Annotated in this window: 51 protein-coding genes and 1 pseudogene (2 of these 52 running past the window's edge); 25 read left to right on the plus strand and 27 right to left on the minus strand. The window is 63.5% G+C overall.

Annotation, left to right across the window (positions count from 1 at the left end):
• The 5 genes from DNK59_RS02470 to nadA all read left to right on the plus strand — a co-directional run.
• Positions 1–602, plus strand: partial view of a hypothetical protein gene (locus DNK59_RS02470; protein WP_092311282.1) — the 3' portion only. It extends 166 nt beyond the left edge of the window; only the last 602 of its 768 coding nucleotides appear in the window; the start codon falls outside the window, past its left edge; the stop codon is at positions 600–602.
• 29 nt (positions 603–631) lie between these two features.
• A complete protein-coding gene (locus DNK59_RS02475; protein ID WP_060844435.1) occupies positions 632–1,066 on the plus strand; it encodes a hypothetical protein in 435 nt (144 codons plus the stop codon).
• Positions 1,067–1,192: 126 nt separating this feature from the next.
• Positions 1,193–1,858, plus strand: a complete 666-nt coding sequence (locus DNK59_RS02480) for a response regulator (protein WP_110722167.1) — start codon at positions 1,193–1,195, stop codon at positions 1,856–1,858.
• Complete coding sequence (locus tag DNK59_RS02485) at positions 1,834–3,204, plus strand: ATP-binding protein (RefSeq protein WP_110722168.1); 1,371 nt, start codon at positions 1,834–1,836, stop codon at positions 3,202–3,204. Before DNK59_RS02480 ends, DNK59_RS02485 begins: the two co-directional genes overlap by 25 nt.
• 165 nt (positions 3,205–3,369) lie before the next feature.
• Positions 3,370–4,428 carry a quinolinate synthase NadA gene (nadA, locus tag DNK59_RS02490; protein ID WP_060840704.1) on the plus strand — a complete coding sequence of 353 codons (1,059 nt, stop codon included), beginning with the start codon at positions 3,370–3,372 and terminating at the stop codon, positions 4,426–4,428.
• Positions 4,429–4,491: 63 nt separating this feature from the next.
• Here the strand turns inward: nadA and DNK59_RS02495 are convergent, their stop codons facing one another.
• The 12 genes from DNK59_RS02495 to arcD (DNK59_RS02550) form a co-directional block, all read right to left on the minus strand.
• Positions 4,492–4,980, minus strand: a complete 489-nt coding sequence (locus DNK59_RS02495; RefSeq protein ID WP_092311297.1) for an RDD family protein — start codon at positions 4,978–4,980, stop codon at positions 4,492–4,494.
• 96 nt (positions 4,981–5,076) lie between these two features.
• Positions 5,077–5,289, minus strand: a complete 213-nt coding sequence (locus DNK59_RS02500) for a cold-shock protein (protein ID WP_007977299.1) — start codon at positions 5,287–5,289, stop codon at positions 5,077–5,079.
• Between the two features lie 392 nt (positions 5,290–5,681).
• Complete coding sequence (gene gcvT / locus DNK59_RS02505; protein WP_092311300.1) at positions 5,682–6,806, minus strand: glycine cleavage system aminomethyltransferase GcvT; 1,125 nt, start codon at positions 6,804–6,806, stop codon at positions 5,682–5,684.
• Between the two features lie 39 nt (positions 6,807–6,845).
• Positions 6,846–8,222 (minus strand): L-serine ammonia-lyase, encoded by a 1,377-nt coding sequence (locus DNK59_RS02510; RefSeq protein WP_110722169.1) that lies wholly within the window; start codon positions 8,220–8,222, stop codon positions 6,846–6,848.
• Between the two features lie 107 nt (positions 8,223–8,329).
• Entirely contained in the window at positions 8,330–11,179 is a 2,850-nt protein-coding gene (gene gcvP, locus DNK59_RS02515) for an aminomethyl-transferring glycine dehydrogenase (RefSeq protein ID WP_110722170.1), read from the minus strand.
• 10 nt (positions 11,180–11,189) lie between these two features.
• The gene (gene gcvH, locus DNK59_RS02520; protein ID WP_092311309.1) at positions 11,190–11,573 is read right to left on the minus strand and encodes a glycine cleavage system protein GcvH; all 384 of its coding nucleotides are present in this window, start codon (positions 11,571–11,573) and stop codon (positions 11,190–11,192) included.
• 433 nt (positions 11,574–12,006) lie between these two features.
• The gene (locus DNK59_RS02525; protein ID WP_110722171.1) at positions 12,007–13,515 is read right to left on the minus strand and encodes a sigma-54-dependent transcriptional regulator; all 1,509 of its coding nucleotides are present in this window, start codon (positions 13,513–13,515) and stop codon (positions 12,007–12,009) included.
• A gap of 172 nt (positions 13,516–13,687) precedes the next feature.
• Entirely contained in the window at positions 13,688–14,047 is a 360-nt protein-coding gene (locus DNK59_RS02530) for a DUF5064 family protein (protein ID WP_016967335.1), read from the minus strand.
• 71 nt (positions 14,048–14,118) lie between these two features.
• The gene (gene arcC / locus DNK59_RS02535) at positions 14,119–15,048 is read right to left on the minus strand and encodes a carbamate kinase (RefSeq protein ID WP_092311318.1); all 930 of its coding nucleotides are present in this window, start codon (positions 15,046–15,048) and stop codon (positions 14,119–14,121) included.
• Between the two features lie 88 nt (positions 15,049–15,136).
• Positions 15,137–16,147, minus strand: coding sequence for an ornithine carbamoyltransferase (locus DNK59_RS02540; RefSeq protein WP_092311321.1), 1,011 nt, complete (start codon positions 16,145–16,147; stop codon positions 15,137–15,139).
• Between the two features lie 84 nt (positions 16,148–16,231).
• On the minus strand, positions 16,232–17,488 hold the full coding sequence (gene arcA / locus DNK59_RS02545; protein WP_092311324.1) for an arginine deiminase: 1,257 nt from the start codon (positions 17,486–17,488) through the stop codon (positions 16,232–16,234).
• A 52-nt stretch (positions 17,489–17,540) separates the two neighbouring features.
• Positions 17,541–18,968 (minus strand): arginine-ornithine antiporter, encoded by a 1,428-nt coding sequence (gene arcD / locus DNK59_RS02550; protein WP_092311327.1) that lies wholly within the window; start codon positions 18,966–18,968, stop codon positions 17,541–17,543.
• A 449-nt stretch (positions 18,969–19,417) separates the two neighbouring features.
• Here arcD (DNK59_RS02550) and arcD (DNK59_RS02555) point away from each other — a divergent pair, with 449 nt between their 5' ends.
• Positions 19,418–20,845: an arginine-ornithine antiporter gene (gene arcD / locus DNK59_RS02555; protein WP_110722172.1), complete on the plus strand. Its 1,428-nt coding sequence runs from the start codon at positions 19,418–19,420 to the stop codon at positions 20,843–20,845.
• A gap of 162 nt (positions 20,846–21,007) precedes the next feature.
• On the opposite strand, the gene DNK59_RS02560 is transcribed toward arcD (DNK59_RS02555), so the two are convergent.
• The 10 genes and pseudogenes from DNK59_RS02560 to gap all read right to left on the minus strand — a co-directional run bounded on the left by DNK59_RS02560 (position 21,008) and on the right by gap (position 31,928).
• The gene (locus DNK59_RS02560; protein WP_110722173.1) at positions 21,008–22,363 is read right to left on the minus strand and encodes a CoA transferase; all 1,356 of its coding nucleotides are present in this window, start codon (positions 22,361–22,363) and stop codon (positions 21,008–21,010) included.
• A 97-nt stretch (positions 22,364–22,460) separates the two neighbouring features.
• Positions 22,461–23,216, minus strand: coding sequence for a methyl-accepting chemotaxis protein (locus DNK59_RS32340; protein ID WP_371920246.1), 756 nt, complete (start codon positions 23,214–23,216; stop codon positions 22,461–22,463).
• A gap of 150 nt (positions 23,217–23,366) precedes the next feature.
• Positions 23,367–24,671 (minus strand): annotated as a pseudogene (locus DNK59_RS32345) (chemotaxis protein); the annotation flags it as partial.
• A 120-nt stretch (positions 24,672–24,791) separates the two neighbouring features.
• Positions 24,792–25,193 (minus strand): YbaN family protein, encoded by a 402-nt coding sequence (locus DNK59_RS02570; RefSeq protein WP_092317076.1) that lies wholly within the window; start codon positions 25,191–25,193, stop codon positions 24,792–24,794.
• A gap of 115 nt (positions 25,194–25,308) precedes the next feature.
• Entirely contained in the window at positions 25,309–25,917 is a 609-nt protein-coding gene (locus DNK59_RS02575) for a biliverdin-producing heme oxygenase (protein WP_110722175.1), read from the minus strand.
• Between the two features lie 111 nt (positions 25,918–26,028).
• Positions 26,029–28,647, minus strand: coding sequence for a TonB-dependent receptor (locus DNK59_RS02580; RefSeq protein ID WP_110722176.1), 2,619 nt, complete (start codon positions 28,645–28,647; stop codon positions 26,029–26,031).
• Between the two features lie 122 nt (positions 28,648–28,769).
• Entirely contained in the window at positions 28,770–29,738 is a 969-nt protein-coding gene (locus DNK59_RS02585; protein ID WP_110722177.1) for a FecR domain-containing protein, read from the minus strand.
• A 113-nt stretch (positions 29,739–29,851) separates the two neighbouring features.
• Positions 29,852–30,370 (minus strand): RNA polymerase sigma factor, encoded by a 519-nt coding sequence (locus DNK59_RS02590; RefSeq protein WP_110722178.1) that lies wholly within the window; start codon positions 30,368–30,370, stop codon positions 29,852–29,854.
• A 73-nt stretch (positions 30,371–30,443) separates the two neighbouring features.
• Positions 30,444–30,908, minus strand: a complete 465-nt coding sequence (locus tag DNK59_RS02595; RefSeq protein WP_092311351.1) for a methylglyoxal synthase — start codon at positions 30,906–30,908, stop codon at positions 30,444–30,446.
• Between the two features lie 15 nt (positions 30,909–30,923).
• Positions 30,924–31,928 (minus strand): type I glyceraldehyde-3-phosphate dehydrogenase, encoded by a 1,005-nt coding sequence (gene gap / locus DNK59_RS02600; protein WP_092311354.1) that lies wholly within the window; start codon positions 31,926–31,928, stop codon positions 30,924–30,926.
• A 222-nt stretch (positions 31,929–32,150) separates the two neighbouring features.
• Here gap and edd point away from each other — a divergent pair, with 222 nt between their 5' ends.
• The 11 genes from edd to DNK59_RS02655 all read left to right on the plus strand — a co-directional run bounded on the left by edd (position 32,151) and on the right by DNK59_RS02655 (position 45,675).
• Entirely contained in the window at positions 32,151–33,977 is a 1,827-nt protein-coding gene (edd, locus tag DNK59_RS02605; protein ID WP_110722179.1) for a phosphogluconate dehydratase, read from the plus strand.
• Complete coding sequence (locus DNK59_RS02610) at positions 33,974–34,930, plus strand: glucokinase (protein ID WP_110722180.1); 957 nt, start codon at positions 33,974–33,976, stop codon at positions 34,928–34,930. Before edd ends, DNK59_RS02610 begins: the two co-directional genes overlap by 4 nt.
• Positions 34,931–35,022: 92 nt before the next feature.
• A complete protein-coding gene (locus DNK59_RS02615; RefSeq protein ID WP_371920244.1) occupies positions 35,023–35,769 on the plus strand; it encodes a response regulator in 747 nt (248 codons plus the stop codon).
• Positions 35,759–37,228, plus strand: a complete 1,470-nt coding sequence (locus tag DNK59_RS02620) for an ATP-binding protein (protein WP_110722181.1) — start codon at positions 35,759–35,761, stop codon at positions 37,226–37,228. Before DNK59_RS02615 ends, DNK59_RS02620 begins: the two co-directional genes overlap by 11 nt.
• A 259-nt stretch (positions 37,229–37,487) precedes the next feature.
• Positions 37,488–38,747, plus strand: a complete 1,260-nt coding sequence (locus DNK59_RS02625) for an AGE family epimerase/isomerase (protein WP_110722182.1) — start codon at positions 37,488–37,490, stop codon at positions 38,745–38,747.
• Between the two features lie 116 nt (positions 38,748–38,863).
• Complete coding sequence (locus DNK59_RS02630; protein ID WP_110722183.1) at positions 38,864–40,156, plus strand: ABC transporter substrate-binding protein; 1,293 nt, start codon at positions 38,864–38,866, stop codon at positions 40,154–40,156.
• A 186-nt stretch (positions 40,157–40,342) separates the two neighbouring features.
• A complete protein-coding gene (locus DNK59_RS02635; RefSeq protein ID WP_060840679.1) occupies positions 40,343–41,251 on the plus strand; it encodes a carbohydrate ABC transporter permease in 909 nt (302 codons plus the stop codon).
• Entirely contained in the window at positions 41,244–42,089 is an 846-nt protein-coding gene (locus DNK59_RS02640) for a carbohydrate ABC transporter permease (protein WP_019094567.1), read from the plus strand. Before DNK59_RS02635 ends, DNK59_RS02640 begins: the two co-directional genes overlap by 8 nt.
• A gap of 3 nt (positions 42,090–42,092) precedes the next feature.
• Entirely contained in the window at positions 42,093–43,253 is a 1,161-nt protein-coding gene (locus tag DNK59_RS02645) for an ABC transporter ATP-binding protein (protein ID WP_110722184.1), read from the plus strand.
• 88 nt (positions 43,254–43,341) lie between these two features.
• Positions 43,342–44,691: a carbohydrate porin gene (locus DNK59_RS02650; RefSeq protein WP_092311375.1), complete on the plus strand. Its 1,350-nt coding sequence runs from the start codon at positions 43,342–43,344 to the stop codon at positions 44,689–44,691.
• Between the two features lie 129 nt (positions 44,692–44,820).
• Positions 44,821–45,675, plus strand: coding sequence for a D-hexose-6-phosphate mutarotase (locus tag DNK59_RS02655; protein WP_110722185.1), 855 nt, complete (start codon positions 44,821–44,823; stop codon positions 45,673–45,675).
• A 28-nt stretch (positions 45,676–45,703) separates the two neighbouring features.
• Here the strand turns inward: DNK59_RS02655 and DNK59_RS02660 are convergent, their stop codons facing one another.
• A complete protein-coding gene (locus DNK59_RS02660; protein ID WP_170001736.1) occupies positions 45,704–46,564 on the minus strand; it encodes a MurR/RpiR family transcriptional regulator in 861 nt (286 codons plus the stop codon).
• A gap of 226 nt (positions 46,565–46,790) precedes the next feature.
• Between DNK59_RS02660 and zwf the strand changes: the two genes are divergently transcribed.
• The 3 genes from zwf to DNK59_RS02675 are packed head-to-tail and all read left to right on the plus strand — an operon-like array spanning position 46,791 to position 49,643.
• Positions 46,791–48,260, plus strand: coding sequence for a glucose-6-phosphate dehydrogenase (zwf, locus tag DNK59_RS02665; RefSeq protein ID WP_110722186.1), 1,470 nt, complete (start codon positions 46,791–46,793; stop codon positions 48,258–48,260).
• Positions 48,247–48,960, plus strand: coding sequence for a 6-phosphogluconolactonase (gene pgl, locus DNK59_RS02670; RefSeq protein WP_110722187.1), 714 nt, complete (start codon positions 48,247–48,249; stop codon positions 48,958–48,960). The genes zwf and pgl overlap by 14 nt, the downstream gene beginning before the upstream one ends.
• Before the next feature lie 17 nt (positions 48,961–48,977).
• Complete coding sequence (locus DNK59_RS02675; RefSeq protein WP_060844418.1) at positions 48,978–49,643, plus strand: bifunctional 4-hydroxy-2-oxoglutarate aldolase/2-dehydro-3-deoxy-phosphogluconate aldolase; 666 nt, start codon at positions 48,978–48,980, stop codon at positions 49,641–49,643.
• A gap of 178 nt (positions 49,644–49,821) precedes the next feature.
• On the opposite strand, the gene DNK59_RS02680 is transcribed toward DNK59_RS02675, so the two are convergent.
• A complete protein-coding gene (locus tag DNK59_RS02680) occupies positions 49,822–51,012 on the minus strand; it encodes an aminotransferase class V-fold PLP-dependent enzyme (protein ID WP_110722188.1) in 1,191 nt (396 codons plus the stop codon).
• An 11-nt stretch (positions 51,013–51,023) separates the two neighbouring features.
• Positions 51,024–51,260 (minus strand): DUF3820 family protein, encoded by a 237-nt coding sequence (locus tag DNK59_RS02685; RefSeq protein WP_015636734.1) that lies wholly within the window; start codon positions 51,258–51,260, stop codon positions 51,024–51,026.
• Positions 51,261–51,488: 228 nt separating this feature from the next.
• On the opposite strand from DNK59_RS02685, the gene DNK59_RS02690 reads away from it, so the two are divergent.
• The 4 genes from DNK59_RS02690 to DNK59_RS02705 all read left to right on the plus strand — a co-directional run bounded on the left by DNK59_RS02690 (position 51,489) and on the right by DNK59_RS02705 (position 55,167).
• Complete coding sequence (locus DNK59_RS02690; RefSeq protein ID WP_092311391.1) at positions 51,489–51,956, plus strand: PA2169 family four-helix-bundle protein; 468 nt, start codon at positions 51,489–51,491, stop codon at positions 51,954–51,956.
• Positions 51,957–52,111: 155 nt separating this feature from the next.
• Positions 52,112–54,100, plus strand: coding sequence for an FUSC family protein (locus DNK59_RS02695; RefSeq protein ID WP_110722189.1), 1,989 nt, complete (start codon positions 52,112–52,114; stop codon positions 54,098–54,100).
• Positions 54,087–54,293 carry a DUF1656 domain-containing protein gene (locus DNK59_RS02700; RefSeq protein WP_092311397.1) on the plus strand — a complete coding sequence of 69 codons (207 nt, stop codon included), beginning with the start codon at positions 54,087–54,089 and terminating at the stop codon, positions 54,291–54,293. The genes DNK59_RS02695 and DNK59_RS02700 overlap by 14 nt, the downstream gene beginning before the upstream one ends.
• A gap of 10 nt (positions 54,294–54,303) precedes the next feature.
• Entirely contained in the window at positions 54,304–55,167 is an 864-nt protein-coding gene (locus tag DNK59_RS02705) for an HlyD family secretion protein (RefSeq protein ID WP_092311400.1), read from the plus strand.
• 62 nt (positions 55,168–55,229) lie between these two features.
• Here the strand turns inward: DNK59_RS02705 and DNK59_RS02710 are convergent, their stop codons facing one another.
• Positions 55,230–55,700: a MaoC family dehydratase gene (locus DNK59_RS02710; RefSeq protein WP_011062855.1), complete on the minus strand. Its 471-nt coding sequence runs from the start codon at positions 55,698–55,700 to the stop codon at positions 55,230–55,232.
• Between the two features lie 50 nt (positions 55,701–55,750).
• A complete protein-coding gene (locus DNK59_RS02715; RefSeq protein ID WP_092311406.1) occupies positions 55,751–56,695 on the minus strand; it encodes an alpha/beta hydrolase in 945 nt (314 codons plus the stop codon).
• Positions 56,696–56,908: 213 nt separating this feature from the next.
• Between DNK59_RS02715 and fadD2 the strand changes: the two genes are divergently transcribed.
• Positions 56,909–57,144, plus strand: partial view of a long-chain-fatty-acid--CoA ligase FadD2 gene (gene fadD2, locus DNK59_RS02720; RefSeq protein ID WP_110722190.1) — the 5' portion only. The gene runs 1,453 nt beyond the window's last position; only the first 236 of its 1,689 coding nucleotides appear in the window; it begins with the start codon at positions 56,909–56,911; its stop codon lies off the right edge, out of view.

A 57,144-nucleotide genomic window follows, 5' to 3' on the forward strand; every position in this document is an offset into this window, starting at 1 on the left:
TACTGGCGCTGGCATTGTTCACGCAGTTGCGTACCCGGGCCTACACGCCGTGGGTCTACTGGTTGAGCGTGGTGCTGGTGAGCATTGTCGGCACCCAGGTCACCGATGTGCTGACCGACCAGTTGGGCGTCAGTCTTTATCTCAGCACGGCATTGTTCGCACTGTTGTTGGCGACCAACCTGGCTGTCTGGTACGGCGTTGAGCGCAGTCTTTCGATCCGGCAGATCGTGACTCCTCGGCGCGAATTGTTCTACTGGGCGACGGTGTTGTGCACCTTTGCCCTGGGGACCGCCGCCGGTGATCTGGCCACCGAGGCGCTGGGATTGGGGTTCACCCTGGGGGTGGTGATCTTTGCCGCACTGATCGGCGTGACCTTTGCCGCCTGGCGATTGGGGGGCAATGCGGTACTGACTTTCTGGATCGCCTACATCCTTACGCGCCCTTTCGGCGCCTCCTTGGGCGACCTTCTGACTCAGGCCAAGACATACGGCGGCCTTGGTCTGGGGGCGACCTGGACCAGCGGAATCTTCCTTTGCGTGATTTTCCTGCTGGTGACTGTTGCGCAGATCGGCGTGGCTGATCGCCAGCGTGTTACCGAGTGATTCGCTCATTTTCAATCAAGGAATCAATGATGGCTCTTTTCCATTCTGCTACTCGTAAGCTCGTGATCCTCTCCGCTATCGTCCTGCTGGGGAGCGCCGCCGGATGCTCCAAGACCGGTGATGAACAGAAGTCCTCAGCGCCAGCTCAGGTTGTGGCCGGCCAGGGCACGGTATCGAAGCTGGGGGATCTGTCGGCATTCCAAGGCATCAGCGCCGAGGTGGCGACCTTGGTGGACAAGAACGATCTGAGCGCAGCCAAGAGCCGGATCAAGGATCTGGAGCTCTCCTGGGATAGTGCCGAAGCGGGATTGAAGCCCCGTGCCGCCGCTGACTGGCACGTGCTGGACAAGGCGATCGATCGCGCACTCGACGCGTTGCGTGCCGGCAGTCCACGGCAGGCCGACTGCAAACTGGCCATGGATGAGCTGCTCAAGACGTTCAACTCATTGCAGGGCAAGCAATGAAGCCATCTGCCGCGAGGTCGGGGCGCCGCTGTGTGTAACAGGCTGCGTGATTGCCGACCAAGGTGATGCACGCTGGGCGCGGTATCCCTCCGGGGGATGCCGCGCTTCATTCATTGTGGAGGTGCTATGCGGATCTTGCTGGTGGAAGATGACGTCATGATCGGCGAGGCCATTGTCGGGGCCCTCAAGGACGCGGGCCATGCCGTCGATTGGGTGCGCAATGGGGGCAGCGCTCTCGCCGCTCTGGACACCCAGCATTATGACCAGGTGCTGCTGGATCTGGGATTGCCGGGCAAGGACGGGCTGCAAGTGCTCGACACCCTGCGACGCGGTGGTAACCCGGTGCCGCTGCTGATCATCACTGCCCGCGACAGCCTGGATGAGCGTTTGCGCGGCCTCGACGGCGGTGCGGATGACTACTTATCCAAGCCCTTTGCCATGGCCGAGCTGTTGGCGCGCATGCGTGCGGTCATGCGCCGCAAGTGCGGAAGTGCGGCGCCGCTGTTGAGCAATGGCGTGGTGTCGCTGGACCCTGTCTCGAAGCAGGCGAGCACCGCGCAGCAGGCCGATGTGCAGCTGTCGAACCGGGAGTTTGCCCTGTTGCAGGCGCTGTTGATCCGGCCCGGAGCGATTCTCTCGCGCAGTGAACTCGAGGACCGCATCTATGGTTGGGGGGACGAAGTGGAAAGCAACGCAGTGGAGTTTCTGATCCACGCCTTGCGCCGCAAGCTGGGAAGCCAGGTGATCAAGAACGTCAGGGGTATGGGATGGATGGTTTCAAAAAACGTCTGAGCGAGTCGGTCCAGCTCCGCCTGTCCATTGTGTTGTCGACGGCGATCCTGATCGTCGCCCTGCTGGCGGCGCTCTTCGCCTTTGTTACGGCATTCGACGAGGCTCGGGAAATGCAGGACAACACCCTGCGCCAGGTCGCGGCCTTGTTCGAGCGCCAGCAGATGACCCTGAGTTACTCCGAGCATGAACAGCCGATCGAAGGCGACAACGAGGAGTCCAGAGTGGTCATACAGTACCTGGCCGATGGCGCCAGGGCGGCCGGGGATGATGACAACAGCTCGCCTTTGCCCTTGCCGACCACGCTCGCCGATGGCTGGTCGACGCAGACGGTGGGGGACGAGCCGTTCCGGGTACTGGTCAAGACCACCGCGCAGGGGCAGCGCATCGCCGTGGCTCAGGAAATGGGTGCCCGGGACAAAGAGGCACGCGAGAGTGCCGCGCGCAGCCTGCTGCCGTTCTTGTTTCTGTTCCCCGTGCTGTTGCTGGTGCTGGCCAACCTGGTGCGCACGTTGTTTCGTCCGATCGAGGTCTTGGCCGCGGAGATTGATCAGCGAGGCGAGCAGGAACTGCATCCGATCGATGAAGGGCATTTGCCGACGGAGGTCCGCCCGTTTGTGCTGGCGATCAATCGACTGCTGGCCCGGGTGACTCGCTCCATGGACGTGCAGCGACGTTTTGTTGCCGACGCAGCCCATGAGTTGCGTTCGCCGATGACGGCCCTGTCCCTGCAAGCCGAGCGGCTGGCCACTGTGGAAATGTCGAGCCAGGCTCAGGAGCGTCTGATGTTGTTGCGACGGGGCATCGAGCGCAGCAAGAAGCTGATCGACCAGTTGTTGAGCCTGGCGTCCGCACAGTCCGGTGCCGGTGCCGGTGTGGCCATGGTTTCAGTGCACGCGGTCTATCGGCAGGTCCTGGAGGACCTGCTGCCGCTGGCGGAAGAAAAGTCCATTGATATCGGCGTGGAGGGCGGGCAGGACGGCCTGGTACGCATCAGCGAGGTGGACCTGTTGGTTGTGGTGAAGAACCTGGTGGATAACGCTATTCGCTATACCCCACCGGGGGGCCAGGTGGATTTGTCGGTAAGCCTGGAGCACGGTGCGGTGGGGGTTAAGGTCTGCGACACGGGGCCGGGTATTGCGCCAGAGGAGCGTGATAGGGTGTTTGACCCGTTCTATCGCTGCCTGGGGAGCGAGGAGCTGGGGTCGGGATTGGGGCTTTCCATCGTCAAGGTGATCGCCGAGCGCTACGGCGCCCAGATCCGTTTCGCTTACACCGATGAACAGGCCAGGAGCGGGTTGTGCGTCTTGGTGTTGTTTGCGCGGGTCGACCCGGGCCGGGAGGATTAGACGCGGGGCAGAATTGGCTTTTGAATGCCCCGGATATTCTGTAGCCTTGCGCGGCTCCAATGCTGTCCGTACCTGATGAACTCACTCTCCCGGCGGGGCCCTAAGCGGTCCGGAGCCGGTGGTATACTCGACTTTCGCGCCCAAGCGCCTGCAGGTCTTGCGAACATGACGCAAATTTCCGAACGCCTTCTGGTTCAAGCCCACCTCGACGCCAAACAGCCCAAACCCTTGAGTGCTGAGCAAGAGGCCCATTTTCGTGCCGCCATCGCTGCAGAGCTCAAGGCTCAGGACGCGGTGCTGGTTGCGCATTTCTATTGTGATCCGGTGATTCAGGCCCTGGCCGAAGAAACCGGTGGCTGTGTGTCCGACTCTCTGGAAATGGCCCGTTTCGGCAACGCTCATCCGGCCAAGACCGTGGTGGTTGCCGGGGTGCGTTTCATGGGGGAGACGGCGAAGATTCTCAACCCTGAAAAACGCGTGCTGATGCCGACTCTGGAGGCCACTTGCTCGCTTGACCTGGGTTGCCCGGTGGACGAGTTCTCGGCTTTCTGCGATCAGCACCCCGAGCGCACCGTGGTGGTTTATGCCAACACCTCGGCGGCGGTCAAGGCCCGTGCCGACTGGGTGGTGACTTCCAGCTGTGCGCTGGAGATCGTCGAAAGCCTGATGGATAACGGCGAGAAAATCATCTGGGGGCCGGACAAGCACCTGGGCACCTACATCCAGCGCCAGACCGGGGCCGACATGCTGCTCTGGGACGGTGCCTGCATCGTTCATGAAGAGTTCAAGTCCAAGCAACTGGAAGACATGAAGGCGCTGTACCCGGAGGCTGCCATCCTGGTGCATCCGGAGTCCCCGAGTTCGGTGATCGAACTGGCGGATGCGGTCGGTTCCACCAGTCAGCTGATTGCCGCCGCACAGCGTCTGCCGAACAAGACCTTCATCGTCGCCACCGACCGCGGCATCTTCTACAAGATGCAGCAGCTGTGCCCGGACAAGGTGTTCATCGAGGCGCCTACGGCCGGTAACGGCGCAGCGTGCCGCAGTTGCGCTCATTGCCCGTGGATGGCCATGAATACCCTGGAGCGCACCCTGCAGTGCCTGCAACAAGGCAGCAACGAGATTCAGGTGGACCCGGCGCTGATCCCCAATGCCGTTCGACCACTCAAGCGCATGCTGGACTTCACCCAGGCGGCGCGGATGAAACTGGCGGGTAACGCCTGAGCGGCTTTATTCCGTAGTCATGCAAACGCCCCGACTTGTCGGGGCGTTTTTGTTGCTGGCGGGTTATTTCTTCTGCTTAGGGATGCGTACCAGCTGGGTGTTGGAGTAGATGTCGTGCCAGCTGCGTTTCTGCTTGTCCACCAGCACCCAGAAGAAGCCCAGGCCGGCACACAGCCAGGATGCGATCGACACCATGAAGCGCAGCAATGCCTGCCACAGGCTGATGCGGCTGCCGTCGGCATTCTGTACGCGGATGCCCCAGACCTGCATGCCCAGGGTCTGCCCTGAATGGGTCCAGAATTTGGCGAAGAAGCCGAATAGCACAAACAGCAGGACGGTGGAGTAAAGCGGGTCGCCATCCAGAGCGCCGGATTCGGTCAAGGCACGCATCCGTGCTTCGCCGATGATCTGCATCTGGATCAGTTTGTAGATGCCGCCGGTGACGATCAGCAGGGCGACGCACAGTAGAAAATCATAGAACATCGCTGCCAGGCGACGACCCAGGCCGGCGGCGGGAAACTCGCCTTGGGGGCTTAGCAGATGTTTCGACATGACAGGCTCTCGACTGAAAAAAGAAGCCATTTTACGGAATTGCGCGCACAAAAAAGCCCCTGATGTCAGCATCAGGGGCTTTTTCGTTACAGACGATTAAGCTTCTGCTTGTACTTCGTCAGCTTGCATGCCTTTCTGGCCTTGCACAGCGATGAAGGTCACTTTTTGGCCTTCTTTCAGGCTCTTGAAGCCGTTGCCCTGAATGGCGCGGAAGTGTACGAACAGATCCGGACCGCTTTCTGGAGTGATAAAACCAAAACCTTTCTCGTCGTTAAACCACTTGACGGTACCGCTCTGACGTTGGGACATTTCTTATTTCCTTTGACGCTAAAAAATTAATGACAGTCTCTTCCTCATGGAAGAGTACTGGGCTGGGTTGCAGGAAAGTAAGAGACGTCGAACGGGTTGTAGCAAACTTGTTAGCTACTGCCCAGGTCACGATTCCAAGCGACCCATGCAAACACAGTGGGGAAACTCTACGCCAACTACGGGAGAAAAAACAAGCCCCGCGAAGCCCCGGTTTTACTCAGCTTGCCGAGGTTTGGCGGAACTAGCGGGCAGGGCTTATTCGATAGAGTTGTTCAATTGTTTTCGGGGGTTATAAGTAGAGTTCAGTAGCAAAAATATGCACTGTTTTATGGCGGTTGCGTTACAGATTAGTGCAGTTTTAACGCAACCGCGTTACTTATAGAAACAGTCCCTCAACCTCGGTAGTAGCGTTGGGCTACGAATGGCATTTTGCTTACAAGCATTGGCACCTTTTTCCCACGTACTATCGCTGCAACTGGCGTATCAAGTGCGCAGTGCTGGATATCGAGGTAACCCATCGCCAATGGACCGCCGAGGGTCGGACCGAAGCCACCGCTGCACACGCTGCCGATGATGTTCCCTTCGGCGTCGACGATTTCTGCGCCTTCACGCACTGGCGTGCGTTCCTGAGGCAGCAGCCCGACACGTTTGCGATCGACGCCGCCCTGTTGTTGGGCAAAGATCACCTCGGCCCCGGGGAAGCCGCCGGCCCGTGCGCCATCGGCGCGGCGAGCTTTGGAGATGGCCCACAGCAGGCTGGCCTGGATCGGCGTGGTGTCGCTGTTCATGTCATGGCCATACAGGCACAGGCCGGCTTCCAGGCGCAGGGAGTCGCGGGCGCCCAGGCCAATGGCCGCTACTTCCGGTTCAGCCAGCAGGGCACGGGCGAGCTTTTCCGCCTGCTCGGCAGGTACCGAGATTTCGAAACCGTCTTCACCGGTGTAGCCCGAACGGCTGACAAAGCAGTCCACACCCAGCACGGTCACCGGCTTGAACTGCATGAAGGTCATGCTTGCCACTTCCGGCGCCAGGCGCGCCAGCACCTTGACTGCCGCCGGACCTTGCAGGGCCAGCAGGGCGCGTTCTTCGAACAGCGGCTGAATGTCGCACTGCTCACCGAGATGGCGGCGCAGGTGGGCCAGGTCCTGTTCCTTGCAGGCGGCGTTGACCACCAGGAACAGTTGCCCGTCGCCCAGGTTGGCGACCATCAGATCGTCGAGGATGCCGCCTTGTTCGTTGGTGAACATGGCGTAGCGCTGCATGCCCACCGGCAAGTCAAGGATGTCTACCGGCACCAGGGTTTCCAGAGCCTGTGCGGCATTGAAGCCGCTCAAGCGGATTTGCCCCATGTGGGACACGTCGAACAGCCCGGCCTGCTCACGGGTGTGCTGATGCTCTTTCATTACCCCGAGCGGGTACTGCACCGGCATGTCGTAACCGGCGAATGGCACCATGCGGGCGCCGAGTTCCAGGTGCAGGCTGTGCAATGGGGTTTTCAACAGTGTTTCGGTGGACATGGGCAACTCCTGAAAAAACGTGCGGACACAGGCTGCGTATCAGCACTCGATAATGTTCACGGCCAAACCGCCACGGGCGGTTTCCTTGTATTTGCTTTTCATGTCGGCGCCGGTCTGGCGCATGGTGCGGATGACCTTGTCGAGGGAGACGAAATGCTGGCCGTCGCCGCGCAGGGCCATGCGCACCGCATTGATGGCCTTCACCGAACCCATGGCGTTGCGCTCGATGCAGGGCACCTGCACCAGGCCGCCGATCGGGTCGCAGGTCAGCCCGAGGTTGTGTTCCATGCCGATTTCCGCGGCGTTCTCCACCTGCTGCACGCTGCCGCCGAGGACTTCGCACAGGGCCCCGGCGGCCATCGAGCAGGCTACGCCCACTTCGCCCTGGCAGCCGACTTCAGCGCCGGAGATCGAGGCGTTTTCCTTGTACAGGATGCCGATGGCCGCAGCCGTGAGGAGAAAACGCACAACCCCGTCCTCGTTGGCCCCGGGAATGAAGCGCATGTAGTAGTGCAGCACCGCCGGGATGATCCCGGCTGCACCATTGGTGGGCGCGGTAACTACTCGCCCGCCGTTGGCGTTTTCCTCGTTGACCGCCAGGGCGTAGAGATTGACCCAGTCCAGCACCGACAGCGCGTCACGCAGCGCCGCTTCCGGGTGCTGGCACAACTGGCGGTGCAGGGCGGCGGCGCGCCGCTTGACCTTGAGCCCGCCCGGCAGGATGCCTTCATTGCGGCAACCGGCAGCCACGCAGTCCTGCATCACTTGCCAGATCTTCAGCAGACCGGCGCGGGTTTCCGCTTCCGGGCGCCAGGCGCTTTCATTGGTCAGCATCACCTGGCTGATGGACAGGCCATAGGTGCTGCAATGTTGCAGCAGCTCCTTGGCGGTCTTGAAGGGGAAGGTCAGGCGAGTGGTGTCTTCGACGATACGGTCGGCGCCGGCGGCGTCTTCGTCGACCACGAAACCGCCGCCCACGGAGTAGTACTCACGGCTGCGGATCTGCAGACCGGCGCTATCGAAGGCTCGGAAAATCATGCCGTTGGGGTGATAGGCCAGGGGCTTGCGGATCATTGCCAGGTGTTCTTTCTCGTTGAACGCAATGCTGCGCTCACCGAGCAGGTTAATTTGCCCGCTGCTGCGTATTGCCTGCAGGCGCGTGGCGATGTTCTCGGTATTCACGGTGTCCGGATGTTCGCCTTCCAGGCCCAGCAAGACCGCCTTGTCGCTGCCGTGGCCTTTGCCGGTGGCGCCCAGCGAGCCGTACAGCTCGACCTTGACGCAAGCGGTAGCCGCCAGCAGGTCATCGCGGCGCAGGCCTTCGACAAAGCGCGCAGCCGCGCGCATCGGGCCGACGGTGTGGGAGCTGGAGGGGCCGATGCCAATCTTGAACAGGTCGAACACGCTCAGGGACATGTTGGTTCTCCGGTTTCTTGTTATAGAGACAGCGGCAAGCGACAAGCTGCAAGTCAGAGGCCGATCGGCTCTTTCTTGCAGCTTGAGGCTACTAGCTTGTGGCTGCCTTAGGCGTAGCTTTCGATCGACGGGCAGGCACACACCAGGTTGCGGTCGCCGAACACGTTGTCGACCCGGCCAACCGGCGGCCAGTACTTGCCTTCGATCAGCGAGGCCACTGGGTAAACGGCCTGCTCGCGGCTGTACGGGTGGGCCCACTCGCCCACCAGTTCTGCCGCCGTGTGCGGAGCGTTCTTCAGCGGGTTGTCGTCCTTGTCCAGGGTGCCGTTTTCCACCGCGCGGATTTCCTCGCGGATGCGGATCATGGCATCGCAGAAGCGGTCCAGTTCCTCTTTGGATTCGCTTTCGGTCGGCTCGATCATCAGGGTGCCGGCCACGGGGAAGGACATGGTCGGGGCGTGGAAGCCGAAGTCGATCAGGCGCTTGGCCACGTCATCGACGCTGATGCCGCTGCTGTCTTTCAGCGGACGCAGGTCGAGGATGCATTCGTGGGCCACCAGGCCGTTGCTGCCGGTGTAGAGCACGGGGTAGTGCTCTTCCAGGCGCCGCGAAATGTAGTTGGCATTGAGGATCGCCAGTTGCGATGCGCGCTTGAGGCCGGCGCCGCCCATCATGCGGATGTACATCCAGGTGATCGGCAGGATGCTGGCGCTGCCGAACGGTGCGGCACACACCGCGCCTTTCTTGTTCTCCAGTGCGGCGTGACCCGGCAGGAAGGGCGCCAGGTGCGACTTGACGCCGATCGGGCCGACGCCCGGGCCGCCACCGCCGTGGGGAATGCAGAAGGTCTTGTGCAGGTTCAGGTGGGACACGTCGCCGCCGAACTTGCCCGGCGCGCAGAGGCCGACCATGGCGTTCATGTTGGCGCCGTCGATGTACACCTGGCCGCCGTTGTCATGAATGATCCCGCAGATTTCGCGGATGCCTTCCTCGAACACGCCGTGGGTCGACGGGTAGGTGATCATCAGCGCGGCGAGATGTTCGCGATGCTCGATGGCCTTGGCCCGCAGGTCTTCGATATCGACGTTGCCGCGGGCGTCGCAGGCGGTGACCACCACGCGCATACCGGCCATGTTGGCGGTGGCCGGGTTGGTGCCGTGGGCCGATGACGGGATCAGGCAGATGTCGCGACGGTCATCGCCACGGCTCTGGTGATAGGCACGAATGGCCAGCAGACCGGCGTACTCACCCTGGGAACCGGCGTTGGGTTGCAAGGAGACGGCGTCGTAGCCGGTCGCGGCGCAGAGCATCGCCTCCAGCTCGGTGGTCAGTTGCTGGTAGCCGGCGCTTTGCTCGGCCGGGGCGAAGGGGTGCAGGGCACCGAATTCGGCCCAGGTGATCGGGATCATCTCGCTGGCGGCGTTGAGCTTCATGGTGCAGGAGCCCAGCGGGATCATGGTGCGGTCCAGGGCCAGGTCCTTGTCCGCCAGCTTGCGCAGGTAGCGCATCAGCTCGGTTTCCGAGTGATAGCGGTTGAACACCGGGTGGCTGAGGATCGCCGACTGACGTACCAGGGCCGCGGGGATGCTGCTGGTGACCGCAGCCGCCAGTGCGGCGAAGTCCGGCGCGGGCTTGCCCTCGCCCAGCAGGCTCCACAGGCCTTCGACGTCGGCCTGGGTGGTGGTTTCGTCCAGGGACAGGCCCAGGCGCTCGGCGTCGATCACCCGCAGGTTGATGCCCTGGGCGCGAGCCTTGTCGTGCAGCGCAGCGGTGCTGGCAGCGGTGTGCAGGCTCAGGGTGTCGAAGAAGTTGTCCTGCTCCACGACCAGCCCCAGATCCTTCAGCCCCTTGGCCAGGATCGCGGTCAGCTGGTGGATGCGCTGGGCAATCTGGATCAGGCCCTTGGGACCGTGATAGACGGCATACATGCTGGCGATGTTGGCCAGCAGGACCTGGGCGGTGCAGATGTTGCTGGTGGCCTTTTCGCGGCGAATATGCTGCTCGCGGGTCTGCATGGCCAGGCGCAGGGCCGGCTTGCCGAAACGGTCTACGGAGACGCCGACCAGACGGCCCGGCATGTCGCGCTTGAAGGCATCGCGAGTGGAGAAATAGGCCGCATGCGGGCCACCGAAGCCCAGCGGTACACCGAAGCGCTGGGCGCTGCCGATGGCCACGTCGGCGCCGAACTCACCGGGCGGGGTCAGCAGGGTCAGGGCCAGCAGGTCGGCGGCCACGGCCACCAGGGCGTTGGCGGCGTGGAAGCGCTCGGTCAGTTCGCGGTAGTCGAACAGATCGCCGTTGCTTGCCGGGTATTGCAGCAGGGCACCGAAGAACGGGCTGACGTCGGTCAGCTTGCGCTCATCGCCCACCACCACGTTGATTCCCAGGGGCTCGGCACGGGTGCGCAACACGTCCAGGGTCTGCGGGTGGCAATGCACCGAGGCGAAGAAGGCGTGGCTGCCCTTGTTCTTGCTCAGGCGCTTGCAGAAGGTCATGGCTTCGGCGGCGGCGGTGCCTTCGTCGAGCAGCGAGGCGTTGGCGATCGGCAGGCCGGTCAGGTCGCTGATCAGGGTCTGGAAGTTCAGCAGGGCTTCCAGGCGGCCCTGGGAAATTTCCGGCTGGTAGGGGGTGTAGGCGGTGTACCAGGCCGGGTTTTCCAGAAGGTTGCGCAGGATCGGCGAGGGGGTATGGCAGCTGTAGTAGCCCTGGCCGATGTAGGTCTTGAACAGCTGGTTCTTGGCAGCGATGGCCTTGATCGAGGCCAGGGCCTGGGCTTCGCTCTGGCCCTGGCCCAGGTCCAGCACGCTGGTGCCCTTGATGCTCTCGGGGATCACGCTGGCGCTCAGGGCTTCCAGGGAGTCGAAGCCCAGGCTGTTGAGCATGGCTTGTTCATCGGCCTGGCGCGGCCCGATGTGGCGCGCGATGAATTCGTTGGCGGTGGTCAGGTTGATGGTCATGACGGGCTCCTCAGGCTTCGGCGCTGGCTTTGATCAGGCGATCGTAGGCGTCCTGGTCCAGCAGTTGGCCAACGGCGGCGGCATCGGCGGGAATGAAGCGGAAGAACCAGCCTTCGCCCAGCGGATCTTCGTTGACCAGTTCCGGGCTGTCTTCCAGGGCCGGGTTGATGGCGACCACTTCACCGTTGAGCGGCATGTACACGCCGCTGGCGGCCTTTACCGATTCCACGGTGGCGGCTTCGGCGCCCTTTTCGTAGCTCTGCAGCTCCGGCAGTTGCACAAACACCACATCACCCAGGGCGTTCTGGGCGAAAGCCGTGATGCCGACGGTGACACTGCCATCCGCTTCGCTACGCAGCCATTCGTGATCTTCAGTAAAACGCAACTCGCTCATGGAAACTCCTCAGGGGCCAGACTCGTCTGGTGGACGCGATTGAATGCTCGTGCGGGGCCGAGCCGGATGGCTATACCCTTAGCAAGAACGCGGCCAATAAATAATTAATCCTTTAAAATCAATGATTTGAATATTTAATCTGGATTCGTGTCGGCGTCGAGTGTAGCGAAATCGCTACAGCTGGCGGCGTGGAAAAAAGGCTTTGAGGATCAAAGCCTTGCACGGCAGCGATTACAAGGAGGTGTAGCGAAATCGTGCCGCTGTAGCGCTTTCAGTACAGTTGCAGGTCGTTTTCAGACGTGTATCTGCAACTGAACCTGCGGGGACAGAACTGACGCAGGAGCTGGCCTGCCAGTGAAGGCGTCTTCAAGGGCTGCGCCAGGCTCAAGGATCTCATCGCCGGCAAGCCGGCTCCTACGCAAGAGGGGGCCGGTCAGGCCTTGTTGGGAATGCCGTACTTGCGCAGGCGATGGGCGATGGCGGTGTGGGAGGTCTGCAGGCGGTTGGCCAGTTGTCGAGTCGAAGGGTAGTTGACGTAGAGGTTTTCCAGCAGCTCTTTCTCGAAGGCTTCCACGGCCTGTTCCAGGCTTTCGACTTCGGCGTCGTTCTGCCGGGCCACCGAGGTGCCGGCGATGTCCAGGTCGCCGATGTCCACCAGGTTGCTCTCGCAAACCGCCGCCGCCCGGAAGATCACGTTCTGCAACTGGCGAACGTTGCCCGGCCAGCGGTTGCCCAGCAGCGCCGGATAGGTGCCCGGGGTCAGGCGGCACACCGGGCGCTGGATCTGCGCGCAGGCCTGCTGCATGAAGTAGCGGGCCAGCAGCAGGATGTCCTGGCCACGCTCGCGCAGCGGCGGCACTTCAAGGTTCAGGACGTTGAGGCGGTAGAACAGGTCCTCGCGGAAGCTGCCTTCGCCGACCATTTTTTCCAGGTCGCGGTGGGTGGCGCTGAGGATGCGCACATTGACCTTGATCTCGCGATCGCCGCCCACCCGGCGAAAGCTGCCGTCATTGAGAAAGCGCAGCAGTTTGGCTTGCAGGTAGGGCGACATCTCGCCGATTTCATCGAGGAACACCGTGCCCTGGTTGGCCAGTTCCATCAGCCCCGGCTTGCCGCCGCGCTGGGCACCGGTAAAGGCCCCGGGGGCATAGCCGAACAGTTCGCTCTCGGCCAGGTTTTCCGGAAGGGCCGCGCAGTTCAGTGCCAGGAACGGCGCGCTGTGTCGGGCGCTGATGGCGTGGCAGGCACGGGCCACCAGCTCCTTGCCGGTGCCGGTTTCGCCCTGGATCAACAGCGGTGCATCCAGGGCCGCGACCCTTTGTGCCCGAGCCTTGAGGGTGCGAATTGCCGGGGATTCGCCAAGCAGGGCATCGAAGCCCTCGGCGTGATCGTGGTGCAGGGCCGAAAGCCGCTCGCCGATGCGGTTGGGCTGGTACAGGGTCAGCAGCGCGCCGGCGTCGGTGATGGGCGTGGCGTCCAGCAGCAGGGTCTGGCCATTGACGATGATTTCCCGCAGCGGCAGGCGAAAGCCGTTTTCCAGCAGGGCCTCCAGCAGCGCGGGATCGGCAAACAGCTCGGCGATGCTTTCCCCGGCCGGCTCGCGGCCATACAGGGCGATCAGCGCCGGGTTGGCCAGCAGCACCTTGCCGGCGCTGTCCAGGGCCAGCACCGGATCGGTCATGGCCGCCAGCAAGGCGTCCAGCTGCAAGTGCCGGCGCTGGCCGGGGAGGATGTCGACCACGGTCACCGCCTGCACGCCACGCACGTTGAACAGCGCGTCGCGCAACTCCTCCAGCACCTGCGGGCTCAGGGTCGGGGCATCGATATAGACGTTGGGTGGCACCATTTCCACCGCATCCAGGTTGAGATTGCGCCCGCCCAGCAGGGCCAGGACTTCCTGGGTGATGCCGACGCGGTCGATGAAGCTGACGTGGATACGCATGAGGCGACAGAGGCTTCTGGAACACTGAAGGGCGCCAGTATGCCTTGGGCGAGAGCCGTAGTCGAAATCGCTGGAGCTGTCGCAGGAGCCGGCTTGCCGGCGAAGGCGCATCGCAGGCCGATCCGGGGAGGGGGCATTGCGCCGGCAAGCCGGCTCCTACTGAAGTGGGTGGTTATGCCAGATGTTCGGGGTTGATCGGGTCGCCGGGCTTGACGTTCAGTTGCTTGCGCACGTCTTCGAACATCTCGTCGTAGTACTTGTGCATGGAGGCAATGCTGGCGCTCTTGGGCAAACCGTACTGCTGGGCGATGCGCGTGGCGTGACGGGCAAAGTCGAAGGCCAGGTCCTTGGCCAGGAAGAACTGCTCTTTCAAGGATTTGCCTTCGATGGTGCCGTGCAGGGTGAACAGCATGCCGTGACCCTCCTTGGGGTCCTGGGCCAGTTCATAGTCGATGCACAGGTTGTAGCTGAAGTCGTCCTTGCTCAGCGCATGGCGCTCTATATGCAGGTGACCGGGCTCAAACATGGCCATAGGCGTCTCTCCTCCAGGGCTTCGAATGAGGGCAGGCAGCGGGCCTGCCCCGTGTTCTTACAGCAAGCGTCTTACAGGTAGCTGATGCCGGTTTTGGCTGTGCTGATGCGGGTGCCGGCCTTGCCCTGGACGATCGCTTCGATGTCCGAGAGTGAACCGATCACCGCGACTTTGCCAGTGTGCCGGGCAAATTCGCAGGCGGCCTGGACCTTGGGCCCCATGGAGCCGGCGGCAAAGCCCAGCTTGTCCATTTCATCCGGGTGGGCCTGGGCGATGGCCTTCTGGGTCGGCTTGCCGAAGTCGATGAAGGCTGCGTTGACGTCGGTAGCGATCACCAGCAGGTCGGCTTCCAGTTGTTCGGCCAGCAGCGCCGAACACAGGTCCTTGTCGATCACCGCCTCGATGCCCTTGAGCTTGCCGTCCTCGCCGTACATGGTAGGGATGCCGCCACCGCCGGCGCAGATCACGATGCTGCTCTTTTCCAGCAGCCACTTGATCGGGCGGATCTCGAAGATGCGCTTGGGTTTCGGGCTGGCCACCACCCGGCGGTACTTGTCGCCATCCGGAGCGATGGCCCAGCCTTTCTCCTTGGCCAGTTTCTCGGCTTCTTCCTTGCTGTAGACCGGGCCGATGGGCTTGGTCGGGTTCTTGAAGGCCGGGTCCTTGGCGTCCACTTCCACCTGGGTCAGCAAGGTGGCGAAGGGCACCTCGAAGTCCAGCAGGTTGCCCAGTTCCTGTTCGATGATGTAGCCGATCATGCCTTCAGTCTCGGCCCCGAGCACGTCCAGCGGGTAGGGCGAAACCTGGGTATAGGCTGCCGCCTGCAGCGACAGCAGGCCCACCTGCGGGCCATTGCCGTGAGCAATCACCAACTGGTTGCCGGGATGGATCTTGGCGATCTGTTCGGTGGCGATGCGGATGTTGGCGCGTTGGTTGTCCGCGGTCATGGGTTCACCACGGCGGAGCAGGGCGTTACCGCCCAGTGCAACGACGATACGCATAATGCAGTCCTTCTAGAGGCTCTGAAGGAGCCGGCTTGCCGGCGAACAGCGGTTCGCAGGCAAGCCTGCCCCGGCAGGGGGAGGCGGGTTAGAGATCGGCCAGGGTCGAAACCAGGATCGCCTTGATGGTGTGCATGCGGTTTTCCGCTTGCTCGAAGGCGATGCAGGCTGGCGACTCGAACACGTCGTCGGTCACTTCAATGCCGTTGGCCAGGTGCGGATACTGCTCGGCGATCTGCTTGCCGACCTTGGTATCGCTGTTGTGGAACGCCGGCAGGCAGTGCATGAACTTGGTCCGTGGATTGCCGGTGGCTTTCATCAACTGGGCGTTGACCTGGTACGGCAGCAGTTGCTCGATGCGCTCGGCCCAGGCTTCCACCGGCTCGCCCATGGAGACCCAGACGTCGGTGTGGATGAAGTCCACGCCCTTGACCGCGGCTTTCGGGTCTTCGGTGAGGGTAATGCGGGCCCCGCTTTCCTCGGCGTATTGCTTGCAGCGTTGCACCAGGTCGTCATGGGGCCACAGCGCCTTGGGCGCGCAGATGCGCACGTCCATGCCAAGCTTGGCGCCCACCAGCAGCAGCGAGTTGCCCATGTTGTTGCGCGCGTCGCCCAGGTAGGCGTAGCTGATCTCGTGGATCGGCTTGTCGGCGTGCTCACGCATGGTCAGCACGTCGGCGATCATCTGGGTCGGGTGGTATTCATCGGTCAGGCCGTTGAATACCGGAACCCCGGCGAACTTCGCCAGCTCTTCGACGACCTCCTGCTTGAAGCCGCGGTACTCGATGGCGTCGTACATGCGCCCCAGCACCCGGGCGGTGTCCTTCATGCTTTCCTTGTGGCCGATCTGCGACGAGTTGGGGTCGATGTAGGTGACGTTGGCACCTTGGTCATAGGCCGCCACTTCGAAGGCGCAACGGGTACGGGTCGAGGTTTTTTCGAAGATCAGGGCGATGTTGTTGCCCTTGAGGTGCTGCTGCTCGGTGCCGGTGTACTTGGCGCGTTTCAGGTCGCGGGACAGGTCCAGCAGGTAGCGCAGCTCACGCGGAGTGTGGTGTTCCAGGCTCAGCAGATTACGGTTGTGGATATTGAAAGCCATGATGGATCTCCTTTGATTTCGGTCGTCCACTTGCCGAGGCCCTTTGTAGGGGCAACGGCAAGCTGCTATGTCGGATAAGGGCGCTTAGTAGTCGATCGGGTCGCGGATGATCGGGCAGGTCATGCAGTGGCCGCCGCCGCGGCCCCGGCCCAGTTCGCCGGCGCTGATGGTGATGACCTCGACCCCGGCCTTGCGCAGCAGGGTGTTGGTGTAGGTGTTGCGGTCGTAGCCGATGACCACGCCCGGTTCCACGGCCACCACGTTGTTGCCGTCGTCCCATTGCTCGCGCTCGGCGGCGAAGCTGTTGCCACCGGTTTCCACCACGCGCAGGGCCTTGAGGTTGAGGGCCTTGGCCACGGTGTCGAGGAAGCTGCTTTCCTCGCGGCGCACGTCGATGCCGCCCGGCTTGCTGTCGTCAGGGCGCAGGCTGAAGGCGACGATCTGGCTCACCACTTCCGGGAAGACCGTGACCAGGTCGCGGTCGCAGAAGCTGAACACGGTATCCAGGTGCATCGCCGCGCGGGATTTCGGCAAGCCGGCGACGATCACCCGTTCCACGGCCTTGTGCTTGAACAGGTTCAGCGCCAGTTGGCCGATGGCCTGGCGCGAGGAGCGCTCGCCCATGCCGATCAGGACCACGCCATTGCCGATGGGCATCACGTCGCCGCCTTCCAGGGTGGCGTTGCCGTGTTCCTGGTCCGGGTCGCCGTACCAGATCTGGAAGTCGGCGTGGGTGAACTCGGGGTGGAACTTGTAGATGGCGGTGGTCAGCAGGGTTTCCTGGCGTCGCGCCGGCCAGTACATCGGGTTCAGGGTCACGCCGCCGTAGATCCAGCAGGTGGTGTCGCGGGTGAACTGGGTGTTGGGCAGCGGCGGCAGGATGAAGCTGGAGTGGCCGAGGAAGTCGCGGAACATCTCGATGGTCTTGCCACCGAAGCTGGTGGGCAGGTCATCGGCGGATACGCCGCCGATCAGGAATTCGGCGACCTTGCGCGGCTCCAGGCTGCGCAGCCACGAACCGACTTCATTGACCAGGCCCAGGCCGACCTGGTTGGCGGTGATCTTGCGCTCCAGAATCCAGTCCAGGGCTTCGGGCATGGCGACGATGTCGGTCAGCAGGTTGTGCATTTCCAGCACGTCGATGTCCCGCTCGCGCATCTTGGTGACGAAGTCGAAGTGGTCGCGTTTGGCCTGGGCCACCCACAACACATCATCGAACAGCAGTTCATCGCAGTTGTTCGGGGTCAGCCGCTGATGGGCCAGGCCTGGGGAGCAAACCATGACTTTGCGCAGTTTGCCGGCTTCGGAATGGACGCCGTACTTAACTTTTTCCGTGGTCATTACTGTGATCCTCCAGAGACAAAACAATCGGGGTGTGGCTTCAAAGGCAGTGCTACAGGGTCAGGAAGCCGGCGTAGAGTCCGTAGGCCGCCACCAGGGCGCCTATGACCACCGCGGCAAAAATCAGCTTCTCGACGTTGGTGAAAATCGGTTTTTGCAGTTCCAGCTTGGCCTTGGCGAACAGCACCACGCCGGGGGCGTAGAGCAGGGCCGAGAGCAGCAGGTACTTGACCCCGCCGGCATACAGCAGCCAGATCGCGTAGAGCAGGGCGATGCCACCGATGACCAGGTCCTTCTTGCGTTCGGCCAGGGCCTGTTCGTAGGTTTCGCCACGTACCGCCAGCAACACCGCATAGGCCGCCGACCACAGGTAAGGCACCAGGATCATCGAGGTGGCGAGGTAGATCAGCGACAGGTAGGTGCCCTTGGAGAACAGGGTGATGATCAGGAAGACCTGCACCATGACGTTGGTCAGCCACAGGGCATTGGCCGGTACGTGGTTGGCGTTCTCGCGGCGCAGGAACTCCGGCATGGTGTGGTCCTTGGCCGCGGCGAACATGATCTCCGCGCACAGCAGCACCCAGGACAGCAGCGCCCCCAGCAGCGAGATGATCAGGCCGACGCTGATCAGCACCGCGCCCCAGTGGCCCACCACGTGCTCCAGCACGGCAGCCATGGACGGGTTCTGCAGCTTGGCCAGTTCCGGCTGGGTCATGATCCCCAGGGACAGCACGTTCACCAGCACCAGGAACAGCAGCACGGTGATGAAGCCGATGACGGTGGCCTTGCCCACGTCCGAGCGTTTTTCCGCCCGGGACGAGAAGATGCTCGCGCCCTCGATGCCGATGAACACCCACACGGTGACCAGCATCATGTTGCGCACCTGATTCATCACGCTGCCCAGGTCCGGGTTGTTCCGGCCCCAGATGTCGGCGGTGAAGATGTCCAGCTTGAAAGCGAATAGGGCGATCAGCACGAACAGCAGCAGCGGTACGACCTTGGCGACCGTGGTCACCAGGTTGATGAAGGCCGCTTCCTTGATTCCGCGCAGCACCAGAAAGTGCACGGCCCAGAGCAGCACCGAGGCACCGATCACCGCGGCTGGGGTGTTGCCCTCGCCGAAGATCGGGAAGAAGTAGCCCAGGGTGCTGAACAGCAGGACGAAATAGCCGACGTTACCCAGCCAGGCACTGATCCAGTAGCCCCAGGCCGATGAAAAGCCCATGTAGTCGCCGAAACCGGCCTTGGCGTAGGCATAGACACCGCCGTCCAGATCAGGTTTGCGATTGGCCAGAGTTTGAAAGACGAATGCCAAGGTCAACATGCCGACAGCGGTAATCGCCCAACCAATAAGAACTGCACCAACATCGGCGCTGGCTGCCATGTTTTGCGGTAAGGAAAAGATCCCTCCGCCAATCATGGAACCCACTACCAGGGCGACTAAGGCGCCCAGTCTTAGTTTTCCGGGAGATTCAGACATTGCATGACTCCAATGCAGGAGAAGAGAGACGTCAGAGTAGATCTGCTTGCAATCCGAACAGCTGACTTAGATCAGTTCATTGCCGCATTCCGTTGTGAATGAATGACTTAAGATTTATTGCGGGAGGTAGAATGCTGCCCTGAGAGGGCCATTCCAGAGGCTTTAAACTACTTTCAACTGGTTGCTCCGATTGTTGCTGTCGTTTGAAACTAGACCCTTTTGGCGAATCTGCAAATCTTCTAGGTTGGTTAACTAATGACCAATTCGTGATGGCACTTAGTACATATATTTAACAAAATAGTCGGTTATTCAGTGCCTTCTGGAGGCCATTCAGGGGGCCGTCCATAAAGGCTGTTTAATTGACTGTTACTGTTAGATGCACATTTCTGGAAGTTAATTAATGGCCTATCGTTTTATTGCCCGATCGGCTCACTGAAGCAGAGGTAGGAATGTCACAACCGGCGCAGAAGCTTCAACTCGGTGCACTGATCGCTCTGGTCGTGGGCTCGATGATTGGTGGCGGGATTTTCTCGCTGCCGCAGAACATGGCGGCCCGGGCCGATGCCGGGGCCGTGCTGATTGGCTGGGGGATCACGGCGGTGGGCATGCTGACCCTGGCGTTCGTCTTCCAGACCCTGGCCAACCGCAAGCCGGAGCTGGACTCCGGGGTCTATGCCTACGCCAAGGCCGGATTCGGTGACTACATGGGTTTTTCCTCGGCCTGGGGCTACTGGATCAGTGCCTGGCTGGGCAACGTCGGCTACTTCGTCCTGCTGTTCAGCACCCTGGGCTACTTCTTTCCGGTGTTCGGCCAGGGCAATACCCCGGTCGCCATCGGCTGTGCCTCCTTGCTGCTGTGGGCCGTGCATTTTCTGGTGCTGCGGGGGATCAAGGAGGCCACGTTCATCAACCAGCTGACCACGGTGGCGAAGATAGTGCCCCTGGTGATGTTCATCGTTATCGCTGCCGTGGCGTTCAAGGCGGAGATCTTTACCCGGGATATCTGGGGGCGCAGCAACCCGAATTTCGGCGGGGTGATGGATCAGGTGCGCAACATGATGCTGGTCACGGTGTTCGTGTTCATCGGCATCGAGGGCGCCAGCGTCTATTCGGCCCGGGCGCAAAAGCGCGCGGATGTCGGTCGGGCCACGGTGATCGGCTTTCTCGGCGTGCTGGCGCTGCTGGTGCTGGTGAACGTGCTGTCCCTGGGGATCATGAGCCAGCCGGAACTGGCCAAGCTGCAGAACCCTTCCCTGGCGGCGGTGCTGGAACATATCGTCGGCCCCTGGGGCGCCTTGCTGATCAGCATCGGCCTGGCGGTTTCGTTGCTGGGCGCCTTGCTGTCCTGGGCCCTGCTGTGCGCGGAAATTCTCTACGCCACCGCCCGGGACCGGACCATGCCGGCCTTCCTGAAGAAGGAAAACGCCAACCATGTGCCGGTCAATGCCCTGTGGCTGACCAACGTGATGATCCAGATCTTCCTGCTGATCACCCTGTTCTCCGCCGGCACCTACACCAACCTGATCTACCTCGCCTCATCGATGATCCTGGTGCCCTACCTGTGGTCGGCGGCCTATGCGGTGCTGCTCAGCGGCCGAGGAGAAACCTACGAGCAGGCGTCTCGGGAGCGGCTGAAGGACCTGTGCATCGCGGTCGTGGCCCTGAGCTACGCCATCTGGCTGTTGTACGCCGGCGGCTTGAAGTACCTGCTGCTCTCGGCGCTGCTCTACGCGCCCGGGGTGATCCTGTTTGCCAAGGCCAAGCGCGAGCAGGGCGAGCCGCTGTTCACCCACCTGGAAAAACTGATCTTCGGTGCGGTGATCATCGGCGCCTCGCTGGCGGCTTATGGTCTGTACAGCGGTCTGCTGGCGCTGTGATCGAGCTTGTGCCCTCGCGCTTGCTGGCGGCCAGGACACCTCGGGCTGGCGCGGCATTGGTGGGCGGCTTCGGCGGGAGGTTGTTGGTGCGGGTGGTTCGCTGCCAAGCCCGCGCCTGCGGGGCTGGTAATCCTGTAGGAGCCGGCTCGCCGGCGAAGCTGCTCACCACCATTGGGGGCGATGAGCGCCCAGGGGGCTGGCAGGGCAATCCCACTGCACGGGGGTTCCAGTGACATGCAATGGCACCCGCAGGCGCCGGGCCGGTCCCCAAGGGGTCTGTTCCTGAACCAGCCCCAGATCGTCATCGTCTTCGGCCCGCAGTGGCATTTCATCTCCCGTTGACCGGCAATGCTCAACCAGCAGCTTGGCGGTGCGGGCCAGGGACAGGCGCGCAGAGGTGCCCTGGCCGCCGTTCAGGGACAGGTTCAGGGCCCGCAGGGCACTGGCCGCCATCAAGTAGCCGGTGGCGTGATCCAGGGCCTGGACCGGCAGCGGCAGCGGTTTGTCCGCGGCTTTCCAGTCCATGCCGGCTGCGGCGATGCCGGCGCTCATTTGCACCAGGCTGTCGAAGCCCCGGCGGTCGCGCCAGGGGCCGCTCCAGCCATAGGCGTTGAGGCTGACCTCGATCAGCCCCGGGGCGATTCGCTGGCGTGCCTCGGCGTCGTAACCCAGGCGCTCCAGGGCATCGGCGCGATAGCCGTGCAGCAGCAGGTCGGCTTCGGCCAGCAGCCCCTCGAATACCGCGCGCTGTTGCAGGTCGTGCAGGTCCAGGCGCGCGCAGCGCTTGCCCAGCGTCACCTCCGGCTCCAGGGCCGGTTCGTTCCAGCCCGGCGGGTCGATGCGCAGTACCTCGGCGCCCAGCCCCGCCAGCAGGCGGCTGGCCACGGGGCCGGCCAGGACCCGGGTCAGGTCCAGCACTTTCAGTCCGGCCAGGGGCCGGGTGCTGGAACCGCTCCAGGTGTTCGGTCGCGAACCGCTGTGGGGCAGCCAGTGCACCAGGGGCTCGGCGTTGACCGCCTGCCCCTGCGGGTGCAGCTGCCACTGCGCCCAACTGCGCATCTGCGCGGCGCAACCGCCCTGATCGACGATGGCCTGCTCCAGCTCCAGGGCATCCCAGCTGGCCACTCGGGCGGCCATGGCGTCGCGCCCGTTCACCGCGCCCAGCACCCGTTCGGCGGCGGCGCGGTGGTGGGGCGCATTGGTGTGCAGACGAATCCAGCCATCGCGGCTGGGGTAATCCCCGGCAATCGGGTCCCAGGGGGATGGCAGGCTCCAGCCTTGCGGGCGGATCGAAGTGGCGAACCAGAATGAGGCCAGGCGCCGGTCGACGCTGACCTGTGGCTGGCGTCCAGTCTGGCTGTAGAGGAGTTCGGCGAGGGCTTGCCCGGCGGTGGCGATGCTGCCGCAGGCCAGGTCGGTCACGGCGAAGGCCGAGGGCAGGGAGCCCTGGCCGGTTTGTCGGACGCTTGCAGGCGCCAGGCCCAGCGCGGCCTGGAGGGTTGCCAGTAGTTCGGTCATGACGCACTCCCCGGTTCAGAGGAGGGCATTGCACCCTGAAACCGCCGCCACTGTCGATCACCTCCGGTCATCGGTCGTGGCGGGGCGAGAACCGCGTTTACACCCGGAACTGATCCATCAGTTTCATCTGTTGGGTGGCCAGGGCGTTGAGCTGGCTGCTGACCTGAGCCGACTCGCTGGCTTGCTCGGTGAGGGTTTCGGTGACGCTACGGATCGCCGAGACGTTGCGATTGACCTCTTCGGCCACCGCGCTCTGCTGCTCGGCGGCGCTGGCGATCTGCAGGTTCATGTCGCTGATCACGGTGACCGCGTCGCTGATCTTGCCCAGCGCCTGGACCGCCTGATGAATCTGTCCGGCGTTGTTCTGCGCCTGGCTCTGGCTGGCGTGCATGGTGTTGACCACATCGCGGGTGCCGCTCTGGATGCGCTCGATGACCACGCGGATCTCTTCCACCGAGTCCTGGGTACGTTTGGCCAGGTTACGCACTTCATCGGCCACCACCGCGAAGCCGCGGCCGCTTTCGCCGGCGCGGGCCGCCTCGATGGCGGCGTTGAGGGCCAGCAGGTTGGTCTGTTCGGCGATGCTGCGGATCACTTCCAGCACCGAGCCGATCTGTTCGCTGCTCACCGCCAGGGCCTCGACTTCACCCACCGCCTTGCTCACTTCCTCGGCCAGCAGGCTGATATCCCGGGTACTGCGCTCGATGATGGTCATGCCGTCCTTGGCCGACTGGTCGGCGCCACGGGCGGCCTGGGCAGCATTGGAAGCACTGTTGGCGACGTCGTGGGCCGTGGCGCTCATTTCATTGGACGCGGTGGCCACCTGGTCGATCTCGCGGAACTGCACCTGCATGCCTTCGCTGGTCTGGCGGGCGATCTCCGAAGACTGGTCGGCGGTGCCGCGGGCCTCGATGATGCTCTGCTTGATCTGGGCGATGGTGGGCTGCAGCTTGTCGAGGAAGCGGTTGAACCAGCTCACCAGTTCACCCAGTTCATCCTTCTTGCTGTAGTTCAGGCGTTGGGTCAGGTCGCCGTCGCCACTGGCGATGGCCTTGAGCATCTGCGCCACGCTGTTGATCGGCCGGGTCACGCCGGAGGCACTGAGCCAGATCAGCAGCAGCCCCAGCAGGCCGGCGCCGATGGCCACCAGCAGGGTTTTCAGGGTGCCGCTGGTCTGGGCCTGATCCAGCAGGGTCTGCAGTTTCACCGAGTCCGCCAGCAGGACCTGCCGGGGCAAGTCGATGGCCACGCCCCAGGCCTTGGCATCGGCAATCGGACTGAAGGGATAGACCGCGCGGATCAGGTCGCCCTGCTGCAACACCTTGGGTTGGCCACCGGCAAGTGTCGCCAGGATGTCCTGGCCCTGGGCACCGGCGGTTTCATTGATGTTCTTGCCGACCTGGGCGGCATCGGCGCCGACCGCTGCCAGCAGTCCGCTGCCGCCCGTGATCAGCATGTGCCCGGCACCGCCGAACAGGCTTCGTTGCGCCTCGACGGCGGCCGCTTGCAGGGAGTCCAGGGCGATGTCGACGCCAATCACCCCGATGACCTTGCCGTCGGTCTGCAGCGGCAGGGAGATGGTGGTCATCAGCACTTGTTTCTTGTCCTCGCCGATGGTGTCGGCATAGGGATCGAGCAGGCAGGTGCGGCGAGTGTCACGGGGGCAGGTGTACCAGATGTTGTAAGGCGTGCCGCTGAGGTTGAGGGTGGTCTTGTTCATGTCCTCCTCGACCATCACCGTATTCAGGGACTTGCCGGCGGGACGGCTCCAGTAGCTGGCGAAACGCCCTTGTTCGTTGGACGCGCGGTTGGCGTCATTGGCGAACGCACTGTCCTGGCCATCCAGCGCATTGCGCTCGTAGGCCAGCCAAATCCCCAGCACCTTGGGGTTGCGCTCGAAGGCGGTTTTCAGGCTGTGGTTGAGTTCTTCGCGCAGGGCCGCGGCATCCAGGCCACGCTTTGCGGCCATTGCCCGCAGATCCTGGACCTGGTCCGCCAGGGCGGTGATCACCAGCTGGCTTTCACCGAAGGTCTTCTGGATGCGCGCGGCCTGTTCGGCGGCCTTGGCCTGCAACAGGTCCTCGACCCCGGCCGTGAGCATCCGCGTGCTGGAGGTGTTGACCAGCTGGTTGTTCTGCTGGCTCTGGTACAGGTTCATGCCGACGATCAGCGCCACCACGCCCAACAGGCACAGCCCGGACAGCAGCACGATTTTCAGGCGTATGGAGAGAGAGTCGAACATGGGGGCAATCTCGCGAAAGGACGGATGGAAAGCGCGGAATCGGATGACTCCGCTCGCCAAGTCCATTCAGCGCTATGCCCGGAACATCGGCTTGGGCGGCCTTTGCGTGAGAGGGTGCCGACGAACGGTCATGTCCTTGACATATATGGCCTAGGGGGCGAGGGCATAGCCGCCAGAGCGCGTCATTCAGGAGGTTTGCGGCAGGGCTTCGGGGCGCGACCAGATCCACAGGTTGCCCAGGGCCATGCCGGCGATGGCGGCGTACATCGTCCAGTGATGATTGAGCAGGCTCAGCATCAGCCCGGCGCACAGCAACATGCTCAGGGTGGCGCTGACCTTGGCCCGGCGACTGATGATCCGGCCGTTGCGCCAGTTGCAGAGGATCGGGCCGAACAGGCGGTGGTTCTCCATCCAGGCACTGAGGCGGGGCGAGCTCTTGGTGGCGGCCCAGGCGGCCAGGAGGATGAACTCGGTGGTCGGCAGGCCGGGCACGACGATGGCGATCAGGCCGATGGCCAGGCTGACATAGGCCAGCGCACCGAACAGCAGGCGGGAAATCTTCGACGAGGAGGGGCGAGTGGGGGTCATGGCTTCGATGATGAGGTAACGCGCCTTGCGGCTCAATCCAGAGAGCACGCGGGCCGACAAAATACCGTTGCGGGCCTGCGGCCTGGACGCTTGCCGCGGGCCCGCAACGACGGGGTCAGGCTGGTTGTGCGGCGCTGGAGTAAGCCTGTTCCAGCAGCACGGTGAAGCGGTTGAAGGCATCCAGCGCGCCTTTCTCCGCTGCGGCTTCTTCTTCGGCTGTGAACTCCAGGCCGTCGAGGATGCGGGTGAAGGTCTTCCAGCCTTCGGCGCGGCCACCGGCCGGCTCGCCCAGGTGCCGGGCGCCAAAGGCTTCGCTCAGGCCCAGGCCCACGGCGCGCTTGATCAGGAACGCGGCGCCGAGCTTGGAACCCTCGGAAACGAAGATCCAGCCCAGGGCTTCGGCCTGGCTTGGATTGCGTACTGCACCGGCTACCGGTGCCGGGACTTCGGTGTCCAGGTCCGCCAGGTCGGCCTTGGCCGCTTCGGCGCGGCAGCGCTGGGCCAGGTCGGGGACGATGCTGTTCAGTTCGGCATCGTTGTACAGGTCTACCAGTTCCGACTGAAACAGGTACTGGGCCACCACGAAGCGGGCGAAGGCACCCTGAGTCTCGAACGGTGCGTGGGCCTTGACCAGGGCGTCGAGCTTGGCATGGGGGTCATGGGTGATCTGGTTCAGACGCTGGGAACGCAAGTGATGACGCTGGGAGGAATCCTGGGGGCTCATGCAGATGTCCTTGAGAATGAGAGGCACTTAGTAACTAGACGAACAAGAAGACGCGACAGCGTAAAAAATCCTCACTGCCCAGGCGAAAAAGGGCAGTGAGGCGCTTTGGCGTCAGATATCCCAGACCAGGTTGACCGAGAAGTTGCGGCCCGGCTGGGTCAGGCGGTCGAGGTTGGCGGGGGCGGTTTGCCCGGCCTCGCCGACACTGTCGTAGCCGCGCACGTCGTCCCAGTTCCAGTATTTTTTATCGGTCAGGTTGTACAGGCCGGCGTTCAGGGTCAGGTCGTCGGTGACCTTGTAGAAGCCGCTGAGGTCGAGGATGCCGTAGCCCGGGGTCTTGAACTGGCCGCTGGTAGCACGGCCATCCGGGGCCTTGAAGCTGCTGTCGTCGACTCGGTCCTTGCGCTTGACCAGGGTCCAGCTCAGCAGCGCGCCATAGTTGTCCTGATCGTAGCCCAGGCCAAACACGCCCTTGAGCGGGTTGACGCTGTTGATCGGCTCGCCGTTGTCATTGTTGCGGCCGTAGGCGTAGGCCACCGAGCCGAGGCTGTACAGGCCCTGTGGTGCACCGAAGGCATCGAGGTTGAGACGGCCCCTCGCTTCGGCGCCCTTGATGGTGGCGTGCTTGATGTTGCTGCTCTGGAACACCGATTGCAGCGCGCCGGCAGTGATGGCGTCCTCGTTGATGAAGTCGCGGTACTGGTTGTAGAACACCGAGACATCGAAGGAGCCTGCGTCGAAATTGCCCCGCAGGCCAGTTTCATAACCTTTGCTGGTTTCCGGCTTGAGGTTGGAGTTGGGCTCGACGACGTAGCCGGTGGCGAGGTTTTCAAAGCGCCCGTAGAGCGCCTTGGCCGACGGCGTGCGGAAGCCCTCGGAGTATTGGCCATAGGCCGTGTAGTGCTCGTCGAAGGCGTAGGTCAGGCCGAACTTGGGCGAAACCCGGTGCCAGGTCTTCTTCTCGTCGCTGACCGGATAGGTGCCGGTAGGGTTGGCGACATTGAGGAATTCCTGGGTCAGTTTCGGCTTGAGCTGGGTGTAGTCGTAGCGCAGGCCCGGGGTGAAGGTCCAGGCGTTCCAGCTGATCTGGTCCTGGGCGAACAGGCTGTAGGTGCTGACGGTGGGGTCCGGGAAATCGCTGGATTTTTTCACGCTGTCGCTGGCGCTCGGGCTTGGCGCACCGATGGCGGTGCAACCGGCACCGACCTTCAGGCAGGTGGCGGTGCCATAGCGCGAGCCGGTGATTTTCTGTTGCTTGAGGGTGGTGCCGTAGGTCAGTTGATGCTCGGTTTCACCGAGGGTGAAGGCCTTGTCCAGTTGGGCGTCGAAGACCCATTGCTGTTCCTGGTACAGGGTTTGCCGTTCCCGCAGCACGTCGCGGGCGTTGGGGGAGAACGCCGAGACCGGGTTGTAGCGCTCGGAAGTGCTCTGGTCGGTCTTGGCGATCTGGTAGTTCAGGCTCCATTTGATCTGGTCGGCCATGGGCGACTGCAGGGCGAAGCTGTTTTCCAGGCCGAAGCGTTCACGGGTGATGGTGTCGTTGCCGACACGGGAGCGATACCAGTTCTGACCGACGCCGTTGAGAAACAGGCCGCCTACCGCGCTTTTCTGGTTGGTGTCGCGGTCGTCCTTGTACTTTTCATAGGTCAGGCCCAGGCGAGCATCCGGCGCATAGTTCCAGCCGAGCTTGGCCAGGACGTTGGTGGTGCGGGCGTCTTCCGGGTTGGCTGCGGTGCGGTTGAGGCCGGTGCCGTTGTTGCTGCCATAGGACTCGGTTTCGTGGCCGTCGCGCCGGCTGAGGTGCAGCAGGGCGTCGAAGTCGCTGGCCCGCCCGGCGACGGTGGCGGATTTCAGCCAGCTTTCGTCAGCCGAGCTGTAGCCGGTCTTCAGGCGCGCGCCAGCGTCCTGGCCGGGCTTGATGATGTCGTCGGCGTCCAGGGTGTAGTAGCTGACGGCGCCACCGATGGCGCTGCTGCCGTAGAGCACCGAGGCCGGGCCGCGGAGGATTTCCACGCGCTTGACGATTTCCGGGTCGACATAGTTGCGGTTGGTCTTGGCGTAGGGACCGCTGAAGAAGTGATCCGGCACTTCGACGCCATCGACTTGGGTGAGGATCCGGTCGCTGTCGATGCCGCGAATGTTGTAGCCGCTGATGCCCGCGCGCTGGCCCGCACCGCCGACGGAAACCCCAGGCTCGTAGCGCACCAGCTCCTTGATGGTGTTGACGTTCTGGCGGTCCAGCTCTTCCCGGGTCTGCACGCTCACGGTGCTTGGCACCGAGTTGATGTCCTGCTCCTGGCGGGTGGCGCTGACGGTCACTTGCTGCAGGTTCACCGCATTGGCGGCGCTGCGCCGTTCCAGAACGATATTGTTATTGCCCAGCTTGCGGTAATTCAGTTGGGTGCCGCCGAGCAGGCGCTCCAGGGCCTTTTCCGGGGGCAGCGAGCCGCGCACGCCCGGTGATGACACCCCGCTGCCCAGCTCGGCCGGCAGCCCGACTTGCCAGCCGGTGACCGCGGTAAAGGCGTTGAGCGCCGATACCAGCGGTTGCTGGGCAATGGCGAAGTTGTAGTTGCCCATGCGCTGGCTGGAGGAGGCCGGGGCATCGGCGGCCATTGCTGGCGTGGCTTGGGCGCCGGCCAGCAGGATCGCCGCGGTCAGCAGCGACAGGGTGCAGTGTTGCAGGCGGGCACAGGGAACAGGGGATCGGCTGTTGAGGCGAGGGGACATCGAGAGCGCTCCGGGTCGCACGAATCTTTTATAGGTGCAGATACGCATTCAAAAATGCGAATCAGTTGCATTGGCTATAACGAGACGTACCGCCCGGGGTGATCGCGTAAAAATAATTATTCTCAGTTGAGAATGACCAGTGCCGGGTATTCCGAGAGGCGTGCCGAGGTGATGTGGGCCAGGGAGCGCAGCACGTCCAGAGGCTGGTCCAGGCGGTAGTTGCCGGTGACCGCGAGGTTCGCCAACTGCTCGTTGTTGTTGACGATCCAGCCCGGGTAGTAGCGCCGCAGTTCCGCCAGCACCTGGCTCAGGGGGCAGTTCTCGAACACCAGGCGGCCGTCGATCCAGGCCAGGTCCTTGCCGGCATCGAGCCTGGCCGGTGGGTCGAAGCCTTCGGGGCCGACGCGAACGCTCTCGCCGGCGCGCAGGCGAATGCGCTGATCGGCGTGGGTGGCGCGCAGGTCGATGTCACCGCGCTGCACCTGGACCTGGGCAATGCCGTCCAGGTAGCGCACGGCGAAGGCGGTGTCGGCCACGCTGGCCTTGACCGGGCCGGCGTCCAGCTCCAGCGGCAGGCCCGGGGTGCCGGGAATCTCGAAGAAGGCTTCGCCCTGGTACAGCCGCGCCACGCGCCGGTGATCGTTGATCTGGCTGGAGAAGGCCGAGTTGGTGTTGAGCAGCACCTTGGAGCCGTCTTCCAGTTGCAGGCGCTGGCGTTCGCCCACCAGCGTCAGGTGGTCGGCCTGCAGGCGCAGTGGCAGGTTGCTGAAGCTGAACAGCCCGAGTACCAGCACCGCGGCGGTGGCCAGGGGCTTCCAGTGTGGGCGCAGGCGGGCCAGGCGCGAGACTTTCGGCGGTGTTGCCAGGGTCTGCGCGCATTGCGCCACTTGCGGTCCGTTCCAGATCGCCCGGGCTTTTTCGAAGGCCTGGGCGTTGAGCGGTGAAGCCGCCAGCCATTGATGAAACTGGCGCAGCTGTTCCTCGTTCGGATGTTCCAGCTCGATCAGCCAATCCAGCGCCTGATCCATGGCAAGGGTGCTTGAGTGCGGGCCGGTGGTGTTGGGCGGCTCGGCGCTGTGAGAATCCGTCACGGGTGTTCCTCGGCTGTGTCTGTGCGCAGCTGTTTTTTCAAGAGAGAGCGAAAGCCGGCCAAGGTTAGCAAAGGCCTGGGGCTGACGCAGTCATTGTGCTTGGCGGTTGAGACTCACTGGCCGTCGAGACGTTCGGCGACGCCGACGCAGATGGCCATGATCAATTTCAATTCCTTTTGTACCGTGCTCAGCGAAACCCCGAGTTCGTCGGCGATCTCCTGATAGCTGTGGCCATGCAAGCGGCTGAGGATGAAGATCTGCTGCTGGCGCGGGCTGAGCTGGCCGAGGCTGAGGTTCAGGCGTTCGAGCAGTTGTTCGGCGTGGGCGGCGTCTTCGGCGCTGCTGACGGGGGCGGCGACGTTCTCCAGCACTTCTACAGGCACGTCTTCGAGCAGGGTGCGCCCCTGGATGCGCCGGGCCCGCAGGTGGTCGAGGGCGAGGTTGCGCGCGGTCTGGAACACGAAGGGTTCCAGGTGAGTGATCGGCCGCTCGCTGAGGGCCCGGGTCACCCGCAGATAGGTTTCCTGCAGCAGGTCTTCGGCGGTGCTGTGGTTGTTGACCATCCGCTCCAGGGTTCGCAGCAGGGAAATGCGTTGAGTGAGGAAGACGTGGTTGAAGTGCGATTGACTCACGGCAAGGCCTGATCCATTTTTTCAGCGGATGATAATGATTGTCATCTGCGTCAATGGTCAAGCCTTGCGTGAATTATCCGCGGCCGGCGAGGTACGCCTGGTAGTCGGGAATCCGGTGCTCGTGAGCCTGGTTCATCAGCGGGCTGCTGAGCAGGTAGTCGGCGCTGCATTCGTTGCAGGCCACCGCGATGTTCCACACCGCCGCCACGCGCAGCAGGGCCTTGATGTCCGGATCGTGAGGCTGGGGCTCGAAGGGGTCCCAGAAGAACACCAGCAGGTCGACCCGTTGTTCGGCGATCAGCGCGCCCAGTTGCTGATCGCCGCCCAGCGGGCCGCTGATCATGCTGTGCACCGGCAACCCCAGGCGTTTGCTCAGCAGCAGCCCGGTGGTGCCGGTGGCCAGCAGCTCATGTTCGGCCAGGCGTGACTTCTGCCGCTCGGCCCAGTCCAGCAGAAAGACCTTGCAATGGTCGTGGGCGACCAGGGCGATGCGCTTGCGCGCCGCCATGGTCTTTTGCGTAAAACCGATACCGATCATCGACGAATATCCGTTTTATTCCGCGTTGCACAGGGCCAGGCAGTTATCCAGCATGCGGTTGGAGAAGCCCCACTCGTTGTCGTACCAGGCCAGCACCTTGAGCAAGCGACCGCCGCTGACCTTGGTGTGGTTGGCGTCGAAGATCGACGACAGCGGGTTGTGGTTGAAGTCGCTGGAGACCAGCGGCAGGGTGTTGTAGCCGAGGATCTTCGAATGCTGGCTGGCGTTCTTGAGCAGGGCGTTGACCTCTTCGGCGCTGGTGTCGCGCTTGAGGGTCACGGTCAGGTCCACCAGGGAGACGTTGATCACCGGCACGCGCACCGCCATGCCGGTCAGCTTGCCCGCCAGTTCCGGTAGCACCAGGCCCACGGCTTCGGCGGCGCCGGTCTTGCTCGGGATCATGTTCTGGGTGGCCGAACGGGCACGGTACGGGTCGCTGTGGTAGACGTCGGTGAGGTTCTGGTCGTTGGTGTAGGCGTGGATGGTGGTCATCAGGCCGTTGTCGATGCCCAGTTCGCGGTGCAGCACCTGGGCCACCGGGGCCAGGCAGTTGGTGGTGCACGAGGCGTTGGAAATGATCTGGTGCGACTGGCGCAGGATGTCGTGGTTGACGCCGTAGACCACGGTGGCGTCGGCACCCTTGGCCGGGGCCGAGATGATCACCTTGCGGGCGCCGGCAGTAAGATGGGCGGCGGCCTTGGCGCGGTCGGTGAACAGGCCGGTGCATTCGAAGACTACGTCGATCTTTTCCGCGGCCCAGGGCAGCTCGGCCGGGTTGCGGATGGCGCTGACGGCGATGCGGTCGCCGTTGACGGTCAGGCTTTCCTGATCGTGCTGGACCTCGGCGTCGAAAGTACCGTGGACGGTGTCGTATTTCAGCAGGTGGGCATTGATCGCGCTGTCCCCCAGATCGTTGATGGCGACGATCTGCAGATCCTGACGATAGCCTTGGGTATAGAGTGCGCGCAGGACGTTACGGCCAATACGGCCAAAACCATTGATTGCGATTCGAAGAGTCATGTGCAAACGCCTGTCGTTGAATTTGTTGTTGGAATTACAAGATTATTCGCATAGAAATAGAAAACAAGCCTTTTTAGTGGCAATATTTTGTTTTATCTACAACGAGTGACCTGAATCAACTGGTCCAAGTGGTCAGAAACTCCTCCGCTGTCTCTGAGTGGCGGTGCGTCTGAACAGCATAGACAAATAGGTCGCCACATCCGTTAGCCTGGAGTTCTACATATGCATCCCCGCGTTCTTGAGGTCACCGAACGGCTTATCGCTCGCAGTCGCGCCACTCGCCAGGCCTATCTGGCGTTGATTCGCGGTGCCGCCAGCGATGGTCCGCAGCGCGGCAAGCTGCAGTGCGCGAACTTCGCCCACGGCGTGGCCGGTTGCGGCGCCGAAGACAAGCACAGCCTGCGGATGATGAACGCGGCCAACGTGGCAATTGTTTCGTCATATAACGACATGTTGTCGGCCCACCAGCCTTACGAGCACTTTCCCGAGCAGATCAAGAAAGCCCTGCGCGAGATCGGTTCGGTGGGGCAGTTCGCCGGTGGCACCCCGGCCATGTGCGATGGCGTGACCCAGGGCGAGGCCGGCATGGAGCTGAGCCTGCCGAGCCGTGAGGTGATCGCGTTGTCCACGGCGGTGGCCCTGTCCCACAACATGTTCGACGCCGCGCTGATGCTGGGGATCTGCGACAAGATCGTCCCGGGCTTGATGATGGGCGCCCTGCGCTTTGGTCACCTGCCGATGGTCTTCGTCCCGGGCGGGCCGATGGTGTCGGGGATCTCCAACAAGCAGAAGGCCGATGTGCGCCAGCGCTATGCCGAAGGCAAGGCCAGCCGCGAGGAGTTGCTGGAGTCGGAAATGAAGTCCTACCACAGCCCCGGCACCTGCACCTTCTACGGCACCGCCAACACCAACCAGTTGCTGATGGAAGTCATGGGCCTGCACCTGCCGGGCGCCTCCTTCGTCAACCCCAACACGCCGCTGCGCGACGCCCTGACCCATGAGGCGGCGCAGCAGGTCACGCGCCTGACCAAGCAGAGCGGCAACTTCATGCCCATCGGCGAGATCGTCGACGAGCGTTGCCTGGTCAATTCCATCGTCGCCCTGCACGCCACCGGTGGTTCCACCAACCACACCCTGCACATGCCGGCCATCGCCCAGGCGGCGGGCATCCAGCTGACCTGGCAGGACATGGCCGACCTGTCCGAGGTGGTGCCGACCCTGTCCCACGTCTATCCCAACGGCAAGGCCGACATCAACCACTTCCAGGCCGCGGGGGGCATGTCGTTCCTGATTCGCGAACTGCTGGAAGCCGGCCTGCTTCACGAGGACGTCAACACCGTGGCCGGCCGCGGCCTGAGCCGCTACACCCAGGAACCGTTCCTCGACAACGGCAAGCTGGTATGGCGCGACGGCCCTATCGAAAGCCTCGACGAAAACATCCTGCGGCCGGTGGCCCGGGCCTTCTCCCCGGAAGGCGGCTTGCGGGTCATGGAAGGCAACCTCGGCCGTGGGGTGATGAAAGTCTCCGCCGTGGCTGCCGAACACCAGATCGTCGAAGCCCCGGCGGTGGTGTTCCAGGACCAGCAGGACCTGGCCGATGCGTTCAAGGCCGGCCTGCTGGAGAAGGACTTCGTCGCGGTGATGCGCTTCCAGGGCCCGCGCTCCAACGGCATGCCTGAGCTGCACAAGATGACCCCGTTCCTCGGGGTGCTGCAGGACCGTGGCTTCAAGGTGGCGCTGGTCACCGATGGACGTATGTCCGGTGCTTCGGGCAAGATTCCGGCGGCGATTCATGTCAGTCCCGAAGCCCAGGTCGGCGGAGCCCTGGCCCGGGTGCTGGACGGTGACATCATTCGCGTCGACGGGGTCAAGGGCACCTTGGAACTCAAGGTCGACGCCGCCGAATTCGCCGCCCGGGAACCGGCCAAGGGCCTGTTGGGCAACAACGTCGGCACCGGCCGCGAACTCTTCGCTTTCATGCGCATGGCCTTCAGCTCGGCGGAGCAGGGCGCCAGCGCCTTTACCTCTGCACTGGAGACGCTTAATTGAAACTGGCCCTGGTCGGTGACATCGGTGGGACCAACGCGCGGTTCGCGTTGTGGAAGGATCAGCAGCTGGACGCGATCCAGGTGCTGGCAACGGCGGACTATCGCTGCCCGGAAGACGCCATCCTGGCCTATCTGCACGCCCGGGGCCTGGCCCCGGGCGCCATCGGCTCGGTGTGCCTGTCGGTGGCCGGTCCGGTCAGCGGTGATGAGTTCCGTTTCACCAACAACCACTGGCGCCTGAGCCGTCAGGCGTTCTGCCAGGCCCTGCAAGTGGAGCGGCTGTTGCTGGTCAACGACTTCTCGGCCATGGCCCTGGGCATGACCCGTCTGCAGCCCGATGAGTTTCGCGTGGTTTGCGAAGGTGTCGCCGAGCCTTTGCGTCCGGCGGTGGTGATCGGCCCGGGCACCGGCCTCGGCGTCGGCACCCTGTTGAACTTCGGCGACGGCCGCTACATGGCCTTGCCGGGAGAGGGCGGTCATGTCGACCTGCCCTTGAGCAGCCCACGGGAAACCCAACTGTGGCAGCACATCCACAATGAGATTGGCCATGTCAGCGCCGAAACCGCCTTGAGCGGCAGCGGATTGCCCCGGTTGTACCGGGCGATCTGCGCGGTGGACGGTCATGAACCGCGCCTCGATACCCCTGAAGCCATCACCGCGGCCGGTCTGGCCGGTGATCCGATTGCCCGGGAAGTGCTGGAGCAGTTCTGCTGCTGGCTGGGGCGGGTGGCGGGCAACAACGTGCTGACCACGGGCGCGCGGGGCGGGGTGTACATCGTCGGTGGGGTGATTCCGCGCTTTGCCGATTTCTTCATCCAGAGTGGCTTTGCCAAGAGTTTTGCCGACAAGGGCTGCATGAGCGATTACTTCAAGGGCATTCCGGTGTGGTTGGTGACGGCGCCTTATTCCGGACTGACCGGCGCCGGCGTAGCCCTGGAGCAGGCCCAGGGCTGACACCGAGCCGCATGGCGTGGGAGCCGGCTTGCCGGCGAAGAGGCGCTAACAGGCCTGCCGCCATCAGGCATAATCGCGCTCCCTGCCCAACAATGAGGACGGCCCCGGTGAGTTCAGTCAGTAAGTCGATCTTGTTGGTCGACGACGATCAGGAAATTCGCGAGCTGCTGGAAACCTACCTCAGCCGTTGCGGTTTCCAGGTGCGCACGACCGCCGATGGCGCCGGTTTTCGTCAGGCTCTGAACGAGGCGCCCAGCGACCTGGTGATCCTCGACGTGATGCTGCCCGACGAAGACGGCTTCAGCCTGTGCCGCTGGATTCGCCAGCATCCACGGCGCAGCCAGGTGCCGATCATCATGCTCACCGCCAGCTCCGACGAAGCCGACCGGGTCATCGGCCTGGAGCTGGGGGCCGACGATTACCTGGGCAAGCCCTTCAGCCCCCGGGAGTTGCAGGCGCGGATCAAGGCGCTGCTGCGCCGCGTGCAGTTCGCCCAGGAGCGGGTCGCCGGTGAAGTCTTGTGCTTCGACGAATGGCGCCTGGATGTGATCAGTCACCGGCTGTTCCACAACGACGGCGAGGAGGTGATTCTCTCCGGCGCCGACTTCGCCCTGCTCAAGCTGTTCCTCGACCATCCCCAGGAAATCCTCGACCGCGACACCATCGGCAATGCCACCCGTGGCCGCGACCTGATGCCCCTGGACCGCATCGTCGACATGGCGGTCAGCCGCCTGCGCCAGCGCCTGCGGGACACCGAAAAGCCGCCGCGGCTGATCCGCACCGTGCGTGGCAGCGGCTATCAGTTGGCGGCCAATGTGGTTGCCGGCAATGCTCTCTGAGGCATTGCGCGGTCTACTGCGACGGGTGCCGGTGCCCCGCTCGCTGCTGGGCCGCATGCTGCTGTTGACCTTGCTCGCGGTGTTGTTCGCCCAGGCGCTGTCCAGCGTGATCTGGGTTTCGCAGTTGCGCGCCACCCAGCTCGAAGGCCTGGTGACCAGCGCCCGCAGCCTGGCCCATTCGATGACCGCCAGCGTCAGCTACCTGCGTTCGTTGCCGGTGGCGTACCGGCCCCTGGTGCTGGACCAGTTGCGCAGCATGGGCGGCACCCGCTTTGTCGTGACCCTCAATGACAAGCCCCTGGGCATGCAGGTGCTGCCCGCCACTGCGCGCAAGGAAGCGGTGCTGCAGGCGGTGGAACAGGTGCTGCGCCAGTCCCTGGGCAATGACGCGGATCTCTCGGTGACCTTTGTCAGCCCCGATGACCTGCGGATCTTCAATGGCGGCCTCAAGCTCGACGAGTTGCCCCGCTCCTGGGCCCATTACGCCCTGACCCTGGAGCCGGTGAACCCGCCGGTGCTGGTGACCCAGATCCAGATGGCCCCCGGGGAGTGGCTGTACATCGCCTCGCTGCTGCCCGAGCCCTACACCAGTCTCGAAGAGCAGGGCCTGCCGGCGCAGCAGGTGTGGTTCATCCTCCTCACCAGCGGTTTTCTGCTGCTGTTCATCGGCCTCTTGGTGCACTGGCAGAGCCGGCCGCTCAAGCGCCTGGCCCGGGCGGCGCGGGACATGTCCCTGGGCGCCGACGTCGAGCCGGTGGCGCAGGGCGGTGGCAGTGAAGTGGTGGAAGTGGGGCGGGCCTTCAACAGCATGCGCGAACGCATCAGCCGCTACCTGACCGAGCGCAGCCAGCTGTTCAGTGCCATTTCCCACGACCTGCGCACCCCCATCACCCGCCTGCGCCTGCGGGTCGAACTGCTGGAGGACGAGCAACTGCAAGCCAAGTTCGGCCGCGACCTGGACGAGCTGGAACTGCTGGTCAAGGGCGCGTTGCAGTGCGTCAAGGACACCGACATCCACGAGAACATCGAGCCGGTGGACCTCAACCAGGTGCTCGACTGCCTGGTGGAGCCTTACCTGGCGCCCCATGGCAATGGCCGGGTAACCCAGCAGGGACGGGCGCTGGCCAGCTATCCGGGCAAGCCCCTGGCGCTCAAGCGCTGCATGGGCAACCTGATCGACAACGCCCTGAAGTACGGGCAGAACGCCCACCTGTACATCGAAGACGACGACAGCGGCTTCGTCCTGCATGTGGACGACGAAGGCCCGGGCGTGCCGGAGCAGCGCCTGGAACAGGTGTTCGAGCCGCACTTCCGCCTGGCCGGCCAGCAGCAGGGCTACGGCCTGGGCCTGGGCATCGCCCGCAACATCGCCCACAGCCACGGCGGCGAAGTCAGCCTGCAGAACCTGCGCGAAGGCGGCCTGCGGGTGACCCTGTACCTGCCCCGGACCTCCGACTGAGCGGCTGGCCTGTGCAGGCGCTGACCTGCGTAGGAGCTGACCTGTTCAGGAGCTGGCTTGTGTAGGAGCTGGCTTGCCAGCGAAGGCGTGCTCAAGGGCACCACAGGACCCAAGGGCCTCTTCGCCGGCAAGCCGGCTCCTACGGGAGGGAGCTGTGCAATGTCACGGGTTGGTGACATTGTGCGTGCCCTTCGTTACCTGCGGTTGTGCACGGCTTGATTAGACTCAGGCCTTCGATAAAAACAACAACAGGTCACCCATGGACACTCTTTCCCTGCCACTGCGCAGTTGGTTGAATGCACCTGCGCATCAGGCCTGGCTCGCCGCCGAAGGCCTGCGCCTGCTGGATTTCGCCAAGGCTTCACGACTCTCTCAGGGTTTCGGCAACCTTGATGCCCGGGGCCGCCTGCCCGAAGGCGCCCGTGCCGAAACCATGAACACCGCACGCATGACCCACAGCTTCGCCATGGCGCATATTCAGGGCCTGCCGGGTTATGCCGGGCTGGTGGATCACGGTATCGCCGCGCTCATGGGGCCGTTGCGCGATGCCGAGCACGGCGGCTGGTTCGCCGTGGCCGGGCAGGCGGATGGCAACAGCGCCAAGGCCGCCTACCTGCACGCCTTTGTCGCCCTGGCCGCCAGCTCCGCGGTGGTGGCGCAGCGGCCGGGTGCCGAGGCCCTGCTTGAGGAGGCGATCCGCATCATCGACGGGCATTTCTGGAGCGAGGAGGAGGGCGCCATGCTCGAATCCTTCAATCGCGACTGGAGCGAGCTGGAAGCCTATCGCGGCGCCAACAGCAACATGCACGCCACCGAGGCCTTTCTGGCCCTGGCCGATGTCACCCGGGACCCGCGCTGGCTCAACCGCGCCCTGCGCATCGTCGAGCGGGTGATCCATCAGCACGCCGCCGCCAACGACTACATGGTGATCGAGCATTTCGACTGTGACTGGCAGCCTCTGCGCGACTACAACCGGGCCTTTCCCGCCGATGGTTTCCGGCCCTTCGGCACCACGCCGGGCCACGGTTTCGAGTGGGCGCGCCTGCTCTTGCATCTGGAGGCGTCGCGCGACCTGGCCGGGATGCCGACCCCGGGCTGGCTGGCCCTGGATGCGCAACGCCTGTTCGCCAGCAACTGCCGCCACGGCTGGGACGTGGATGGCGCTCCGGGCATCGTCTACACCCTGGACTGGGACAACCGGCCGGTGGTGCACCAGCGCCTGCACTGGACCCACGCCGAGGCCAGCGCCGCCGCCAGTGCCTTGCTCAAGCGCACCGGCCAGGAGCAGTACGAGGTCTGGTACCGGCGTTTCTGGGAGTTCTGCGAAGCGCATTTCATCGATCGCCAGCAGGGCAGCTGGCATCACGAACTGGGCCGTGACAATTGCCCGGCCGGCGAGATCTGGGGCGGCAAGCCGGACCTCTATCACGCCTGGCAGGCGGTGCTGATTCCGCGCCTGGCGCTGGCGCCGAGCATGGCTTCGGCCTTGGCCCAGGCGTCTGTTCCGGGCCTTGTGTAACCATGTCGTGACATTTCACCGTCGCTTCGTTACCCGAACGTTCGACTAGGCTGTTTAGACTCGTGTGCAGCGCAAGCACCAGACTTGCATGCATAACAACAAGAAAGGTACTTCAAATGAATGCGATTTCTCGCCTCGCCACTGTCATTTCCCTTGCCTCTCTGTTTCCCCTGAGTGCCCTCGCCGCCGACTCCAAAGGTTCCGTGGAAGTTGTCCACTGGTGGACCTCGGGTGGTGAAAAAGCTGCCGTCGATGTGCTCAAGGCCCAAGTGGAAAAAGACGGTTTCACCTGGAAGGACGGCGCCGTGGCCGGTGGTGGCGGTTCCACCGCGATGACCGTGCTGAAAAGCCGCGCCGTGGCCGGCAATCCGCCGGGTGTGGCGCAGATCAAGGGGCCGGACATCCAGGAATGGGGCAGCACCGGCCTGCTCAGCACCGACACCCTCAAGGACGTGGCCAAGGCGGAAAACTGGGACGGCCTGCTTTCGTCCAAGGTGGCCAACACCGTCAAGTACGAAGGGGACTACGTCGCCGTGCCGGTGAACATCCACCGGGTCAACTGGCTGTGGATCAACCCCGCCGTATTCAAGAAGGCCGGGATCGACAAGGCCCCGACCACCCTCGAAGAGTTCTATGCCGCCGGCGACAAGCTCAAGGCCGCGGGCTTCATCGCCCTGGCCCACGGCGGCCAGCCGTGGCAGGACAGCACCGTGTTCGAAGACGTGGTGCTCTCGGTCATGGGGCCTGAAGGCTACAAGAAAGCCCTGGTGGACCTGGACCAGAAAACCCTCGCCGGCCCGGAAATGGTCAAGGCCTTCACCGAGCTGAAGAAGATCACCGGCTACATGGACCCCAACCGCGCCGGACGTGACTGGAACATCGCCGCCGCCGACGTGATCGGCGGCAAGGCCGGCATGCAGATGATGGGCGACTGGGCCAAGAGCGAGTGGACCGCGGCGAAGAAAGTCGCCGGCAAGGACTACCAGTGCGTGCCGTTCCCGGGCACCGACAAGGCCTTCACCTACAACATCGACTCCCTGGCGGTGTTCAAGCTCAAGGCCGATCGCAAGGGTGACATCGCCGCTCAGCAGGACCTGGCCAAGGTCGCCCTGGGCAAGGACTTCCAGAAGGTCTTCAGCATCAACAAGGGTTCGATCCCGGTGCGTACCGACATGCTCAATGACATGAGCGCCGAGGGCTTCGACTCCTGTGCCCAGGCGTCGGCCAAGGACTTCCTGGCGGACGAGAAGACCGGCGGCCTGCAGCCGAGCATGGCGCACAACATGGCCACTTCCCTGGCGGTGCAGGGCGCGATCTTCGACGTGGTCACCAACTTCATGAACGACAAGGATGCGGACCCGGCCAAGGCCGGTGCGCAACTGGCCTCGGCGGTCAAGGCCGCGCAGTGACTGCGCACGCCGCAGGCTTGCCTGCGGCGATTCATCTGACGATGCCTCCCCCTTCAGTAGGAGCGAGCTTGCTCGCGATGACGGCCTGACATTCACCCTGGGTGTCGACGGTTGGATTGCGTTCGCGAGCAAGCTCGCTCCTACAGAGGGTGCGTCGGACTTCATTCCTTCAACTGGATTATCCCGATGAGCTCTGTTGCGGTTTTCAGCAAAGCCTCACCCCTGGACGCATTGCAGCGCTGGCTACCCAAGCTGGTGCTGGCGCCGAGCATGGTGATCGTGCTCGTAGGGTTTTATGGCTACATCATCTGGACGTTCATTCTGTCCTTTACCAATTCCAGCTTCATGCCGAGCTACAAGTGGGTCGGTTTGCAGCAGTACCTGCGCTTGATGGACAACGACCGCTGGTGGGTGGCGAGCAAGAACCTCGCGCTGTTCGGCGGCATGTTCATCGCCATCAGCCTGGTGCTGGGGGTGTTCCTGGCGGTGCTGCTGGACCAGCGCATCCGCAAGGAAGGCTTCATCCGCACCGTGTATCTGTACCCCATGGCGCTGTCGATGATCGTCACCGGCACCGCCTGGAAGTGGCTGCTCAACCCCGGCCTGGGCCTGGACAAGATGCTCCGCGACTGGGGCTGGGAAGGCTTTCGCCTGGACTGGCTGGTGGATCAGGACCGGGTGGTCTACTGCCTGGTGATCGCTGCCGTGTGGCAGGCCTCGGGCTTTGTCATGGCGATGTTCCTCGCCGGTTTGCGCGGTGTTGACCAATCGATCATCCGCGCCGCCCAGGTGGACGGTGCGAGCCTGCCGACCATCTACCTGAAGATCGTCCTGCCGAGCCTGCGTCCGGTGTTCTTCAGCGCCTTCATGATCCTCGCCCACATCGCCATCAAGAGCTTCGACCTGGTGGCGGCGATGACCGCGGGCGGCCCGGGCTACTCCTCGGACCTGCCGGCGATGTTCATGTATTCCTTCACCTTCAGCCGGGGCCAGATGGGCATAGGTTCGGCCAGCGCCATGCTGATGCTCGGCGCCGTGCTGACCATCCTGGTGCCGTACCTGTACTCCGAACTGCGAGGCAAGCGTCATGACTAACTCCCTCGCCAAGCCGACCCTGAACTTCAGTCGGATCGCCATCTACGCCACCTTGCTGCTGGCGGCGGCGGTGTACCTGATTCCGCTGGTGGTGATGCTGCTGACCAGTTTCAAGACCCCGGAAGATATCCGCACCGGGAACCTGCTGAGCTGGCCCCAGGTGGTGGACGGCATCGGCTGGATCAAAGCCTGGGACACCGTGGGCGGCTACTTCTGGAACTCGGTGAAGATCACCGTGCCGGCGGTGCTGATCTCCACCTTCATCGGTGCGATGAATGGCTACGTGCTGTCGATGTGGCGCTTTCGCGGCTCCCAGCTGTTCTTCGGCCTGCTGCTGTTCGGCTGCTTCCTGCCGTTCCAGACCGTGCTGCTGCCGGCCTCGTTCACCCTCGGCAAGTTCGGCCTGGCCAACACCACCACAGGGCTGGTGCTGGTGCATGTGGTCTACGGCCTGGCCTTCACCACGCTGTTTTTCCGCAACTACTACGTGAGTGTGCCGGATGCCCTGGTCAAGGCGGCGCGCCTGGACGGCGCGGGGTTCTTCACCATCTTCGGCAAGATCCTGCTGCCGATGTCGGTGCCGATCATCATGGTCTGCCTGATCTGGCAGTTCACCCAGATCTGGAACGACTTCCTCTTCGGCGTGGTGTTTGCCAGCGGCGACGCGCAACCGATCACCGTGGCCCTGAACAACCTGGTCAACACCAGCACCGGGGCCAAGGAATACAACGTTGATATGGCGGCGGCGATGATCGCCGGGCTGCCGACACTGCTGGTCTACATCTTCGCCGGCAAGTATTTCCTGCGCGGGCTGACGTCCGGCGCAGTCAAGGGGTAAAGCATGGCCACTCTCGAATTACGCAACGTCAACAAGACCTACGGTGCCGGGCTGCCCGACACCCTGAAGAACATCGAGCTGAAGATCGACGACGGGGAGTTCCTGATCCTCGTCGGCCCCTCCGGCTGCGGCAAATCCACCCTGATGAACTGCATCGCCGGGCTGGAGAACATCAGCGGCGGGGCGATCCTGGTGGGCGATGCCGACATCAGCGGCATGAGCCCCAAGGATCGCGACATCGCCATGGTGTTCCAGTCCTACGCGCTGTACCCGACCATGAGCGTGCGCGACAACATCGCCTTCGGCCTGAAGATCCGCAAGATGCCCACCGCCGAGATCGACGCGGAAGTGGCGCGGGTGGCCAAGCTGCTGCAGATCGAGCACCTGCTGACCCGCAAGCCGGGCCAGCTTTCCGGCGGTCAGCAACAGCGGGTGGCCATGGGCCGGGCCCTGGCGCGGCGGCCGAAGATCTACCTGTTCGACGAGCCGCTGTCCAACCTCGACGCCAAGCTGCGGGTCGAGATGCGCACCGAAATGAAACTGATGCACCAGCGCCTGAAGACCACCACGGTCTACGTCACCCACGACCAGATCGAAGCCATGACCCTGGGCGACAAAGTGGCGGTGATGAAGGACGGGATCATCCAGCAGTTCGGCACGCCGAAGCAGATCTACAACGACCCGGCCAACCTGTTCGTGGCGAGCTTCATCGGTTCGCCGCCGATGAACTTCATTCCCCTGCGCCTGCAACGCAAGGACGGCCGCCTGCTGGCCCTGCTGGACAGTGGCCAGGCCCGTTGCGAGCTGCCCCTGGGCCCGCAGGACGCCGGGCTGGAAGACCGCGAGGTGATCCTCGGCATCCGTCCGGAGCAGATTTCCCTGGCTCCCGCCGAAGCCAATGGCTTGCCGACCCTGCGCGCCGAGGTCCAGGTGGTCGAGCCCACCGGCCCCGACACCCTGGTGTTCGTCACCCTCAATGGCACCAAGGTCTGCTGCCGTCTGGCACCGGACCAGGCCCCCGATGCCGGGGAAACCCTGACCCTGCAGTTCGATCCGGCCCGGGTGCTGCTGTTCGATGCCCAGAGCGGCGAGCGCCTGGGAACCGCCGGTACGCCGGCGTCCGAGCCCCGTAGCGGCAATGTGGCGCAGTTCAAGGGCCGCTGAATCCATGGCGGATGGCCTGTCATCCGTCGCACCCGCTGTAAACCACGTTGGATAGATCGTTAATAACAATAAAGACGAGGATGTAGGGATGAAAAAGCGACACAGCAACACTCGGCTGCTTTGCCAGCTGTCAGCGGCTGCGGCATTGGTCTTGTCCGGCCATGCCCTGGCTGACGAGGCGTTCAGCGCCAGTTCCAAGTGGATGACCGGCGACTGGGGCGGTGAGCGCACCAAGCTGATCGAGCAGGGGATCGACATCAAGGCCGACTACGTCGGGGAAATGGGCGCCAACCTGCGTGGTGGCTACAACGACGACAAGACCGGGCGCTACAGCGACCAGTTCGGCCTTGGCGTGGCTTTCGATCTGCAGAAGCTGCTGGGCTGGGACAACACCCAGGCCAAGATCCAGCTGACCAACCGCAACGGTCAGAACATCTCCAATGACCGCATCGGCGACCCCCGTGCCGGCACCCTGAGTTCCTCCCAGGAAGTCTACGGCCGTGGGCACATGGTGCGGCTGACCCAGCTGTGGGTTCAGCACCAATTCCTCGACGGCAAGCTGGACGTCAAGGCCGGTTATTTCGGCGAGGGTGAAGACTTCAACACCTTCCCCTGCGAGTTCCAGAACCTGGCCTTCTGCGGCTCCCAGGTGGGCAACTGGGCCACCGGCATCTGGTACAACTGGCCGGTCAGCCAGGCGGCGTTGCGCGTCAAGTACAACATCACCCCCGAGCTGTATGCGCAGATCGGCGCCTACAACCAGAACCCCTCGCAGCTGGAGCACGGCAACGGCTTCAAGCTCAGCGGCAGCGGCACCAAGGGCACGGTGTTGCCGGTGGAACTGGTCTGGTCGCCCAAGCTCAATAGCCTGCCGGGCGAATACCGCGTGGGTTACTACAAGAGCACGGCCGACGCCAATGACGTGCGCAAGGACGTCAACGGCCAGGACGCCGCGGACACAGGCAAAGCCTATCGCGTGCACGACAGCAAGCACGGCTACTGGTTCGTCGCCCAGCAGCAACTCACCACCCACAACGGTGACGCTTCCCGTGGCCTGAACATCGCCGCCAACGCCACCTTCCACGACAAGGACACCAACGTCGTCGACAACTACCAGTCGTTGATGTTCGTCTACAAGGGGCCGTTCGACGCCCGTCCGAAAGATGACGTGGGCATCGGTTTCGCGCGTATCCACGTCAACGACGATGTGCGCAAGAACGCCCAGCTGATCAATGAGGACAACGGCATCAGCAACTACGACAACCCGCTGTACATGCCGCTGCGCGATACGGAATACAACTACGAGATCAACTACGGTTTCCACGTGACCAACTGGCTGACCGTGCGCCCCAACCTGCAATACATCACCCATCCGGGCGGCGTGGAGCAAGTGGATAACGCGGTGGTGGCCGGGCTGAAAATTCAGTCGGTGTTCTAGAGCTGTTGCGATAAGCTCCTTCTCCATGTGCGCATTTTGCGGATGGCCCAGGCCGTCCGCTTTTTTTTGTGGGGCAGGCGCAGCCCCTCATGAATATCGAGACAGCAGTGATTTTCAGGACCGCGGCCCATGCATGAGCATCCGCTACAACGCTTTTTCAAATCCTTGCGCGAACGCCCGGTGTTCGCCTGGGAGCGCTATCAGATGCGCGATGTGCTGGTGATCGATCACCCGCTGTGCCAGGCGGTGTTCAGTCGCCAGGGGGCCCAGTTGCTGCACTTCCAGCCGGCCGGGCAGAAGCCCTGGCTGTGGTGCGCCTCGAAGTGGCCGCAAGTGGGGGCGATCCGTGGCGGAGTGCCGGTGTGCTGGCCCTGGTATGGTCGTCACCCCAGCGAGAATGCCTGGCCGTCCCACGGTTGGGCGCGGCTGCTGGACTGGAAGCTGCTGGACAGCAGCAGCGATGAGGACGGCGTGCGCCTGCACTGGCAATTGCAGCTGTGCGACTGGAAGGTCGACCTGCATGCGCATCTGGGCCAGGGCATGGACCTGCGCCTGAGCACCGAGCATCAGGACACTGAACCCTGCCAGTTGAGCCAGGCTTTGCACGCCTACTGGCGTATTGGCGACGTCGGCGAGGTAGCGCTGTCTGGACTCGATGGCGCCCAGGGTTACGACCAGTTGAATCGCCAGGCCTGCCAGCAGCAGGGCGAGTTGCGGGTCGAGGGCGGTTGCCAGCGGGTGTTCCAGCACGAAGGCGAGTTGCAGCTCAAGGATCACGCCTGGCAACGCGAGCTGTGCATCGATACCGGTGACGACGCCGACACCGTGGTCTGGCATCCGGGGAGCCGGCCGCTGCTGGGAGTGAGCTGGAATGAGGTGTCGCGGTTTGTCTGTGTCGAAGCGGCTGCCGGGGGCACCGACAGCCTGTGCCTGGCGCCGGGGGAGCAGGCGCACCTGAGCTTGCAGGCGCGGGCTGCGGTGTAGGCGTCGCTGGCCGGCGAACCGGCCGGCCTCAGTTGAACTCGTCGCCCACCGGGTAGCGGCTGGCGTTGAGGCTTTCCTTGATCTTGCGCAGGTGCGGCTGGAAGTCCACGCCGCGGCGCAGGGTCATGCCGGTGGCCAGCACGTCGAGCACGGTGAGCTGGATGATCCGCGAGGTCATCGGCATGTAGATGTCGGTGTCTTCCGGCAGCGGAATGTTCAGGCTCAGGGTGCTGGCCTTGGCCAGGGGCGAGTTTTCCGCGGTCAGCCCCAGCACCGATGCGCCGTTTTCCCGGGCAATGCGTGCCACTTCCACCAGTTCGCGGGTGCGGCCGGTGTAGGAGATGATCACGAACAGCTCGCCGGTGTGGGCCACCGAGGCGATCATGCGCTGCATCAGCACGTCGGCATGGGCGGTGACCGCCAGGTTGAAACGGAAGAACTTGTGCAGTGCATCCATGGCCACCGGGGCCGAGGCGCCGAGGCCGAAGAAGTGGATCTGCCGGGCCTGGATCAACAGGTCGACGGCCTTGCTGATCAGGTTCGGGTCCAGGGCCTGGCAGGCGCTGTCCAGGGAGGCGATGGCGCTGCCGAAGATCTTTTGCGTGTAGGCTTCGGGGTTGTCGTCGGCCTCCACCGCGCGGCTGACGTAGGCCGCGCCGCTGGCCAGGCTCTGGGCCAGTTGCAGCTTGAGTTCCGGGTAGCCGCTGACGCCGAAGGAGCGGCAGAAGCGATTGACCGTCGGCTCGCTTACCGAGGCGGCCTGGGCCAGGGCGGCGATGCTGAAGCGAGTCGCCTGCTGCGGGTTGAGCAGGATGACTTCGGCGACTTTACGTTCCGCTTTGTTCAGTTCTTCAAGGCGGTTCTGGATCTGCTCCAGAAGATTTCGCACTCGGTCCATTAACGTTTCCTAGATCGGCTAGACAGGCGCCGCGGCAGAGCCGAGACAAGCGCCCGCAATGCGAAGTTGAGAGGAGGCCTATCCTACTGATGGCTCGGAACGACCACCACCTGGAATCTGTATTTTGTAAAAATGTTGTGTTTATTACTACATTTTTCCTTGAGTGATGCCTTGAAAAAAGGTATTTGTAGCTTAACTTGATAAAAGAACAAACATCATGCCTTCGATTACGGTTGAACCCTGCACCTTTGCCTTGTTCGGCGCGCTGGGCGATCTGGCGCTGCGTAAGCTGTTTCCTGCCTTGTACCAACTCGATGCCGCCGGTCTGCTGCACGAGAACACGCGGATTCTGGCCCTGGCCCGTGAGCCGGGCAGCGAGCTGGAGCACCTGGCGAACATCGAAACCGAGTTGCGCAAGTACGTCGGCGACAAGGACATCGATGCCGAGGTTCTCAAGACCTTTCTGGCCCGCCTGAGCTACCTGCATGTGGATTTCCTCAAGGCCGAGGACTACGTGGCCCTGGCCGAACGCGCCGGCAGCGAACAGCGCCTGATCGCCTACTTCGCCACTCCGGCCGCAGTCTATGGCGCGATCTGCGAGAACCTGTCCCGGGTCGGGCTCAACCAGCACACCCGCGTGGTCCTGGAAAAACCCATCGGCTCGGACCTGGATTCCTCGCGCAAGGTCAACGACGCGGTGGCCCAGTTCTTCCCGGAAAACCGCATCTACCGGATCGACCACTACCTGGGCAAGGAGACGGTGCAGAATCTGATCGCCCTGCGTTTCGCCAACAGCCTGTTCGAAACCCAGTGGAACCAGAATTACATCTCTCACGTGGAAATCACCGTGGCCGAGAAGGTCGGCATCGAAGGCCGCTGGGGCTATTTCGACAAGGCCGGCCAACTGCGGGACATGATCCAGAATCACCTGCTGCAACTGCTCTGCCTGATCGCCATGGACCCACCGGCGGACCTCTCCGCCGACAGCATCCGTGACGAGAAGGTCAAGGTGCTCAAGGCCCTGGCGCCCATCAGCCCGGAAGGCCTGACCACCCAGGTGGTGCGTGGCCAGTACATTGCCGGCCACAGTGAAGGCCAATCGGTGCCGGGTTACCTGGAGGAAGAAAACTCCAATACCCAGAGCGACACTGAAACCTTCGTCGCCCTGCGTGCCGATATCCGCAACTGGCGCTGGGCCGGGGTGCCGTTCTACCTGCGCACCGGCAAGCGCATGCCGCAGAAGCTGTCGCAGATCGTCATCCACTTCAAGGAACCGTCGCACTACATCTTCGCCCCCGAGCAGCGCCTGCAGATCAGCAACAAGCTGATCATTCGCCTGCAGCCGGACGAAGGTATCTCGCTGCGGGTGATGACCAAGGAACAAGGCCTGGACAAGGGCATGCAACTGCGCAGCGGTCCGTTGCAGCTGAATTTTTCCGATACCTATCGCAGCGCGCGGATCCCCGATGCCTACGAGCGGTTGCTGTTGGAAGTGATGCGCGGCAATCAGAACCTGTTTGTCCGCAAAGATGAAATCGAAGCCGCGTGGAAGTGGTGTGACCAGTTGATTGCCGGGTGGAAGAAATCCGGCGATGCGCCCAAGCCTTATGCTGCCGGGTCCTGGGGGCCGATGAGCTCGATTGCTCTGATCACGCGGGATGGGAGGTCCTGGTATGGCGATATCTGATTTGCAACTGCCGGCGGGTGTAGCCGCCCACGAATTCCGCAACCCGACGCTGTTGGCTGAAGGCCAGGCACTGAGAGTGGCCGAGCTGCTGCGCGAGGCCATTGCCGCCCGCGGCCAGGCGACCCTGGTGGTGTCTGGTGGTCGCAGCCCGGTGGCGTTTTTCCAGGCCCTGGTGAAACAGGAACTGGACTGGTCCAAGGTGCTGATCACCCTGGCGGACGAGCGTTGGGTGCCGGTGGAACATGCCGACAGCAACGCCGGCCTGCTCAAGCGTTACCTGCTTCAGGGACCTGTGGCCAAGGCCGGTTTCCTCAGCCTCTACAGCGCCGCGGCCAATCTGGAGGAGGCGGCCCAGCAGGCCGACCGTCTGTTGGCCGAGTTGCCGGGCATCGATGTGCTGGTTCTGGGCATGGGCGATGACGGCCACACCGCGTCGCTGTTTCCCAACAGCCCGAACCTGGCCGAAGCGCTCCAGGCCGACGGCACTCGCCGCTGCTGGCCGATGCTGGCGCCGAGCGTGCCCCATCAGCGCCTGAGCATGAGCCGGGCCTTGCTGGCTTCGTCCCGGCATTCGCTGTTGTCGATTTCCGGTCAGTCCAAGCTGGCCACCCTGAGCGCCGCACTGGCTGGTGACGCTGTCGCCGAGATGCCGATTCGCGCCTTCCTGCAAACCCCGTTAGAGATTTACTGGTGCCCATGAGCCAAGGATCAGCCGCTATGACAAACCTATCCCCGACCGTTTCCATGGCGGACAAAGTTGCCCTGATCGACAGCCTCTGCGCCAAGGCGCGGATCCTGCCGGTGATCACCATCGCCCGGGAGCAGGATGTACTGCCACTGGCCGATGCCCTGGCCGCCGGTGGCCTGACGGCCCTGGAAGTGACCCTGCGTTCGCAGTTCGGCCTCAAGGCGATCCAGATCCTGCGCGAGCAGCGCCCGGAGCTGGTGACCGGTGCCGGCACCGTGCTCGATCCGCAGATGCTGGCGGCAGCGGAGGCGGCCGGCTCGCAGTTCATCGTCACCCCGGGGATTACCCGTGACCTGCTGCAAGCCAGCGTGGCCAGCCCGATCCCGCTGTTGCCGGGGATCAGCAACGCCTCCGGAATCATGGAGGGTTATGCCCTGGGTTATCGCCGCTTCAAGCTGTTCCCGGCGGAAGTCAGTGGCGGTGTGGCGGCGATCAAGGCCCTGGGCGGTCCGTTCGGCGAAGTTAAATTCTGCCCGACCGGCGGCGTCGGTCCGGCCAACATCAAGAGCTACATGGCCTTGAAGAATGTGATGTGCGTGGGCGGTAGCTGGATGCTCGATCCCGAGTGGATCAAGAACGGCGACTGGGCACGGATTCAAGAATGCACGGCCGAGGCCCTGGCCCTGCTGGACTGAAGTTTTATCTGATTCGTTGGTGTGTTCTACGGCTTTACGGTGCGCTTGGTCGGTGCACCGTTTTTTTTTGCCTGGCGAAAAAACCGGTAGCGTTCAACCGCCCCGGCCTGCAACGCCGCGCTGCTCGGCTGGCGCGGCTGTTGCTGGGCCGGGGGGGGGGGGGCGGTGCTCGCGGCGCTTAGTGGCGAGCCAGCTCGGTCACCGCCTGGATCAGCCGCTGCATGTGCTCAAGGGGGGGCGCCAGCCCCGGCGTGATGCGGATGCAGGGGCCGAACCCTGCGCCGTTGCGGACCACGGTGAACAGGTTGTAGTCCTGCAGCAGTCGATTCACCAGGGCCTGCTGGTCCGAATGCCCGGTGAAGCGCAGGGCGCTGATGGCGCAGCACAGGCGCGGGTCCTGCGGGGTCATGATCTCGACTCCCGGCAGCTCGCGCAGCGCTTCGCTCCAGGTGTGTCGCAGGTAGTTCAGGCGCGCGCCCTTGGTTGCCGCGCCACCCATGGCCCGGTGTTCCTCGAACACCCGGGGCAGGGTCATCAGCGCAGGAATGTTCGGGGTGCTGTAGGGCGTGCGGGCGCGCACGTCGTCACTTGGAAAGTGGAACTCGCCCATGTCCGGGTCGATGTCTTGCAGGCGCTCGGGGTGGATATACAGAAAGCCCAGGCTCAGCGGTGCGCCGATCCATTTATGCAGGTTGAAGCCGGCAAAGGCGATGCCCAGCTCGGTCAGGTCGAAGTCGATCTGGCCCAGGGCATGGGCGCCGTCGAGGATGATATCGACTCCGTGTTCCCGAGCCGCGGCGGCAATCGCCTGGACCGGCATGACCAGGCCGCTGCGATGAGTGACGTAGGTCAGGGGCATCAGTCGGAGCCTTGGATAACGCTGGAACGCATTGGTGTAGGCGCCGACAAGGCTGTCAAAACTGGCAGGGTGCGGGTGGACGATTTCTATCACCTCGACCCCGCGCTGGCGGGCCAGCCAGCGCATGGCGCTTTTGACCGTGTCGTACTCCAGGTCGCTGACCAGGACCTGGTCGCCCGGTTGCAGGCGGTTGTAGTTGCGGATCAGCGACTGCAGGGCGTCGGAGGCGCAGCGGGTCAGGGCCACGGCATTGTCCGGCACCCCCAGCAGTGCCGCCAGCTGGCCGCGGATCTGCAGGGCGTCGAGTTGTTCGAAGCGCTGGCGCACCAGCACCGAGTTGCTGCGGTTCACCCAGTGGATGTTGTGCTGGTATTCCTCGGCCACGGTGCGGGTCATGCGCCCGAAATAGCCGTTTTCCAGGTTGATCGGGCCCGGCTCGAGGTCGAACTGGCGGGCAATGCCCTGCCAGTGTTGTTCGTCGCGGGCAAGCGTGTCGGCAGTCCTTGGCATGGCGGGCTCTTTCAGTGACGGGGCTTGGGTTTGCCGTGTTTGGCGCGTAGCGGGTCCAGCAGATCGGACAGGCCGTTGTGGTCGATTTCCTGCATCAGGGCCAGCAGGCCACCCAATTCCCCCTTGGGGAAGCCTTCGCGGGCGAACCAGTTCAGGTAGGGGCCGGGCAGGTCGGCGAGGATGCGGCCCTTGTATTTGCCGAAGGGCATTTCCCGGGTGACCAGCAGTTCAAGTGTTTCAGGAGTCATGGGTGGCCTGGCGGTGGTTCGAACGCCTGTGAAAATACAGGCATTCTGCATGCAGGCCAAATGACAGATCATGCAAATAACTCGGATACAGATTTGTTTTGATTGGTTAACTCATTGAAATATAAGTAAAAAATATATTTGAAGAATCTGGCATGGCGGGTGCAAAGGTTAGTCCAGCAGTTAACTCAGCAGTTGACTCAACTCTCCCAACCCGTAAGGAGCCAGAAAATGACTGACTTGAACAAAGAAGCGATTTCGGTACTCAACAGCCTGATCGAGACCAGCAAGGACGGTCAGGAAGGGTTCAAGACCTGTGCCGAGGACATCCAGCATCCGGAGCTCAAGGCGCTGTTCATCAAGCGCTCCGCCGATTGCGCGACTGCCGCTGCCGAACTGCAGTCTGTGGTGCGTTCCATGGGCGGTGACCCGGAAACCTCCACCAGCCTCAGTGGCGACCTGCACCGCCGTTGGGTCGACCTCAAGTCGCTGGTGACCGGCAAGGACGAGGAGGCGGTGCTCAACGAGGCCGAACGCGGTGAAGATCACGCGCTGAAGTCCTACAAGGAAGCCCTGGAGAAAATCGCCAAGCACAACCTGGTGGGGATCCGTGACGTGGTGGAGCGCCAGTACCACGGCGTGCAACGCAATCACGATCAGGTCAAAGTCTTGCGCAACCAGGCCCGTGCCCGTTCGTAAGTGATAAACCTGTCAAAAACGCCAGCCAGTCTGGCGTTTTTTTATGCCCGGGATTTAGTGCTGGACGGGATTTAGTTAGCTAGCTAATAATTAGCTCGCGCCCGCTCGTGGCGATCACGACTATGGTTAATTCATCCCTTCGAGAGTCCCGCTTCGTGCCTATTACCTTGCAGGCGTTGTTTGCTCCCAGCCTTCCTGCGTTGCAGTTCGCGATCAAGACCCTGTTGGGCGGTGGTCTGGCGCTGTGGCTGGCCTTGCGCTGGGGCCTGGAGCAGCCGGCCTGGGCGCTGATGACCGCGTTCATCGTCGCCCAGCCGTTGTCCGGCATGGTGCTGCAAAAGGGATTGGCCCGGCTGCTCGGGACCCTGATCGGTACGCTGATGTCGGTGCTGTTCATGGGGCTGTTCGCCCAGACGCCCTGGCTGTTCCTGCTGGCCCTGGCCCTGTGGCTGGGGTTGTGCACCGCCAGTTCCACGCTGCTGCGCAGTGCCTGGTCGTATTCTTTCGTGCTGGCGGGCTACACCGTGGCGATCATCGCCTTGCCTGCCATCAGCCACCCATTGACGGTGTTCGATCAGGCCGTGGCCCGTTGCACGGAAATCTCCCTGGGGATCATCTGCGCCACGGCCAGCAGTGCCCTGATCTGGCCGATGCGGGTCGAGCGGCAACTGGCGGATCAGGCTCGCAGCGCCTGGCACAGCGGCATGCAGGCTGCCCGCGCGACCCTGGCCGGCGATGCGCTGGCACGCCAGGGCTTGCTGGAGATACTCGGGCGCATTGTCGCCGTGGATTCCCAGCGGGAGCACGCCTGGTTCGAAGGCCCGATGGGCCGCCAACGAGCGCGGGCCATCAGTGGCCTGAGCCAGAAGCTGCTGATGCTGTTGCGGATTGCCCGCTCGGTACGCCGCCAGTGGAAACAGTTGGACGCCGACGAGGCCCGGCAACTGCAGCCCTGGATGGAGCCGGTGCAGGAGGCCCTGGGCGGCTCCGACAAGCAGGCTTTGCAAGCGTTGCGTCCGCGCCTGCTGGAGGCCTCCCATGATGCCCGGCTCAGCGCGGCGCAGAGCTTTTGTCTGGCACGCCTGGCGCTGCTGCTGGATACCGCCCTGGCGGCCAGCAATGCGCTGGAAGCGGTGCAGCAAGGGCGCGCGCCGCTGGAGCAGCCGGCGACCCTGACGCCTCATCGCGACCTGTCGCTGGCCCTGGTGTTTGGTGCGCGCAGTGCCTTGGCATTCCTGACCGTGGCCAGCTTCTGGCTGGCCACGGCCTGGCCTGCCGCCTCCGGGGCCATGCTCCTGACCTGCGTGGTCTGCAGCCTGTTCGCCAGTCGTGAAAATGGTGCGCAGATCGGCATGAGCTTCATGCGCGGGATCTTCCTGGCGATTCCGGCGGCGTTCCTGGTGGGGCAGATCCTGCTGCCGCAATGGAGCGGTTTTGCGCTGTTGGCCATGGCCATGGGCGTGCCGCTGTTCTTCGGTGCACTGGGCATGGCCAAGCCGCAGACCGGCGCCACGGCCACCTCGTTCTGCCTGCACTTCATCGTGTTGATCTCGCCGATGAACCACATGAGTTTCGATGTCGCCAGTTTCTTCAATAACGCCCAGGCCATGGTGCTGGGGGTGGGAGCTGCGGTGCTGGCCTTTCACCTGCTGATCCTGCGCAACCCGGCCTGGCATGGCCGGCGGCTGTTGGCGGCGACCCTGAGCGATCTGGTGCGCCTGACCCGGCGTAACCTGCGGGGCGCGGAAAGCTGGTTCGGCGGGCGCATGGCCGACCGTCTGCTGCAACTGGCCCGGCATTACCCGGAGCTGCCGGAACCGGCCCGCAGCCGCTGGGACGATGGTTTGCTGGGCCTGGATATCGGTGACGAGCTGCTGCACCTGCGCCTGAGCCTGGCGGTGGCCCAGGTGCCGGTCAGTGCTGCGCAGCGCGAGTATTTCGAGCAGTTGCAACGGGTTCTGGAACAGGGGCCGGCGGGCCCATGTCAGGAAGCGCTGGCGCAGCCCAGCGCCACCTTGCTCGCCGCCCTGGAGCAACAGCCGCCCAGCGACGCCTTGAAGCTGGCCAAGGGCGCGGTGGTGCAATTGCACAACAGCTGGCGCACTTGGTGCCGGCAGCAGGAGGACAGCCATGGGGCTGCGTGAGTGGTCGTTGGGCGGGGTGCTGCTCAGCCCGTTTCTGATTTATGTGGTGCTGGCCCTGGTGGTCACCGCCGGCCTGCGGGTGCTGGTGCGAGTCACCGGGCTGGGGCGCTGGATCTGGCATGAAGCCCTGTTCGATTGCGCCCTTTACGTGTGTGTCCTGACCCTGATCACGGTGGTCCTGGGACCTTTATAAGGAGTTGATTATGCGTACACCTGTACGTGTCGTAGTGACCTTGTGCCTGGTGGCGGTGGCGATCTTCGCCGGGTATCACCTGTGGCAGTACTACATGCTCACGCCCTGGACCCGGGATGCGCGGATCCGTGCCGATGTGGTGATCGTGGCCCCGGACGTGTCCGGCTGGGTGCGCGAACTCAAGGTGGCGGACAACCAGCAGGTCAAGGCCGGTGATTTGCTGCTGAGCATCGATCGCGAGCGTTTCGAGGCCGCGCTGGAGAAGGCCCAGGCGGTGGTGCAGACCCGCCAGCAGCAACTGAGCCTGCGCGAGCACGAGGCCAGCCGCCGCGCCGCCCTGGGACCCCAGGCCATCAGTGCCGAACTGCGGGAGAACGCCCAGATCAACGCCGGTATCGCCCGCGGCGAACTGCGCCAGGCCCAGGCCGAGGCCAAGGTCGCCGAACTGAACTTGGCCCGCAGCCAGGTGCGCGCGCCCCGCGATGGGCACATCACCAATCTGCGTCTGGCCGAAGGCAACTATGTCAACGCCGGGCAGCCGGTGATGGCGCTGATCGATGATTCGACGTTCTACGTGCAGGCCTATTTCGAGGAAACCAAGCTGCCGCGGATCCGCGTCGGCGATCCGGTCAAGGTCTGGCTGATGAGTGCTGGCGATGCCTTGCAGGGGCACGTGCAAAGCATCAGCCGGGGCATTACCGATCGCAACGCCACCCCTGACGGGCAACTGCTGGCGGAAGTCGAACCGACCTTCAACTGGGTGCGTCTGGCCCAGCGGATACCGGTGCGGATCCAGCTCGACAAGGTGCCTGAAGGCATCAGCCTGAGTGCCGGCATGACCGCCAGCGTGCAGGTGGAGGAGGGTAAACGGTAGGAGTCGGCTTGCCGGCGAATCCATCGCCGTCGTCGGCAGCCGGCTCCTGCCGGGAGCGAGGCTCAGCCGATGGTGATGGCCGGCAGGGTCGGCAAGGTCACGGTCTGCTGCTTGCGTGGGGCGAGGATCTCGGCCTCGCCGTCCACCACCAGCTCATCGCGCTGGTTGAACACGCGGGTGGCGATGCGCACGCGGAACTTGGGCAGTTTTTCGAGGATTTCCAGGCGCACGGTCAGGGTGTCGCCGATCTTCACCGGCTTCTGGAAACTCATCTGCTGGCCGATGTAGATGGTGCCCGGGCCAGGCAGCTCGCAGGCGACGGCGGCGCTGATCAGCGCGCCACTGAACATGCCGTGGGCGATGCGCTCCTTGAACATGGTGGCGGCGGCGAACTCGGGGTCCAGGTGCACCGGGTTGTGGTCGCCGGACATGGCGGCGAACAGCTGAATGTCACGCTCTTCGACCGTCTTGCTGTACTGGGCGGTCTGACCGACTTCCAGGGCTTCGTAAGGGGTGTTGGTAACCTGGGTCATGTTGCTGAAATCCTCTGACAGATAAATGAACGTAGCGACTGTGCCAGCCCTTACTCCGCGCGGGGCGGGCGACGGTGTAGCAGGGCCTGATCGAGCCAGGCCAGGACGTCGTGGGTCACTTGGTCACGGTTGCTTTCGTTGAACAGCTCATGACGCGCTTGCGGGTAGATATTGAGTTGCAGGCACTGGCTGCCGGCCTCGCGCAAGGCGCTGGCCAGATCCTTGAGACGCTTGCCGGCGCTTACCGGATCACATTCACCGCCCATCACCAGCAACGGCAGGCCCGGATCGATCTGCGCCAGGTTGGAAATCTTGCTGATCTGTTGCAGGCCGCCCAGCAGGTCGATCCATAGCTGGTTGCTGCAGCGGTAGCCGCACAAGGGGTCATTCACGTACTTGTCGACTTCCTCCGGGTCGCGGCTGAGCCAGTCAAAGGCGGTGCGATTGGGTTTGAAGGCCTTGTTGAACGAGCCGAAGGACAGCCACTCGATCAGGGCGCTGCGTCCAGTTGCGCCCTGGCGCCAGCGTTCGAAACGGGCGATCAGGCTGGCGATGCGGTACAGGGCCACGGGCTGGAAGTTCGAGCCGCTGAGGATCGCCCCATGCAGGCTGGCGCTGTGATGCAGCAGGTATGCCTGGGCGATGTAGCTGCCCATGCTGTGGCCCAGCAGCACGATGGGGGTGCCAGGGTGCTGCTGGCCGATGTGCTGGTTGAGGCTGGCCAGGTCGCCGACCACCTTGTTCCAGCCGCCGTGATCCGCATAGTGGCCGAGCACGCCGTGCTGCGCGGTGTTGCCGTGGCCGCGCTGGTCCGGGGCATAGAGGCCATAACCTGCGGCGCACAGGGCCGCCGCCAGCCGAGCATAGCGTCCACTGTGCTCGGCCATGCCGTGGGACAGCAGGATCACCGCCTTGAGCGCAGGCTCGGGCAGCCACTGGTTGACGAAGAGGCGCTGGTGGTCGCTTGTGGTCAACCAGAAGGTGTCGTGGGTCATGGCGATTCCTTTGCTCGAAGACGCTGCACTTTATAGCGCATCAATGCGTGTCCGTCCGATTCGTCGGCCTGTTGGACGCAAGATTCACACAGTTAATGACACACTTGCGCATATTTGCCTGAATCGCCATAGCTGCTAACGTCCGAGGAGCCCCGCCGCTGATAGCGTTACAGTGGCGTCCCGGACCGTTCAGGCAAAAAGAGGACAAGAATAATGCAACCTGATTTCTGGAATGATAAGCGCCCCGCCGGCGTCCCCAACGAGATCGATCTGGGGGCCTACAAGTCGGTGATCGAGGTGTTTGAGCGTTCCTGCAAGAAGTTTGCTGACCGCCCGGCGTTCAGCAATATGGGGGTGACCCTCACCTACGCCGAGCTGGAACGCTACAGCGCGGCTTTCGCCGGTTATCTGCAAAGCCATACCGACCTGGTTCCGGGGGATCGTATCGC

Source organism: Pseudomonas sp. TKO26 (assembly GCF_003225665.1).
GTDB lineage: Bacteria > Pseudomonadota > Gammaproteobacteria > Pseudomonadales > Pseudomonadaceae > Aquipseudomonas > Aquipseudomonas saponiphila.

Coding starts and splice junctions, on each gene's coding strand:
- DNK59_RS02495 (WP_092311297.1), bottom strand. CDS start 4,980: ATGTCGAAACATCTGCTAAGCCCCCAAGGCGAGTTTCCCGCCGCCGGC.
- gcvP (WP_110722170.1), bottom strand. CDS start 11,179: ATGACCATCAACCTGACCACCGCCAACGAATTCATCGCGCGCCACATC.
- DNK59_RS02620 (WP_110722181.1), top strand. CDS start 35,759: ATGCTCTCTGAGGCATTGCGCGGTCTACTGCGACGGGTGCCGGTGCCC.
- gap (WP_092311354.1), bottom strand. CDS start 31,928: ATGACTCTTCGAATCGCAATCAATGGTTTTGGCCGTATTGGCCGTAAC.
- DNK59_RS02685 (WP_015636734.1), bottom strand. CDS start 51,260: ATGACTCCTGAAACACTTGAACTGCTGGTCACCCGGGAAATGCCCTTC.
- DNK59_RS02615 (WP_371920244.1), top strand. CDS start 35,023: ATGAGGACGGCCCCGGTGAGTTCAGTCAGTAAGTCGATCTTGTTGGTC.
- DNK59_RS02485 (WP_110722168.1), top strand. CDS start 1,834: ATGGATGGTTTCAAAAAACGTCTGAGCGAGTCGGTCCAGCTCCGCCTG.
- gcvH (WP_092311309.1), bottom strand. CDS start 11,573: ATGAGCGAGTTGCGTTTTACTGAAGATCACGAATGGCTGCGTAGCGAA.
- DNK59_RS02655 (WP_110722185.1), top strand. CDS start 44,821: ATGCATGAGCATCCGCTACAACGCTTTTTCAAATCCTTGCGCGAACGC.
- pgl (WP_110722187.1), top strand. CDS start 48,247: ATGGCGATATCTGATTTGCAACTGCCGGCGGGTGTAGCCGCCCACGAA.
- arcD (WP_092311327.1), bottom strand. CDS start 18,968: ATGTCTGAATCTCCCGGAAAACTAAGACTGGGCGCCTTAGTCGCCCTG.
- edd (WP_110722179.1), top strand. CDS start 32,151: ATGCATCCCCGCGTTCTTGAGGTCACCGAACGGCTTATCGCTCGCAGT.
- DNK59_RS02540 (WP_092311321.1), bottom strand. CDS start 16,147: ATGGCTTTCAATATCCACAACCGTAATCTGCTGAGCCTGGAACACCAC.
- DNK59_RS02710 (WP_011062855.1), bottom strand. CDS start 55,700: ATGACCCAGGTTACCAACACCCCTTACGAAGCCCTGGAAGTCGGTCAG.
- nadA (WP_060840704.1), top strand. CDS start 3,370: ATGACGCAAATTTCCGAACGCCTTCTGGTTCAAGCCCACCTCGACGCC.
- DNK59_RS02595 (WP_092311351.1), bottom strand. CDS start 30,908: ATGATCGGTATCGGTTTTACGCAAAAGACCATGGCGGCGCGCAAGCGC.
- DNK59_RS32340 (WP_371920246.1), bottom strand. CDS start 23,216: ATGCAGGTGCAGTTCCGCGAGATCGACCAGGTGGCCACCGCGTCCAAT.
- DNK59_RS02645 (WP_110722184.1), top strand. CDS start 42,093: ATGGCCACTCTCGAATTACGCAACGTCAACAAGACCTACGGTGCCGGG.
- DNK59_RS02635 (WP_060840679.1), top strand. CDS start 40,343: ATGAGCTCTGTTGCGGTTTTCAGCAAAGCCTCACCCCTGGACGCATTG.
- DNK59_RS02530 (WP_016967335.1), bottom strand. CDS start 14,047: ATGGCCATGTTTGAGCCCGGTCACCTGCATATAGAGCGCCATGCGCTG.
- DNK59_RS02560 (WP_110722173.1), bottom strand. CDS start 22,363: ATGACCGAACTACTGGCAACCCTCCAGGCCGCGCTGGGCCTGGCGCCT.
- DNK59_RS02625 (WP_110722182.1), top strand. CDS start 37,488: ATGGACACTCTTTCCCTGCCACTGCGCAGTTGGTTGAATGCACCTGCG.
- DNK59_RS02525 (WP_110722171.1), bottom strand. CDS start 13,515: ATGCGTATCCACGTCAGCTTCATCGACCGCGTCGGCATCACCCAGGAA.
- DNK59_RS02640 (WP_019094567.1), top strand. CDS start 41,244: ATGACTAACTCCCTCGCCAAGCCGACCCTGAACTTCAGTCGGATCGCC.
- zwf (WP_110722186.1), top strand. CDS start 46,791: ATGCCTTCGATTACGGTTGAACCCTGCACCTTTGCCTTGTTCGGCGCG.
- arcD (WP_110722172.1), top strand. CDS start 19,418: ATGTCACAACCGGCGCAGAAGCTTCAACTCGGTGCACTGATCGCTCTG.
- DNK59_RS02630 (WP_110722183.1), top strand. CDS start 38,864: ATGAATGCGATTTCTCGCCTCGCCACTGTCATTTCCCTTGCCTCTCTG.
- DNK59_RS02715 (WP_092311406.1), bottom strand. CDS start 56,695: ATGACCCACGACACCTTCTGGTTGACCACAAGCGACCACCAGCGCCTC.
- DNK59_RS02705 (WP_092311400.1), top strand. CDS start 54,304: ATGCGTACACCTGTACGTGTCGTAGTGACCTTGTGCCTGGTGGCGGTG.
- arcC (WP_092311318.1), bottom strand. CDS start 15,048: ATGCGTATCGTCGTTGCACTGGGCGGTAACGCCCTGCTCCGCCGTGGT.
- DNK59_RS02680 (WP_110722188.1), bottom strand. CDS start 51,012: ATGCCAAGGACTGCCGACACGCTTGCCCGCGACGAACAACACTGGCAG.
- DNK59_RS02480 (WP_110722167.1), top strand. CDS start 1,193: ATGCGGATCTTGCTGGTGGAAGATGACGTCATGATCGGCGAGGCCATT.
- DNK59_RS02700 (WP_092311397.1), top strand. CDS start 54,087: ATGGGGCTGCGTGAGTGGTCGTTGGGCGGGGTGCTGCTCAGCCCGTTT.
- DNK59_RS02575 (WP_110722175.1), bottom strand. CDS start 25,917: ATGAGCCCCCAGGATTCCTCCCAGCGTCATCACTTGCGTTCCCAGCGT.
- DNK59_RS02500 (WP_007977299.1), bottom strand. CDS start 5,289: ATGTCCCAACGTCAGAGCGGTACCGTCAAGTGGTTTAACGACGAGAAA.
- DNK59_RS02570 (WP_092317076.1), bottom strand. CDS start 25,193: ATGACCCCCACTCGCCCCTCCTCGTCGAAGATTTCCCGCCTGCTGTTC.
- DNK59_RS02690 (WP_092311391.1), top strand. CDS start 51,489: ATGACTGACTTGAACAAAGAAGCGATTTCGGTACTCAACAGCCTGATC.
- DNK59_RS02650 (WP_092311375.1), top strand. CDS start 43,342: ATGAAAAAGCGACACAGCAACACTCGGCTGCTTTGCCAGCTGTCAGCG.
- DNK59_RS02580 (WP_110722176.1), bottom strand. CDS start 28,647: ATGTCCCCTCGCCTCAACAGCCGATCCCCTGTTCCCTGTGCCCGCCTG.
- DNK59_RS02475 (WP_060844435.1), top strand. CDS start 632: ATGGCTCTTTTCCATTCTGCTACTCGTAAGCTCGTGATCCTCTCCGCT.
- DNK59_RS02675 (WP_060844418.1), top strand. CDS start 48,978: ATGACAAACCTATCCCCGACCGTTTCCATGGCGGACAAAGTTGCCCTG.
- gcvT (WP_092311300.1), bottom strand. CDS start 6,806: ATGTCCACCGAAACACTGTTGAAAACCCCATTGCACAGCCTGCACCTG.
- DNK59_RS02510 (WP_110722169.1), bottom strand. CDS start 8,222: ATGTCCCTGAGCGTGTTCGACCTGTTCAAGATTGGCATCGGCCCCTCC.
- arcA (WP_092311324.1), bottom strand. CDS start 17,488: ATGACCACGGAAAAAGTTAAGTACGGCGTCCATTCCGAAGCCGGCAAA.